Here is a 57077-nt window from a genome sequence, read left to right on the forward strand (position 1 = left end):
CTCTTCGCCATGCTCCGCGACGGCACCCTTTACGAAGACCCTGCACCTAAGAACCTGCCCTCAGCCGCTTGACGAAAACCATAGAGGCACCCCCCCCGGGACCGGACTCACGGTGGTGAGCTGGCTGATGCGCCTGGGCTTCCTGCTTTCCCCGCCGGTGGTCGGCGCCGTTGCGGACGCGGCCGGACTTCGGTTTGGGCTCCTGGTCATCCCGCTGGCCGGACTCGTGGTGCTGGCTGCCTCGCCGGTGCTCGCCAAGCGGGACGGCAACAGGACTCATGGCGCCAGGGAAGCTGTTTAGGCCTGCAATCAGTACAGGCGGGTGGCGGCACAAGCCTCCACCCGCCTTCCCCTACTGCGAACCGGCAACGGTTCCTGCAGCAGACCTCCGCAGGCTAGGCCGCGGTACGTCCGGATATGCAGGTACCGGGCTACCGGCTTTTTCTCCCAGTACCCCCCCACAGCCCAGATCCTAAGGCTTTTTAGTCCTTAAAACAAGACGGTTGACCGGTTTTGTCCCTGCCCAGGAAGTAAGCGCCCCGGCGCAACCGGCGCCGGGCCTATGCCTGGGAAAAACGGGCCAGTTCGCCCGTGCTGCCGGCAAGAGATGGGGTAACCACACCCGGCAGCATGAGCTCCCACATCTGCTCTACGCGCTCCACCAGGTCGTCCCGCCCAGTGAGGACTGATGACATGATCTGCACTCCGGTCAGGGAAGCAACAACCAGGCGGGCAAAGGCTGCTGCGTCAATGTCCCGACGGATCTGCCCCCGCTCCTGGGCCTGGGCTGCAAGCCGCCCCATAACGTCAACCCAGTCCTGATAAGGCTGCCGGACGTCTTCGTGAAAGATCGAAGCTTCGAGGGTAAGTCTGGTCCCTGCCCGGACAATGGGGTTCTGCAGCAGGTTGAGTGCGAATGTTCGACAAAGCAGGATCATCGATTCCAGCGGGGGCAGAGCCTGACTGAGCACGGACGCATTGCCTGCAGTGAAAAAGCGGTGCTGCTCTGCGATGACGGCCCGCGCCAGCTCGTCCTTTGACTGGAAGTGGAAATAGAGTGCCCCTTTGGTAACCCCGGCCCGCTCCGCAACCTGGCTAAGTGAGGCCCGGCCGTAGCCCAGCTCCTCAAAAACAGACGCTGCCCCGGAGAGTATGGCGTCGCGTGTGGCTTTTGCCCTGTCCTGCAAATCTTTGATGGTTCGGTCCTCCGCTCGGCACTGCCCCCTCCTCCAAGTTAGATGCAAATCAATCAAGACGGAAAAGGGTTACAGTACTCTCCGCCCCCGGACCGCGGATAAGTCATCCTGCCGAAGCGATCTCGTTGGGAATTCGAGCGAGCTCTGCCGTGCGGACCACCTTGCCCTGCCCCAAATCCACCGCCAGCACCCTGGACCCCCCGGGATCGGTGACGAACGCAGTTCCATTGAGGACATGCAGTGCAGGGCGCGGCGCCTGCCAATCCCCCGGTTCTTCCCACGGATCAATTACTTCGATCCGTGATGTCACGGCCCCGGTCCCGGGATCAAGCACGTGCAGTGCTCCGTCGGTTCCCAGCACCACCGCCTCCCCGGCAGGCCCGCGCCCCAGCGAACGGAACGAGTAGCTGGTCCCAAGCTCCACCAGGCGGAGCCGCGCTGCAGCCGTGTCGACAAGAGCTACCGTTTGAGGGCGCTCCAGTGCGGCGCCGGGGGCCGTCTTGTAATCCGCCAGCACCACGGAAGACCCGGGTGAACCGGCCTGGTTCCCCATCCGCCCGTAGCCGTCCGGGCTCGGTACCTTGACGAAGCCTCCGTCCCGGTAAACAAGCATTCCGTCCTCGCAGCCGAACACCACGGCCCCGGCAGCCCCGGCCTCACCGTGCAGTCCCGGGCACTCATCACTGCGGAGGACCTCCGAACCGTCGCCGGCCAACACCGCCGCGCCGTCCTGCCCCGTTTCCGATCCCAGGCTGACAAACACACGCCCGTCCTCAAGCGGGACGGCGACTCCGTGATGCGCCTCGGCCAGCTGTATCCGCTCAGCCGCCAGCTGCTCCTCCCCCAGACTGCGGGTGTCCACAAGGTCGACCGTGCCGGCGGCGTCGTCAAAGAACGCTGTCCGTCCGGCACCGGCCACTACATGCCCAGGCTTTCCGGCGTCCACCAGCCCGCCAGTAAGCGCCGGATCGACGGTGTAGTGGTGCGCGTGGTGGCCATGGGCCTCGGACCAGCTGCCGGTGTCCAGCACATGGAATCCGCCGGCGGCAGACACCGCCAGATGCCGCCCGTCTCCGGCGTTCGACAGCCTGAGGAAACCTTCCAGCGGTATCTCGGTGAGGAGTTCAAGCGATTCGGCGTCAAGGACACTCAAGCCCCCGTCATGCGTAAGCACCAGCCGTGGTGAAGCGGAGGCATTCTCCTGGATGGCCGGCCGGGATGCCGGTCCCGGGGCCGGCGGTCCGTCAGCTGGCGCCCCTGGCTGCGTCGCACAGCCGGCGAGAAACAGTATTGAAAGGGCCAGTGCGGCCGCGGATGAAGAAGACGTGTTCATGCTGGAACCGTAACTTAAATGAGAATCATTATCGTTAAGTTACGTGAAAACGACCCTTGGGCATTCCACCTGTGCCGGCAGGTTGGTAGCCTCGCAGCACTGCGGCCTTTTTGCCGCGCCCGATCAAAGGAGATCGCCATGGCCAACCTCGCCGGAATCCTGACCGAAACTGCTGCCCGGGTCCCCGACCGCCCCGCCCTGCGGATCAATGACACGGTCATCAGCTATTCAATGCTGAATGCCATGAGCTCCAAAGTTGCGGGACTGCTCCGTGCCCGCGGGGTCCAGCGCGGTGACCGGGTTGCGCTCATGATGCCCAACATTCCGCCGATGGCCTCCGTCTACTACGGAGTGCTCCGCTACGGGGCAGTGGTGGTGCCGATGAATCCGCTGCTGAAGGCACGCGAAGTGGCGCACACCCTCCAGGACTCAGGCGCGGGACTGCTCTTCGCTTTCGAACTGATGCTTCCCGAGGCCACCGCCGGAGCTCAGGAAGCCGGCGGCGTCGACGTCATTCCGGTCAATACGGGCAGTTTCCGGCAGCTGCTGGAGGACAGCGAAGCGGATGACTCAGTGGCGGAGGTGGACGGAGAAGACATTGCCGTCATTCTCTACACCTCGGGGACCACCGGCCGCCCCAAAGGCGCCGCCCTCACCCATGACAACCTGCGCAGCAACGCCGAGGTGGCGCAGAACCTGCTGGACACTGCGGAGACGGATGTCATCTTTGGCGGGCTGCCCTTCTTCCACGTTTTCGGCCAGACGTCCGCGCTGAACGCAGCCGTGCTCACCGGAGCCATGATCAGCCTGCTGGCCCGGTTTGACCCCGCTGAAGCACTGAAGATCCTGGAACGGGACAGGGTGACCATCTTCCAGGGCGTGCCGGCCATGTACATTGCCATGCTGCGCCATCCGGACCTCGCACAGACGGACACCTCCTCGCTGCGCGGGGCGATCACCGGCGGGGCACCCATGCCTCTGGAGGTGCTGCGCGAGTTCGAGGACGTCTTTGGCATTGACCTGCTGGAGGGCTACGGCCTGTCCGAGACCTCACCGATCGTTTCCTTCAACCTCCCCGGCGGCGGACGCCGTCCCGGCTCGATCGGGAAGCCGGTCTACGGCATGGAGGTGCGAATGCTCGACGGCGAGGGCCACGACGTGCCGATCGGCGAGATCGGCGAACTCTCCGTCCGCGGCCTTGGGGTCATGAAGGGGTACTGGAACAACCCGGACGCCACCGCAGCTGCGATACCGGACGGGTGGTTCCGCACCGGCGACCTGGCCCGCTTTGACGAGGAAGGAAACATCTACATTGTCGACCGCAAAAAGGACATGATCCTGCGCGGCGGCTACAACGTCTATCCGCGCGAGGTGGAGGAAGTCCTCTACGAGCACCCGGCGGTCTCGGAGGCCGCCGTCATCGGCGTTCCGGATGACGTCAACGGCGAGGAAGTCGCCGCCGTTATCGGGCTGAAGGCCGACGCCGCACCGGCGGGCGAGGAGGACCGGCAGGTCCTGGCTGCCGAGATCCAGCAGTTTGCCAAGGACCGCCTGGCCGCCTACAAGTATCCGCGCCGGGTAGTGTTTGCCGACGAACTGCCGAAGGGCCCCACCGGCAAGATCCTCAAACGCCAGATCCGCGACGAGCAGGCCGGGGTGCCTGCCGCGGCCACGGACGCCTAGCCGGCACTGCTCCGGCAGGGCCTCCTAGCGGGAAACCTTGCCGGTCAGCGCGGCTACCGGCCGCAGGAACAGCGGCCGGGCCGCCACCCAGGCCGCGGCCATGATCACCACGGACGCAGCGAAGAACCAGAACCCGGTCCAGCCCGTCCCGTCACTCGCGGCATACATGTGGTTCAGGTTCCGCAGCGCACCGGTGGTCAGGACCAGGGTCACATGAACGACGATGAACAGCACGAAGTAGACCATGACCGGGAAGTGCAGGGCCCTGGCTGCCTCGATCGGGAAGACACGGTTCAGGCGCTCCGCTTTCGCCGGCCACGACGGCGACATCCGCAGGCCGGTGAGGATGGCTAGCGGGGCAGCGATGAAAACGATCGAGAAGTAGGAGAGGACCTGCAGGCTGTTGTAGTTCACCCAGCCGTTTTCCATGGGCCAATCCAGGGAAGCGTACTGCAGTGCCGTGGAGACGGCGTTGGGAAAAACGTCCCAGCTGGTGGGAACCAGCCGCATCCACTGTCCCGTCGCGAACAGCAGGATGTAGAAAACCAGCCCGTTGGCTACCCACAGCACATCCAGGCTGAAATGGAACCACAAATCGAGGCTGATCTTTCTCGGCTGGTTCCGGGTCCGGATTAGCCCCTTGTTGTTGCGGGTCCAGGACCCCACGGGACGCTGCCGGGTCCGGATCAGCCAGCCGGAGCGGATGATCAGCAGCAGCAACAGGGAATTCAGGAAGTGCTGCCAGCCAACCCATGCCGGAATGCCTACCGGCGCGGAGCCGGGGAGTTCCGAATGGCCCGGATAAGTCAGCAGGAATTCCTGGCCGGCCGGCGTTTCCCGCAGCCACCGTGCAGCCAGCACAATCGCTGCCAGGACAAGCAGGACGGCGGGGATCATCCAGACCAGCCTGATCCAGCGCGGCCGGGTTCCCGCCTTCCCCGCCGCGGGACTCATGACGCCGCCGCCCGAGCCGGGGAGGCCAGCCGGCACACCAATCCGGCCGGATACGGAGTGGAAGGGTGCATTATGTGGCTCTTCCGTTAGTCCTGGTGCCTGTCTCTGCCGGCGAGCCTACCCGACGGTGCGGCTACTTCAGCGGGCTGCCGCTGGTTTCCTCCGCGGGCAGGGCTGGAACAGCCTCCCCTGATACATCCGGAAGGTCGGTCTTCCGGTCCAGGCGCACCAGAACAAGACCTGCCACAATCAGCCCGCCTCCGGCCAGCTGTACCGGTCCCGGCAGTTCCGAGAGCAGCAACCAGGCCCACAGGACGGCGAACAGGACCTCAGTCAGGGACACGAACGATGCCACGCGCGGTCCCAGTGCCCGGGCGGCGATGATGCCGGTGACATAGGCGAGCACCGTGGAGAGCAGCACCAGCCCGATCAGCGGGACCCACCACCGGGTGACCCAGCCGGCCAGAATGACGTCGCTGGTACTGAAGCCCGTGGGCAGCAGTCCGGTCAGTCCGAGCAGGAACATGGTTGCGGCGCCCACCAGCAGGCCGCCCGTGGTGAGGACCAGCGGCGGAAGGGTGTCATTCTGCTTGGCGGTAATAAAGAAGTACATGGCAAGACAGACTGCCGCGGCCAGGCCCCAGAGGATTCCCAGCGGATCAACCCGCAGGTCGCCGCCCAGATCCAGGACCAGCACAAGTCCTGCAACCGCGGCCGCGGCGCCGACGATGGTGGCTGCACCCGGACGGCGGCGGGTCCGCGCCCAGATCCACAGCACCATCAGCACCGGTGCGAGAAACTCCAGCAGCAGTGCCACACCGACCGACAGCCGCTCCACGGCGTTGAAATAGAAGAACTGGCATCCGGCTACGCCGGCAAGGCCAAAGAGTCCGATGGTTTTCCAGTTCTGCCGGACCTGGTACCACCGCCCGTGAAGCGCTATCAGGGCAGGGATCAGAAGGACCGCCGCTGCACCGCCCATCCGCACTGCCACAGCGGTGGCAGGCGTCCAGCCTGCTTCCATCAGGGACTTCGCGAAGGATCCGGACAACCCGAATACCGACGAGGAGAGCAGCGCGATCAGCAGTCCTGATGCGCCTGCGGAACGGATCCGGGCAGTCCCCGGGACTGCAGCGGAAATGGGCTTTGCCATGACTGACCTTTCAAGGAACGGGCCCGCTCCCCCATGGACGTGTCACGAGCTATCTGGGCCTATGCTAGTGACACTAAGGTTCGCGATGTCAGGGGTCAAGATGGTTTTCGCTTATGACACGGAAGTGGCCCTGGGAAGTGCCGCCGCACTGGTCAACACCGGCTACCAGGAACCCGATCCGCTTGCTGATGATGCGGGCCTGACCGGCTTCCTCACCGCCGAAGGTTTCTCCGGATCCCGCACGCACACGCCCGCCGAACTCCGGGCAGTTCACCGGCTTCGAAGCGAACTCACCGTCTTATGGACAGCCGGGGAAGAGGAACTGGTGGACGGGATCAACCGCCTCCTCTCAGGCGCCAGCGCACTGCCTCAGCTGGTTCGGCACGATGACTGGGGCTGGCACCTGCACTGCACTCCGCCGGAAGCGGCACTGGCGGACCGTATGGCCACCGAAGCTGCAATGGCTCTGGCAGATGTGGTCCGGGCCGGTGAACTCGGCAGGCTGAGAACCTGCGCTGCGCCGGACTGCCAAAGCGCCGTCGTCGACCTTTCCCGCAACCGTTCCCGGCGCTACTGCGACACCGGCAACTGCGGCAACAGGGAGCATGTCCGCGCCTACCGCAGGCGCCTGGCCGAGGCCGAACCCGCTGCCGGAGGAAAAAACAAGTAGCCTTCCGAATTGCTCTTCGGGGTCCCGCCGGTTAAGCTCCCGGGTATTCCGGCCCATCAATCAGGCCGGTTTCGTATCAGTCTCGAAGCTCCGGTCGGACAGCCCTGAGGCATGCCCGGACGCAACGGGGCGTCAACATGCCTAATGGGGGAATTACATAATGACGAGAGCAGCGCGGGTTCTGCCCGCACCAATCCGAGCCGTGGCAGCAGCCGCAGCACTGGCGGCAGGAGGGTTCCTGGTTGGGGTTCCCGCCCAGGCGTCGCCCGGTTCGGGCGGCGCGGAGGAAGCCACGACGGCCATCCAGCCGGCAGACGCCCTGGAGGGCGCACCGGCAGACCTGGCTCCCGGGCTTGCTGAAGCCCTGCAGCGGGACCTCGGCATCACGGAGGAGCAGTTCCGGGCTGCGGGCGAGGCAGGCCAGCGAGCCGCTGCGGCCCTGCCTCAGCTTCAGGCAACGGCGGGATTCGCCGGCCTGGAACTGAAAGACGGTGAAATCATCGTTTACGGAACCGGAACCGAGCTGGAAGAACAGGCTGAGGCTCTTGGGGCCCGCCTGCAGGCTCCCGTTGACGCGGGTGAGCCGGCTCCGGCGGACGCCGAAGAAGCCGACGAAGCCGGGGACGCAGGGAACTCGGCAGAGGACACGGAAACTGAACAGCCTGTTCAGACTGAGCCGGAACCCGCTGCCGGGGAGGAATCCGGCGAAGCTGACGCCCCGCAGGCCACGCGCACCGCATCGGACCTCTCCGCACTGGCCCTCGACTACATTGCCAGCTTCGGCGTAGAGGGACTGCAGTCGGTGGCGCTGGGTGCAAACGGCTACACCATCAGCGTGGCGGATCCTGATACGCCCCGCCCCGCTGCCAGCGCCCGTATGTCCGCTGCAGCAGCAACGGTCACACCGGCAGAGTTTGCATCCTCCTACGCCAACGTCACGGTGAAGGATTCCGCCGGCGCCGGAACGCCGCTGGCTGAAGAGGTCTTCGGCGGCCAGGGCTACTACGGCGAGGCAGGAGCCGGCATGTACGCGAGCTGTTCCGTCGGTTTCAACGGCTGGGACCCGGAGGGCAACCCGGCCGTCATCACTGCCGGGCACTGCACCGGCGACGGAACCATCAGTGCCACAGTGCTGGCACCGGATGCCGAAGGCGAATCGGCCACCACCAAGCTGGGCACCTTCGGAACCTCCGTCTTCGGCGGCTTGGGCAACTCCCCGATCGATCCCAATAATCCGGACCCGGCAGCCATTGGCACTGACATCGCTGTCATCAACTCGGTCAACGAAGACCTGGACCTGTTGCCGGAAGTGACCCAGTGGAACGGCGCCGGCCTGTCCGAGACCACCACGCGGATCACCGGAACGGGCACCGCCGTCGCAGGCCTGCCGGTCTGCCGCTCCGGCCTCACCACCGGCTGGAAGTGCGGCACGGTCACCGAGCTGGGCATCTTTATGGTTGCCGGCCACAACCACAGCGCATCGAACTCCGATGTCCGCGCCGTCGTGGGCTTTATGTCTGACCTGGAAGCCGCACCCGGCGACTCCGGCGGTCCGGTTATTGCGGGCAACACGGCACTGGGGCTGGTCAGCGCAGGTTTTGACACCAACGGCGACGGCGCCCACGACGCAGTCGGTGCCGCGGACCTCTCTGACGCACTCTCCTACACACCCGGCTACACCATCGCCGCGTTCTTGGAGGCCCCCGCCCTCGATGTGAAGAACGGGGACACGGTTTACACCGACCAGGTGCTTACCGGCACCGCTCCGGCCGGTTCCGTAGTACGGATCAGCATCAACGATGCTGGAAACGAGATTCCCGCCGCAGCGGACGGCACCTGGTCCGTGAAGGTTCCCCGAACCGTTGCGGACGGGGAAACCACACGCATCAGCGTCAGCGCTGCCAACGGGTTCAACAAGTCGAAGACCACCGTCTACGAGCTGGTTACCGAGCACTCGGCACTGGATGCTCCGGTTCTGCTCTCCCCCGCTGACGGATCTGCGCCGGTAGGCGCTCTCAGCACCATTGAGGGCCTCGCCGAACCCGGCGCCACAGTCGAGATTGAACTGGGCACCGCCGGAAATGGTGAAGAACAGGGCGCCCGCGCCCTGGCAGCAGGCGAAGCCATCACGGTCACCGCAACTGACTCCGGTGCGTTCTCCGCCAAGCTGGATGAGCCCCTGACACCCGGCAACTACACCCTGTCCGCCACCCAGGACGGGATCACCGGCAAGAAGGTCTCCGCCGCCGCGGCAGCAGCCTTCTCGGTGCTGCACCCGGCACCGGCGATCACCTCCGTCCGTGACGGGGAGGTCTTCACCGAAGCATCCGCGCCCCGGACCATTTCCGGCACGGGAATTGCCGGGGCTGCCCTGACCCTGGGCACCGGTGGCGCCGACGCTGAGACGGTCGTTGCGGAAGACGGCACCTGGAGCGTTGAAGTGGGCGCCTTCGCCCCGGGCGAGTTCACCGTAACCGCTGTCCAGGAGCTCGACGGCGTCGGATCCGCGCCTGCCACGGCCACCTTTGAGGTGACCGCGCTGCAGGCAGCGGCCGTCACCCGCACTCCGGACGGACTGGCCTCTACCGGAGCCGACGGCGGTTCCCTTACCGCGCTGCTCTCAGCCGCAGGCGTACTGCTGCTGGGCGGAGCCGCGGGCATCGGCTACAGCCGCCGCCGCAGCAGCATTAGCTAGGCATCAGGCAGGTCCGGGAATCCGCGCATCCCGCGCGGATTCCCGGACTTCCGTGTTTAAGGGCCGGGGACGGGCCAGGCAGCGGCCCCGAAGAATGTGCTCGAAGCCGGCCGCTTTCGGGCGGCGGGACTGACCGGGACCAGAACGGAAAACTAGACTGGTGGGGTCGAGCAGTACGGCATCCCAAGCCTCCAGGAGTCTTCTATGGAGCAGAAACTGCGTTCCGCCCTGCCCGCCCGCACCGCCTGGACCGTCTTGGCAATCTGCGCGTCCTTCTGGGTTCTTTCCGCCCTGGGACTTTTACAGATTCGCGCGTCAGTACCGCCGGTGTTTATGTTCTTCTGGCTCTACCTCAACGCCTTGGCCACGCTGTTCAGCGCCGTGGCTGCAGTGGCAGCTGTCGCTGCGCTGCTGCTTCACCGCCGCGCCGCCCGTGTACCGGAGCCCTTCGACGCCGGACCGGCGCCCCGGAGTGGTTCAGTGCTGGACGAGGCCGAGGAAACCGGCCTGGATCAGCTGCTGGAGGGGCCGCTGGCCCCGCTGGCCCCTGAACCTGCGGCGGGCAGGGTTGTCCCGGAGGAAGCAGAACGGCAGCAGCGCAGAAAACGCCGCAGGCGGTGACGGCGGCAGGACCTGCGGGTTAGTCCTTGCCCTCGCCGGGCTCGTCCGGCTCCGCAGCGGCGGCTTCATTGGCCGCGGGGGCTTTGCCGGGTGCGGCAGGCGCGCCAACGCTGCCGGCGCCGCCGGGAATCTTTGCTGACGTCCGGTGCACACCGGAGCCTTCGCTGAGGTGGTCCGGGTTCGGCTTCTCCGTCATAAGCAGCAGCGAAGAAATCAGCAGGGAGACAATGAACGCGATCCCTGCTGCAGTCAGACCGAGGTCAAGGCGCAGTTCCTTGGTGGCTCCGCCGGTGGCGAAAATCATGGTGGTAATGCCGGCAATAACTGCCAGGACTGCGGAGAAAACCAGCGGGGCCTTCACGGAATTCCGTTTCTGCGTCCCACCGGGCTGGCTCTTCGCCACTATTGTCCTCCTGCGTTGTCGGCTGGGCGGTCTTCTACCTTCGGTAGAAGCCGCGGATGGTACTAGTTTACGGCCTTCGACGCTTCGGTGCTTTCCGGGGCCAGGCTTGCGTCGTGGCGCAGGCCCAGGCCGGAGATCGCCAGGACCACGGCAATGATGACGGCGGAGCCTCCGCTGACGCCCAGCAGAGCGCGGACATGGCTGCTTTCAGCCAGCCCGAGGAAGGCCGGCATCAGCGCGGCTGCGCCGATCGCAGCGGCTCCGGTAATCAGCCAGTCCCGTGCCGGCGTGAAGCTCTTGCGCACCCGGAACCAGAAGGCGAACTCGATGAGACCGCCCACCAGCAGTGCCGCGCCGCCCACATAGGCGAAGACCGTAATGGACTGGACCGCTGTAACAATGACACCGGCTGCTGCGTACACCGCCGCGGACAGGAGCAGCGCTCCGGGGACCTGCGGCGTTGCGCAGGAGCGAGCCAGCATGGACATGCGCCACACGCTCACGCCGGTCAGGACGAAGTACAGTCCGCCCGCGAATGCGAGCACGGAAAGTGTGGGTTCCTGCCAGAAAATGGTCACTCCGCCGTATACCGCGGCAATCGCGGAACGGAGAAGAATCGGAACCCAGGGTGCTTTGGGGTGGGGTGCGCCCACGGCGAGCCTCCGCTTTCAGGTTGCTTGACGGCCGGTCCGGCCGATCCTTAGCTTAGTCGTTCGTTTTCCCTGTTGCCGCACCGGTAACCATCCACGCATCTGATCGGGCACGCCACGAAAGCGTCACTGCACGGGCGGCCATGTACCCCAGGCCAAAGGCGGCCCACAGCCAGGCGATCCCGGACCCGCCCTCCAGCCCCGAGGCGTGGACCCACCAGAGCAGCGGCAGGTAGGCCAGCAGGTTCAGCACACCGGTCAGCGCCAGGTATTTTGCGTCCCCGGCGCCGATCAGCACCCCGTCCAGGACAAACACCAGGCCGCAGATGGGCTGGGCAGCAGCCAGGACCCACAGGCCTGCCGTCAGCGCCTGCACCACCCCGGGGTCCGTGGTGAAGATCCAGCCTGCGAAGGGTGCGGCCACCGCGAGCAGCACCCCGGTAACCACGCCAAAACCAACACCCCAGACGGACATCTTGCGCGTGAGCTCCCGGGCCAGGGCACGGTTCCCGGCACCAAGTTCCTTACCGATCATGGCCTGCGCGGCGATCGCCAAAGCATCCAGCGCGAACGCGAGGAACGTGAAGAAAGTCATAACAAGCTGGTGGGCGGCCAGGGAGACCTGGCCCTGGGCGGTGGCCACGACGACGGCGGCAAGCACGGCGATGCGCAGGCTCGCTGTGCGCAGCATCAGCCAGGATCCAACCTGCACTCCTGCGGCGATTCCGGCGCCGGTGGGCCGCAGGGATACGCCCTGCCGCCGGGCCATCCGTGCCACCATCACGAGGTATGCGGCAGCCATGCCCCACTGGCTGATGCTGGTGCCCAGCGCGGCGCCTGTTACTGAAAGGCCAAAGCCGTAGACGAGCATGAAATTCAGCCCAATGTTGACACTGAATCCGGCCACCGCCACAACCAGCGGCGTCCTGGTGTCCTGCAGTCCGCGCAGCACGCCGGTGGCGGCCAGCACCACCAGCATTGCGGTAAGCCCGGGCATCGACCAGCGCAGGTAATCCACCGCGTACCGGTGTACCTCGCCCTCCGCTCCGAGCGCTCCGGCAACCCACGGTGCCAGCAGGACCCCAGCCGTGGAGAGCACTACGCCAAGCAGCACGGCCAGGGCTATCCCGTCGCGGCCCGCAGCAACGGCTTCACGGTGCCGGTTCCCTCCGAGGAATCTTGCCACCGTGCCTGTGGTCGAATAAGCAAGAAAAACCATCAGCCCCACGGCGGTCTGCAGCACGGTGGAAGCCAGGCCGACGCCGGCCAGTTGGCTGACGCCAAGATGACCAACGATTGCGGCGTCAGCGAGCAGGAACAGCGGCTCTGCGATGAGCGCACCAAGCGCAGGGAGGGCCAGGGCAAGGATCTGCCGGCCGAGGGTCCGGCTGGCGGCGGGGGTCCTGGTTTTCACGGTTCCAGCCTACGGCCGGTGCGGGCGTTTCCACCCGGCTCCGGGCGGCCCGGAAGGGTGGCAGCCAGGGACGCGGCGATCGCCAGGAGGGCCAGCACAAAGCCGGCGAGCCCGATCCAGCCTGCACCCTGGAAGAACAGTCCTGCGGCCCAGCCCACCAGGCTGGAACCACTGTAATAGGCCAGGTTGTACAGCGATGAAGCCTGAGCCCGGCCGTCCGTGGCCAGCACTGGAACCCAGCCGGAGGCCACGGCGTGCGCACCGAAGAACCCGCCGGTAAAGATCACCAGTCCCACAATCACTGCGGCAAGGGACTGGAATAAGGTCACCGCCAGGCCAAACGCCATTACGGCGGTGCAGGCCAGCAGCACGCTCCGCCGTCCGCCGGCAACACGTCCGGCCCTCCGGCCCGCAAAGCGGGAGGACCAGGTGCCGGCCAGGTAGGCGAGAAAGAGCGAGCTGGCCAGTGACTGCGGGAGGTTGAACGGCGCGAGCTCCAGCCGGAACCCCAGGAAGTTGTACACGGCCACGAAGCCGCCCATCAGCAGGAAGGCCTGCGAGTACAGCACCAGCTGGCGGCCCGAGCGCAGGTTCACGGCCAGACGGGATGCCAGGGAGGCATCGCCGTCGGCCCTCCGGCGGGGAAAATAGCCCCGCTGCCGCGGAGCCGCGAGCATAAAAACGACTGCGGCTGCCGCAGCCAGCAGACTGACCGCCGCAACACCTATACGCCAGGAGGAATATTCCCCCACGGGTGCCGCAAGAATGCGCCCGGCCAGCCCTCCCATGGTGGTCCCGGAAACGTAGGTCCCGGCAGCCACCGCCGCGTGAACGGAACTGACTTCCTCGCTCAGGTAGGCCAGCGCGACGGCGGGAATGCCGCCAAGCGCGGCGCCCTCGGCGAACCTCAGGACCAGCAGCACTGAAAAGTCAGTGGACAGCGGCACCAGCAGGCCAAGAATCACGGCGGTAATGATGGCCGTACGCATGACCGGCAGGCGGCCAAAGCGGTCAGCCGCGGCTGACCAGGGAATGACGGCCACGGCGAGGCCGAGTGTAGCTGCGGAGACGCTCAGCGCCGCCGTCGCTGCGCTGACGCCAAAGTCCGCGGCCAGCTGGGGCAGTAGTCCCTGCACCGAGTACAGCTGCGCGAACGTCGCAATACCGGCCGCCGCCAGACCTACCAGCACACCGCGGTAACCGGCGCTGCCCCTGGCGTGCCCGGCGAACTCTGCCGCTTCAGCCACGGCCGGCACCGGTCCCCGGTCCGGTCCCGGCCGGCGGGCTTCCTGCGGCCAGGGCAGACAGTTCGCGGGCCAGGTTCGCCCGGGCGGCGCTGCCCCACAGTTCCTCCCCCCGCCGGGTGCGGTACAGCCCGGTCCCCCGTGCCAGCAGGGACTCAAGCACCCGGCGCCGCCCGTCACGGAACACGGAGTCATCCAGGTGCCGGTACTCCCGCCGGACATCCGCCGCATACCGGTCATAGTCCGACGCCGCCCGGCCCAGCACGGCAAGATCTGCGTCGCAGAGGGTCTTTCCCCGTTCATCGCCCGGCGCCGGGTCATGTCCGCCGGTGAGCCGGATAAGCCGTGCTGTCTCTGCAGCCTCGGCGGCAGGTACTCCGGCCGGAGGCAGGAGTTCCTCAGCAAGCGCGGCAGAAGCTTCTTCATCGGACCCGGGGACGCCGTCGTACACCGCGTCGTGGAACCAGGCCGCCAGCAGCACCGGACGCTCAGCGCAGCCCAGCCGGTGCAGCGCCTCCAGCACCTGCAGCAGGTGCCGGCGGTCGTGATAATGCCGGTGCGGCTCTCCCCAGCGGTTCAGCAGCTCGGCCCCCAGCTCCGCGGCCCCGGGAACCAGGGATTCCCAGCGCCAGCGCAGCGGGTGGACCAGGGAGGCTGCCCGTTCGCGTGCCGGAATGCGCAGCCCGCCGGCGATCAGCGCACGCACCAGGGTGGCGCCGTCGACCGGCCTGGCACCGGCAGCCACCAGATCCGCATGCCGTTTCTGCGGCACGTCGTAGTGGTCCCGGTCAAAGGCCCGGCGCGGGATACCGGCTGCCGCGGCAAAGGTGTGGAGTTCTTCGAGTGACGTATCGGAGACCAGGTGGGAGAAGAATGTGCCGTGGGCGGGCCACAGGGGCGGATCGATGTAAATCAACCGCGCCCGCCCAGGGAAATTGCAGGGACCATTCCTCCATCCTTAGTCCACCTGATGCACAATTTCCATCCGGCCCCCGGCTGCCGTCCTGTCTGGCTTCGGAACTCCCTTGTCCAGCCGGTCCATGAATGGTCCAATATCTGCCATGACGCAGACCGGGGACACCCTCCTTGCCATCGGCACGCGCAAAGGGCTGTGGCTGGCTCACAGCACCGACCGCGCAGGCTGGAAGCTGAACGGACCGTTCTTCCTGATGAACGAGGTGGCCAGCGTAGCGCTCGATACCCGGCATTCACCGCCGCGCATCCTCGCTGGCCTGCTGTCCCCGCACTGGGGACCCACCGTCGTAATTTCCGATGACCTCGGTGAGACCTGGACGGAGCCCGAGGCGGGAGCCATCACGTTCCCGGCTGAAACCGGTGAGGCGCTGGGACGCATCTGGCAGCTGCAGCCGGACTCGGCGGAGCGGCCGGGAGTCGTCTGGGCCGGCTGCGAACCGATCTCGGTGTGGAAGTCCACGGACGGCGGCACCAGCTTTGAGCTCAATGAGGGCTTGTGGAACCACCCGCACCGCCCGGACTGGGGAGAGGGCTACGGCGGAGCTGCCGCGCACACCGTGCTTCCCAGCCCGGCGGATGAGAGCGTGCACGTGGCCATCAGTTCCGGCGGCGTCTACCGCTCCGACGACGGCGGCCAGTCCTGGGCGGCACGCAATAAAGGCATTTCCGCCTACTTTATGCCGGATCCGAATCCCGAGTTCGGCCAGTGCGTGCACAAAGTGGCGCGCGACGCGGAGGATCCCGCCTGCCTGTACGCACAGAACCACCACGGTGTTTACCGCAGCAACGACGCCGGGGACACCTGGGTCTCGATTGCAGACGGCCTGCCGGCCGACTTTGGATTTGTGATGCTTGCCCATCCCCGCACCGGGGGCACGCTTTGGACCATTCCGCTGGTTGCCGACGGCGAACGCATCCCGCCCGGCGGGGAGCTGGCCGTTTATCGGAGCACGGATGCCGGGGAATCATGGACCCGGCAGGATACCGGCCTGCCGCGGAGCGAATACAACGCTGTCCTTCGGGACGCCGCCGCCGTGGACACCGCCGAACCCGTGGGCGTGTACTTCGGAACCCGTGCCGGAGATGTATATGCCAGCGCTGACGAGGGAGACACCTTCGCTCTGGTCGCCTCCAACCTGCCGGACGTGCTCTGTGTCCGGGCCGCTCCGCTCGAAAGCCGGATACCGTGACCGAAGGTGAGATCCGCGTGCTCCTTCCGGACGTGCTGGCTCCCGCGGCGGGAGGCACACGGGAGCTGAGTGTTCCCGGAGCAGCGGGAATGACCGTCGGTTCCCTGCTGGACGGGCTGAGCGACCGGTTCCCGGTACTGGAACGCCGTATCCGTGACGAGACCGGTACGGTGCGCCGGTTCGTCAATATATATATAGACGGAGAGGACATCCGCGGCCTGGACCGGCAGCACAGTGAAGTCAGCCCCGGCGCGGAGGTGATGATCCTCCAGTCGATCGCCGGCGGATGAGTACACGCTGCACCGGATGATGCACTTAAAAAGAAGAACGGCCGGACACCCTTGGAGGGTGTCCGGCCGTTTTCAGCAGGTACCGGTTAGGCCGGCAGCTGCAGGGCCTGTCCGGTGAGGATCAGGTCCGGGTGGATGACGTTTCCGGAGTTGGCTGCGTACAGGGCCTGCCAGCCACCTTCGATGCCGAGCTTCTCGGCGATGGCGGACAGGGTGTCGCCGGCCTGAACGGTGTAGGTCTCACCGCTCACCGCGGGAGCCGGAACCGCAGCGGCAGGGGCCAGCGCAGAAGCCGGAACCTCTACCGGTGCCACGGCCTCAGGCTGTGCCGGGGCGGTGTAGGTCTCCACCGGGGCCGGGGCCGGGGCCGCCGGGGCCTCTGCCGGAACGGAGTAAGTCTGAACCGGGGTCTCGGCAACAGGTGCCTGCTCCACCGGGGTTGCTGCCTGCGGGTTGGCGGTAGCGCCGGTCATGCCCAGCTTGGCGGTGCATGCGGGCCAGGCGCCGGGGCCCTGCTCAGCCAGGACACGCTCGGCAACAGCAATCTGCTGTTCACGGCTTGCGTTGGAGGGGTCGCCGGTGCCACCGAAAGCAGCCCAGGTGCTGGGCGTGAACTGCAGGCCGCCGGAGAATCCGTTACCTGTGTTGATGCTCCAGTTTCCACCGCTTTCGCACTGTGCCAGGGCATCCCAGTCCATGGAGGCTGCGTTGGCCGGAGCGGCCATGCCGGCCAGGCCGGCAGCGCCGGCACCAGTGATGGCAGCGGCGGCAAGTCCACGACGGACGTAACGGGTGATCTTCGAGTTCTTCATTAGCTGTATCTGCTCCTAGGACCCACCTACGCTCAGCCCGTCCCCGGGCTTCATAACGTCGTCGCCTGCCCCCGACTGAATAGAGGTCTGGTTGGATGCTCCCTCAGCAGCGACGTGAGGTGGCGAGGGGCACCTGTGCATTTCTTCGGCCGCACCAGCCAATCTGGTGCTGCCGGCCGGATCAGCTTCAGCTCTTCGGGACCCGGCTACCGCCCGTGAATCGGGCACTCATCCAAGGTAGGGAAGACACAAATCGATATCAAACCGAGACCTTCCATGGCGTGTCGTGACCAGCCGTGCGATCCGCGTGCTCATGCCGATCGAGGCCGGTGATGTGGACTTGGCCACAGGCCGTGGATAACCGGGTTTCTAACTGTCTGGACTTGGCCTTGCAACCGGTCTATGGTTTGTCCTCGTGCTCACATTCTTCAATGCGCTCAAGCGCATTCTGGTGGGGCGTCCATACGGCAACGAGCAGCTCTCCCGCACACTGCTGCGCAAGCGCGTGGCCCTGCCCGTGTATGCCTCGGATGCGCTGTCATCCGCCGCGTACGCACCGGATGAAATCCTCCTCACCCTGGCCCTGGCCGGCGTCGCCGCCGTAACCCTGTCCCCCTGGGTTGGACTCGCCGTCATTGTGGTTCTGCTGACCGTCGTTGCGTCCTATCGCCAAAACGTCCACGCCTACCCTTCCGGTGGCGGCGACTACGAGATTGCCAGTGAGAATCTGGGACGCCGGGCCGGGCTGACGGTTGGCTCTGCCCTGCTGGTGGACTACGTGCTCACAGTCGCGGTTTCAATGTCCTCCGCCGCGCAGTACCTCGTCACCGCTGTGCCGGCGCTGCATGGGCGGCAGGGCCTGCTTGCCGCAGCCGGTGTAATCATTCTGATGCTCGTCAACCTGCGGGGAGTTCGGGAAGCGGGCTCCGTATTCGCGGTGCCGACTTACCTTTTCCTGGCCTCAGTGCTGGGTATGTGCGCGATCGGTCTCTTCCAGGCTGCAACAGGCACCCTCAAGCAGGCACCGTCCGCCGGTTTTGACCTCCTCCCGGAGGCCGGGCTCGACGCCGGACTCACCGGTCTGGCCGGAGCCTTCCTGCTGCTGCGGGCCTTCTCCTCCGGCGCCGCAGCCCTCACCGGCGTGGAAGCGATCAGCAACGGGGTTCCCACGTTCCGCAAGCCCAAGAGCCGCAACGCCGCCACCACACTGCTGCTGCTCGGAGGCCTGGCGGCCGCCATGCTCGCCGGCATCCTGGCCTTGGCAAACCTCACCAAAGTCCACTTTGTGCAGGACCCGGCCACGCAGCTCCTCGAGAACGGGTCACCGGTGCAGGACTACATCCAGCATCCGGTTATCAGCCAGCTGGCGGAGACGGTGTTCGGAGACGGCTCGCTGCTCTTCTACGTCGTGATCGCGGCCACCGGACTCATCCTGGTGTTCGCTTCCAACACCGCTTTCAACGGTTTCCCGATCCTGGCGTCGGTTCTCGCCAAGGACGGATACCTGCCGCGCCAGATGCGCACCCGCGGCGACCGCCTGGCGTTCAGCAACGGCATCATCGCGCTGGGCCTGGCCGCACTGGTGCTGATCCTGATTTTCAACGCTGACGTCACCCGGCTGATCCAGCTCTACATCGTTGGTGTGTTCGTCTCCTTCACAGCCAGCCAGCTGGGCATGATCCGGCACTGGACCGCGAAGCTGCGCACCGAACGCAAAGCCGAGGACCGGCGCCGGATGCTCCGCTCCCGGCTGATCAACTCCTGCGGTTTCGGGATGACGGCACTGGTGCTGGTGATAGTCGTGGTGACCAAGTTCCAGCATGGTGCCTGGATTGCCCTGTTAGCCATGGCATTCCTCTACGTAGTGATGGACAGCATCCGCCGCCACTATGCCGCGGTGGCCGAAGAGCTGCGTGTTGAGGAAGATCCCTCCGTGCTAGCCCTGCCCAGCCGGGTCAATGCCGTCATCCTGGTCTCCAAGGTCCACAAACCCGTCCTGCGGGCCCTTGCCTATGCCCGCGCCTCGCGCCCGTCCAGCTTGAACGCGATCATCGTTGACCTGGATCCGGATGAAACCGAGAAAACGGTCCGCGAATGGGAGCGGCTGCGCATCCCGGTGCCGCTGACTGTGCTTTCCTCCCCGTACCGCGAGACCGTCTCACCCGTGCTGGCATACCTGCGCGAAGCCCGCCGCTCCTCGCCGCGGGAACTGTTTGTTGTCTACATTCCCGAGTACGTCGTCGGGCGCTGGTGGGAACAGCTGGTGCACAACCAGACTGCCCTGCGCATCAAGGCCCGCCTGCACTTTGAACCAGGCATCATGGTTGCCAGCGTTCCGTGGCAGCTGGCCTCCAGCCGGGATGCAGCTGTTGCTTCACGGCAGGCAACAGAGCAGGCCCAGTCCGGGCAGGATACCCAGCCGGGAACAGAGTCAAAGACGCCGGGGGCGTAGCGCGCGGGCACCGGTTGGCACCCGCGCCTTGCGTCTCAGTCCTGCAGCACTCCCCCGCGCTGCGCCGCCACAGCCGCTGCCGTATCCTCCGCAATCAGCTCCGCGTTGATCGCCGTAGCCGCAGCCAGTCCGGCAGACGCCGCACCAATGACCTGCGTCATGGGAGAGGTGAGGTTACCTGCGGCAAAGACCCCCGGGACTTTCGTCACACCGCTGGAATCTGCCGGCACTGCCGTTCCGACGGCGAGGTCGCCAAAGTACTGCTCCTCTGCAGCGATTCCTACCCCGGCAAGGTAATCAGCCCGTGCCCGCAGCCGCGTCAGCACCACCAGTGCCTGCCGGGACACGAACTCCCCTGAGGCCAGCCGCACCCCGGTCAGGCCGGCATCACCTTCGACGGCGGCGACGGCTCCGGCCACCACCCGGATTCCGCGGGCAGCCAGCTGGATTGACTGCTCCGTGTCCGGTTCTCCGGCGTCGTTCAGGAAAAGGACAACATCTTCGCACCACTGGCGCCACATCAGTGCCTGATGCATCGCGGTGTCCAGATCCGTGGCCAGCACACCCAGCGCCTTCCCGCCGGCTTCCCACCCGTGGCAGTACGGACAGTGCAGCACATCAGTCCCCCAGTGGCCGGCAAGGCCAGGGATATCCGGCAGTTCGTCCAGTGCGCCGCTGGCGGCAAGGACCCTGCGGCACGTCAGCACAGTGCCGCCCTGCAGGGAAACCCTAAACGTGCCGTCCCCGGCACGCTCAACGTTTTCCGCCCGGCCGTCCAGGATGGTGCCGCCGTAGCTGCGGACTTCGTCCCGTCCGACGGCGTAAAGCTCACCCGGTGCCGCACCCTCCCGGCCCAGGTAGTTATGCACGTGGCCCGCCACTGCATTGCGCGGTTCGGCCGAATCAACGACTGCCACCTTCCGGCGCGCGCGGGACAGTGCCAGCCCGGCACTGAGTCCCGCTGCCGCACCTCCCACTATGACGACGTCGTACTCCACCGCGGCCGGAACGTTCTGTTCCTGCGTCTGGTTAGTCATGGATGCTCCTTGGGCCATTCGGCCGGCACGTATACCGGCCCTCTGCCCGTTAGTCTTCTGCCCGTCAGCCCCGGGCACAACAGATCTTGCCGTTATGGCAAGATCAGGCTCATGAACCAGGACAATCAGGGAATTGTTGCCGGCATTGGCGCCCGGCTGCGCCACCTCCGCAGCCTGCGCGGCCTGACTCTCACGGCCGTGGCAGGCACCACCGGGATTTCGCTGAGCACCCTCTCCCGGCTGGAGAGCGGGCAGCGCAGGGCCACACTCGAGATGCTGCTTCCGCTGGCCCGGGCCTACGGCGTCACACTGGATGAACTTGTTGGCGGTCCGCAGACCGGAGATCCACGCGTGCACATGCGCACGTCGAGGCACCGCGGGGCCACCGTCATTTCGCTGACGGAGACGCCCAGCGGGATTGGTGCGTTCAAGTACATTCTTCCGGCACCGAGGCAACCCGAGGTCCCGGACCTGAAGACCCACGACGGGTATGAATGGCTCTATGTACTCAGCGGCCGGCTGCGGCTGCTGCTCGGCAGCAGCGAACTCATCCTGGGCGCCGGTGAAGCGGCGGAGTTTGAGACCCGGGTGCCGCACTGGATGGGAAACGCGGATGAGGCCGCCGTCGAATTCCTGGCACTGTTCGGGCCGCAGGGCGAGAAGGCGCATGTCCGCGCCCGGCCCGCTGACCCGTGCAAGCGGTCCTGACCTTACGCCTTGGCGCCGCTTCCCCGGCCCGCAAGCACAGAGCGGTAGGCGTAGTCCGTCAGGCGTCCGTCCCGGTGGGCAAGTTCAACCCGCTCAAAGGAGCGCGGGCCGGCATCGCTGTACGGGAAGTGAATCAGCTCTGCAATAAGCTCCCATTCCTCGACGATGCCCTCGATGAGTTCGTCGGGGGTTTCTTCCGGTCCGGGGCCGCCGCCCAGCACCGTCCAGCCGCCTTCCGGCACGCGGTAGGACTCCAGCCGCTCCAGGTCCGCCTCCAGCTCCGCGAGTGTGGCATATTCGCGCTGGGCTGACGGGGGAACTGATCCGTCGGGGGTTGCGAGCTGGCTGACAAACCCGGTTTCCACGGGGAAAACGGAGGTGGGCACAGGCTCACCCTCTTCCAGGTAGGCAGGAAGCTGGGACGGCATCCAGCACCAGGCATCACCCTGATCGGGGCCGCCGGGCTGGGTTCGCTCACTGATCCAGCCGCGGGAGGTCAGCAGTTCTTCGCCTTCGTCACTAAAGAAGGTTCCTGCACCGGAGAGCACCCGGTTGGTTTCGTGGACCTGGCGGCGGGCCTGGCTTTTCTTGGCGGCAGCCTTTTTACGGGGCTTGGACTTTGGCACGGGGGCTCCTGGGGCTGGGTCACTGAAAATGCGGGCGGAAGGAAACCCGGCCCCTAATTCTAGAAGCCGGAGCCGCCCTCAACAGCCATGTTGGAGAACCTGGAGTAATGGCCCTGGAAACCCACGACGATGGTCTTGGTAGGACCGTTACGGTGCTTGGCCACGATGACGTCGGCTTCACCGGCCCGCGGGGACTCCTTGTCGTAGATGTCCTCACGGTGAAGCAGGATCACCATGTCTGCGTCCTGTTCGATCGAGCCCGATTCACGCAGGTCCGAAACCATCGGCTTCTTGTCGGTGCGCTGCTCCGACCCACGGTTCAGCTGCGAGAGCGCGATCACGGGAACTTCAAGCTCCTTGGCCAGCAGCTTCAGGGCACGGGAGAACTCGGAGACTTCCTGCTGGCGGGATTCAACGCGCTTGCCGGAGGACATCAGCTGCAGGTAGTCCAGGACCACCAGCTTGAGGTCGTGGCGCTGCTTAAGCCGGCGGCACTTGGCGCGGATCTCCATCAGGGACATGTTGGGGCTGTCATCGATGAACAGCGGCGCGTCGTTCATGCGGCCCATGGTCGTGGCGATCTTGCCCCACTGCTCATCCTTGATGGTGCCCTTGCGCAGGTCCTGCAGGCCGATGGTGGCCTCGGCGGAAAGCAGGCGCATGGCAATCTCATTCCGGCCCATTTCCAGGGAGAAGAAGACCGTGGTCATGTTGTGCTTGATGGCCGCGGAGCGGGCAAAGTCCAGGGCGAAGGTGGACTTACCCACTGCGGGACGGGCCGCAATGACGATCATCTGGCCCCCGTGCAGACCCTGGGTCAGCTCGTCGAGCTCGTAGAAGCCGGTGGGAACACCTGTCATGCCTTCGCCGCGGTGGCCGGCGGACTCGATTTCATCCACCGTTCCCTCGATGATGTCCTTCAGCGGAACGTAGTCCTCGGCCGTCCGCCGTTCGGCTACGGCGTAGACCTCTGCCTGGGCCGCGTTGACCAGATCATCAACTTCACCGTCATTGGAGTAGCCCAGCTGCACGATCTTGGTGCCGGCGTCGACCAGCCTGCGAAGGACGGCACGTTCGCGGACAATCTCTGCGTAGAACCCGGCGTTGGCCGCCGTCGGGACGGACTGGATGAGCGTGTGCAGGTAGGCGGGGCCGCCGATGCGGGTGATTTCCCCGCGCTTGGTCAGCTCGTCGGAGACCGTCACGGCGTCAGCGGGCTCGCCGCGGCCGTAGAGGTCAATGATTGCCTCATAGATGGCCTCGTGTGCCGGGCGGTAGAAGTCGACGCCGCGCAGCACCTCCACGCAGTCCGCAATCGCGTCCTTGGAGAGCATCATGCCGCCGAGCACCGACTGTTCCGCTACCAGATCCTGGGGCGGCGTCCGGCCAAAATCGGAGGTGCGGGTTGATTCAGCGGAATCCGCATGTGCAAGCGACACGAGGCCACCCTTTCAAAGAATGTTCTATCCACGGGCTCCGTCAGGCAGACCCGGAATGCATGTATGGCTGGCTGTATTTGTAGCCGACGGCACTGACAATGGGCGTCTCTGCCCGCCGTGCCCTCGCCGATACTTTTCCGGATGCGCCGATGAGGGAGTCCACCGCAACCGTAGCCCCGTAAGGCGCCCTCAACAAACGAGTTATCCACAGGCACTGTGGATACCCTGTTCATAACTGGGCGTGTCTTGTGCACAGGTTGGGCATAAGGCTGTGGACAACAAATTTGTTTCAGTCCAAATATGTCTCTGACTAGGCACGATGCTTCTCCACACCTGTGCACAGCGAAGTATTTTCGGCAACATTCAGCCTCAACCTTCAGGTTGACAGAATCCTTAAAGGGGCATACGGGGAGCGTTATCCACAGCCGCTATCCACATACTTGTGAGCTACTCGAAATTATCTGTGCCGGTAAGTCTGCTGAGCATTGTGGCGCCGGAAATGCAGCAGCGCCCCCTGCCTCACAGAGGCGGGGGGCGCTGCAGATCACGCAGTGCGAGGCGATCGGTACTAGCTGGCAACGACCTCGAGGTCGATAACAGCAGCAACGTCGTCGTGCAGGCGGACGTTGGCCTGGAAGGAACCAACCGACTTGATGTGAGTCGGCAGTTCAACCTTGCGCTTGTCGATGCTGCCGAGGCCGGCAGCTTCAACAGCAGCGGCAACGTCAGCGGGCTTGACCGTGCCGAAGAGGCGTCCGGACTCGCCGGCCTTGACGGTCAGCTTGACCGGCTTGGCGGAGAGTGCAGCAGCCTGCTTCTGGGCATCTTCCAGCGAAGCGTGCTCGCGAGCAGCGCGGGCAGCCTTGATGGACTCAACCTGCTTCTCGCCGCCCTTGGTCCAGGTCAGAGCGAAGCCGCGGGGCACCAGGTAGTTACGTGCGTAACCGTCCTTCACCTCGACGACGTCGCCTGCAGCACCGAGACCGGTGACTTCGTGGGTCAGAATGAGCTTTGCCATGAGTTAGGTTCCTTTCCTTTAGCCGCGGCCAGCGCCGGAGTAAGGCAGGAGTGCAACTTCACGGGCGTTCTTGATTGCCTGTGCGATCTTGCGCTGTTCCTGCACGGTTACGCCAGTTACGCGACGAGCGCGGATCTTTCCGCGGTCGGAAATGAACTTGCGCAGCAATGCTACGTCCTTGTAGTCGATGACAGTGATGTCAGCGGCCTTCAAGGGATTGGACTTTGGTTTGGGCTTGCGAAGTTCAGCCTTAGCCATCGTGGAGCTCCTTATGTCTAGTGGAGCCCGTGGATCAATTCCACGGGATGGGCTCGACGGCGGTTGCCGTCAGAGGTTGTGCCTTGCGGCACTGGGTATTGCTTAGAAGGGCGGATCGTTGGAATCCGGGCCGGCTCCCCAGCCGCCTGAGTTGCCGCCTGCAGGGGCACCCCAGGGATCGTCCGCAGGTGCGGACTGCTGCTGCTGGCCGCCCCAACCGGAGTTGGAGTTGCCGCCGAAGCCGCCGCCGGCATTGCCACCGAAGCCACCGCCGCCACCGCCGGAGCGCTGGGTGCGGGTGACCTTTGCGGACGCGTAACGCAGCGAGGGGCCGATTTCGTCGACCTCAAGCTCCATAACGGTGCGCTTTTCGCCCTCTTTGGTCTCATACGAACGGGACTTCAGGCGGCCCTGGCAGACGACGCGGGTTCCCTTGGTCAGGGACTCGGCGACGTTTTCCGCAGCTTCACGCCAGACCGACGCACGGAGGAACAGCGTTTCGCCGTCCTTCCACTCGTTGGACTGCCGGTCGAAGGTGCGCGGCGTCGAGGCAATGGTGAAGTTCGCCACTGCTGAACCGGACGGGGTGAACCGGAGTTCCGGATCGTTCGTCAGGTTTCCGACCACGGTGATCGTTGTCTCGCCTGCCATTTATGCCTCCTGGTGTCTCGGCCCGGAATGCCCGGGCCTTTCGTTGACGAATAAAAGGTGGACCGAAATTACTCGGCAACAACCTTCTGGTCTTCGGGGCGGATGATCTTGGTACGCAGGATGGTCTCGTTGAGGCCAAGCTGGCGGTCAAGCTCAGCAGCAGCTGCAGGGCTGGCGGTGAAGTTAACCACCGCGTAGATGCCTTCAGACTTCTTCTTGATGTCGTAGGCCAGGCGGCGACGACCCCAGATGTCTACCTTGTCGACGGTTCCACCCTCGTTGCGGACAACGTTGAGGAACTTGTCGAGCGAAGGCTCCACGGTACGCTCTTCGACCTCGGGGTCGATGATTACCATCAGTTCATAAGCACGCATTTGTGAACCCACCTCCTTTGGGCTATACGGTCACGGTCTTTCCGTAACAGGAGGTTCTTTAGCGTTGTCTTTGCATCCCGGGCCGGCGGGGAACCCGCGTTATGCCCAGGAGCCTGCCAGCCGAAGCCGACAGCACAGACTTCCCTATCCTATCGGATTTTCTCCACTGCAAAGTTCACCTGTGGATAGCCAGCCGCTGCGGACCCGTGCACTACCGGGTGAAAAACGCCTCGGCGGCGCGGGAGAGCTGGAACGGGTCCTCGACCCCGGCCATCTCCCGCGCCGAATGCATTGAGAGCAGCGGAATGCCGACGTCGATGGTGCGGATTCCCAGGCGGGTCGCGGTCAGCGGGCCAATCGTGGAACCGCAGGGAATCGAGTTGTTGGAGACGAATTCCTGGTAGGGCACCCCGGCTTCCCGGCACAGCCCGGCCCAGTACGCAGCGCCCGGGGCATCGGTGGTGTAGCGCTGGTTGGCGTTGATCTTCAGCAGCGGGCCGCCGTTCAGCACGGGACGGTTGGCCGGGTCATGGCGCTCGGCGTAGTTCGGGTGCACGGCATGGCCGGCATCGGCGGAAATGCAGAAGGACGCCGCGAAGGCGCGCTGGGCGTCCGTGGTGGAGGCACCGAGGCCCGCGCTGATGCGCGCCAGGACGTCCTCGAGGAAGGGGCCGGCCGCGCCGGAGCGGCTGCCGCTGCCCACTTCTTCGTGGTCGAAGGCGGCCAGGACGGCGATCGACCCGGAGGCCTTGGTTCCGGCGGCGGTTTCCATTGCCCGCAGGCCGGCGTGTACCGAGGAGAGGTTATCCAGCCGGCCGGAGGCAAAGAATTCCGAGTCGGCACCGAAGATGCGGGCGGGCTGCGTGTCCGCGGCAACGACGTCGTATCCGCCGATCTCTTCACGGTCCACGCCTGCTTTGGCGGCGAGCAGCCCCAGGAGGTCCGCCGCCGCTGGATCACCCAGGCCCCAGACCGGGTTCATGTGCGCCTGCTTGTCCAGCTTCAGCCCCTCGTTCACGGCGCGGTCCAGGTGGATCGCCAGCTGCGGGAAGCGCAGCAGCGGGCCGGTGGCAACCAGGTGCTCGACGCCGTCGAGCGTCACCAGCCGCCCGGCCAGCTCCAGTTCCCGGTCCAGCCAGGAGTTCAGCAGCGGACCGCCATAGACCTCCACGCCGGCCTGGAGCCAGCCGAACTTGCCGGTTGTGGGAGAGGGCTTGAGCTTGAAGGTGGGTGAATCGGTGTGCGTGCCGAAGATGTTGAATCCAGTGCCCGGCGCGGCTCCTTCCGGAACAATCCAGGCGATGAAGGCGCCGTCGCGGACCACCACATACTTACCCGGCGCGGCCGGCCAGTTCGAGTCTTCGCGCAGCTCGGTGAAGCCGGCGGCCTGCAGCCGGTCTGCTGCGGTGCGGGCGGCGTGGAAGCTCGACGGCGAGGCGGCGACGTACTCGCCGAGGTCAGTGACGTGTTCGTGCGGCGTTGGATTCATAGTCCGATTCAACCAGAAAGCGCGGACTGCCGGACATGACAGTGGAGGGGAACGCGGCCGTTCGTTCCGCGTTCCCCTCCACCGGGTTTATTTCGCTCAGTGTTTTGTCAGCTGAGCTTTTTTGTCAGGTCCTGGCCAAACAGGTCCTAGACGTCGCGGCGCTTATTGACGATCAGCGCTGCGAGGATCAGTGCGACTGCCCATCCACCCAGGACCAGTCCGCCTTCGAGCTGGTTCAGGGCGCCGTCGGCAATCTGGGTAGCAACCAGCTGGCTTCCGGCGCTGCTGGGCAGGAAGCGGGCGGCGTCGGGAATCCAGTCGGCCAGGCCGGAAATCAGCTGGACGATCACCGGCAGGACAAACAACACGCCAATGATGGTGACTACGCCGCCGGCTGTGCTGCGCAGCAGCGAACCGGTGGCTACACCCATAATGGCAATGCCAGCCAGGAGCGTTCCGGTGTTGATGATGCTGGGCAGCACCCAGGGAGCGTCCAGGCCGAAGCCCAGATCCTCCGGCGCCAGCAGCGGCTGGCTGACCAGGAAGCTGGCAAAGGCACCGACGACTCCAATCACAAAGGCCACCAGGGCGATGATGATCGCCTTGGCAAGCAGTGCCGGCGTGCGGGTGGGAACAGCCACCATGGTGGAACGGATCATGCCGGTGCTGTACTCGGAGGCCACGAGGACCACGGCAAGGGCAGCGATCAGCAGCTGGCCAAAAAGCGCGCCCGATGCCGGAGTGTCATAGACCATGGCCTGCAGGTCCATGCCGCCCCCGACGCCCATGGCCGGGCCGAGGCTTGGATCTTCCGCAAGCATCTGGGCAGTAGTGGCCCAGCTCCAGGCCACAAGTGCCGCCAGCCCCACCATGACCACCAGGGTGACGGAGAGCAGGATGACGGTGGAGGGCAGGGTGGTTACCTTGATCCATTCCGAGCGCAGGACCCGGGCGAAGTTGACGCCGCTGCCGTCGGTGCGGGCCGTCCGGCGGGACGGCGCGGGTGCGGTTGTGGTGCTCATGCTCGGGTTCCTTCCACAACAGGCTCGGCGGCAGCCGGTTCCTGGCTAAATCCGTGGGACTTGTATTCGACGTCGTCCCGGGTGAGTTCCATGTAGGCGTCTTCAAGCGAGACCTGAATCGGAGTCAGCTCCGTGAGCAGGATTTGGCGGTCCAGGGCGATCTCCGCGATGGAGCGCGAATCGGCGCCGCTGATTTCGAAGAGGCCGTCCGCAAGCCGGTTGATCTCCGCGCCCTGTCCTTCAAGGAGGGGCAGCAGATCAGCCGCGTTGTCGGTGCGTACCCGGGTGCGCTGGCGTCCGCCGCCGTCGATGATCTCCTGGATGGGTGCGTTCGCGATGATGCGGCCGCGCCCAATCACAATGAGATGGTCTGCCGTGACAGCCATTTCACTCATCAGATGGGAGGACAGGAAGACGGTGCGGCCTTCGGCGGCGAGGCCGCGGGCCAGGTTACGGACCCAGAGCACACCTTCGGGATCGAGGCCGTTGACCGGCTCGTCGAGGATCAGCGTGTGCGGATCTCCCAGCATGGCGACGGCGATGCCGAGCCGCTGGCCCATGCCCAGCGAGAAACCGCCGACGCGCTTCTTCGCGACCGGGCCCAGCCCGGTGAGCTCGATGACTTCGTTCACCCGTTTGTTGGAGATGCCGTGAGTGGCAGCCATTGCACGCAGGTGGTTGTAGGCCGACCGGCGGGTGTGCACTGCCTTGGCATCCAGCAGGGCCCCAACCTCATGGAGCGGTGCCTTGTGGCGGGCGTAGGGCTTGCCGTTGATGGTCACGTTTCCTGAGGTGGGACGGTCCAGTCCCACGATCATCCGCATGGTCGTCGACTTGCCGGCACCGTTCGGGCCCAGGAAGCCGGTGACTTTTCCTGGTTCGACGGTGAAGGAGACATTGTCGACGGCGGTCTTGCTGCCGTAGCGCTTGGAGAGGCCGTGTGCCTCGATCATAGTGATCCTCATCTAGGAGCGTTCAAGTACGGGGGTGTGCCTCCACACTATGCGCCAGCGCTCCGCTGCGGACCGGCCCTAGGGATGAATCAGGGCAAAACAGGCGTCCACCTTAGGGATGACTCAGGGACCTCCCGGAGCACTCCGGATGGACGGGGGCCGGTTTAGACGTCCCGCTTTCGAATGACGACCATGGCAGCGGCCAGCAGCACCACCGCCCAGCCCGCGAGGATGAGTCCGCCTTCCACTTGGTTGAAAGCCTCGGGCTGTATTCGGGTGGCTACCAGCTGGCCTGCCGCGCTGCTTGGCAGGAAACGGGCGGCGTCTTCCACCCAGTCCGCCAGGCCGGTGAGCAGGCTGGCGATGATGGGCAGCACGAACAGCGCGCCCACCAGGGTGACCACTCCCCCGGCGGTATTGCGCAGCAGGGCACCAATGGCCACGCCCATGACCGCAATGAGCGCCAGGACGGTACCGGTATTGATGATGGAGGGCAGCACCCATTCCGCATCCAGTCCGAATTCAAGATCGGATCCGGAGAGGATGGGCTGAGCCAGCAGGTACGTCGTGAAGGCCGCCAGGACACCCAGCAGGAAGGAGATGACGGCGATTACCAGGGTCTTGGCCAGGAGTGCCGGGATGCGGGTGGGCACGGCCACCATGGTGGAGCGGATCATGCCGGTGGTGTATTCGGAGCCGATCAGCACCACTGCCAGGGCCGCGATCAGAAGCTGCCCAAACGGCAGGCCCGCGGCCGGTACGTCGTACGCAGCGCTCTGCAGGGACTCGCCGATCCCCTGCGGCGGGCCGGACTCCGGGTCGCTGGCCAGCTGGACGATTCCCCACGCCACCAGGGCTCCCAGGCCAACCATGACCACAAAGCTCACGGCCAGCAGAATGAGCGTTGACGGCACGGTGTTCGTCTTGATCCACTCCGAGCGCAGCACCCGCCCGAAGGTGACCGGGCCGCCGGACCAGGTGCGCGGGGTGGGGGATGCCGGGGCTGCTGCTGTACTCATGGGGCCTGTCCTTCGGCTGCCGGGAGCGCCTGCTCATTGACGGATCCGGACCGGTACTCAACTTCGCCGCCGGTCAGTTCCATATAGGCGTCTTCAAGGGTTTCCTGCTGCGGGATCAGCCCGGTGATCAGAATGCCGCGGGAGAACGCCGCTTCGGCAATGCTGCGGGCCGAGAGCCCAATGATCTCCAGCTCGTCCTCACCCTGCCGCTGCACCTGAACACCGCCGGAGCGGACCGCGGCCGCCAGCGCATCGGCGTCGTCCGTGCGCACCAGCACGCGTTCCTTCTGGCCGCCGGTGAGGACCTCGTCGATCGGAGCGTCGGCCAGGATCCTTCCGCGGCCAATCACGATCAGATGGTCTGCGGTGACAGCCATCTCGCTCATCAGATGGGAGGAGATAAACACGGTCCGTCCCTCGGCAGCCAGGCCCTTGACCAGATAGCGGACCCATTTCACGCCCTCCGGGTCCAGTCCGTTGACCGGTTCATCCAGGATCAGGGTCTGCGGGTCGCCCAGCATGGCTGCCGCGATGCCGAGCCGCTGGCCCATGCCCAGCGAGAAGCCGCCGACCCGTTTCCGGGCCGCCGGGCCAAGCCCGGTCAGTTCGATGACCTCATTCACGCGCGCCGCCGGGATCCCCTCGGTCGCGGCCAGAGCACGCAGGTGGTTGTAGGCGCTGCGCCTCGGGTGGACGGCCTTGGCCTCAAGCAGTGCACCGACCTCGTGCAGCGGCATCCGGTGCCTGGCATACGGCTTTCCGTTGACGATGACGTTCCCTGAAGTCGGATGGTCCAGGCCCACGATCATCCGCATGGTGGTGGACTTTCCTGCACCGTTGGGCCCGAGGAATCCGGTCACCTTTCCGGGCTGGACTGCGAAGGTGATGCCGTCGACGGCGGTTTTGCCGCCGAATCGTTTGGTGAGTTCACGTGCCTCGATCATGCTCTGTCCTCTGGTTCGAAGGGGTGGGCCTAGCGGGAACTCACCGCCTCGAACTTGCGGACGGCCAGGGGCACAAACACCACGAGCATGATGGCGGAGCCGATCAGGACCGTGGTTATGGGGTTCTGCATGGGCCAGGTGTCCGGCACCGGCGTTGACCCCAGGTTTCCGAAGAGCTGGCGGACGGCCTGGACCAGCGCGGAGACCGGATTCCAGTCGGCGATGGTCCGCAGCGGTTCCGGCAGCGTGGAGCTCTGCACAAACGCGTTGGAGATGAAAGTGATGGGGAACAGGATGATGAAGGAGGCGTTGTTGATCGCTTCCGGCGAGCGCACGGACATACCCAGCAGGGCCATCACCCAGCTGAAGGCGTAGGAGAACAGCAGCAGCAGACCCACGCCGCCCAGGAAACCCCAGAAGGATGTGTTCACGCGCCAGCCCACCAGCAGGCCGGTACCCATCATGATGATCACCGAAATGCCGTTCAGCACCAGGTCCGAGTTGGTCCGCCCGATCAGCACCGCCGAAGGACTCATTGGCAGGGTGCGGAAGCGGTCAATGATCCCTTCCTTCAGGTCCTGGGCCATGGCTGAGCCGGAGAAGGTTGAACCGAACACCACCGTCTGCGCAAAAATGCCGGCCATCAGGTACTGGGTGTAGTTGGTCCCGGCCACCTGGATGGATCCGCCGTAGACCTGGCTGAACAGCAGCACGAACATGATGGGCTGCAGCACCGCGAACACAATCATGTCCGGCGTGCGGCGGATCTTGATCAGATTCCGTTTGGTGACGGTCCAGCCGTCCGAGATCCAGCTTCCGGCGGTGGTGCCGGAACTGGCCTGGAACCGGGCTGTGGCGGTTGCGGCGCTCATCGTGCTGCCTTCGCTTTCCTGGCGTCTTCCTTCTCGTCCTCGGTGGTGTGTCCGGTGAGCTTCAGGAACACGTCATCAAGGGTGGGGCGCCGGATACCGGCGTCGTGCAGTTCGATTCCTTCGGCAGCCAGGTCACGGAGCACCTGCTGCAGCGCGGACGGCCCTTCGGTCACTGCCACCTCCAGCGCGCGGCCGTCGCTGGCGGTCTGGACCTCACCGCTGCCGTACCGCGCCAGGATTTCCCGCGCGGTGCCCGAGTCGAATCCCTCGACCAGCGCCACGGCGACCCGGTGGCCGCCGATCCGTGCTTTCAGCTGGTCAGAGGTTCCTTCAGCGATGACCTTGCCGCCGTCGATTACGGCAACCGTGTCCGCCAGCTGGTCTGCTTCCTCCAGGTATTGGGTGGTCAGCAGGAGGGTAGTTCCGCCTGCCACCAGTGACTTGATCACGTCCCAGAGCGCCAGCCGGCTGCGCGGGTCCAGGCCGGTAGTTGGTTCGTCCAGAAACAGAACGCGCGGATTGTTGACCAGGGCACCGGCGAGGTCCAGCCGGCGGCGCATACCGCCGGAATAACCCTTCACCGGCCGGTTCCCGGCATCTGCCAGGTCGAACTGCTCGATCAGTTCCGCGGCCCGCCGGCGGGCCGCCTCCGTGGGCAGGTGGTAGAGCTTGCCGACCATCCGCAGGTTCTCGATGCCGGTCAGGTTCTCATCCACCGCGGCGTACTGGCCGGAGACGCCGATGATCCGGCGGACGTCCTTTGGCCGGGCCGCGACGTCGATCCCGTCGATGGACGCGGTTCCCGCGTTTGGCTTGATCAGGGTCGTGAGCACCTTGACCGCCGTCGTTTTTCCGGCGCCGTTGGGACCCAGCAGAGCCGTGACGGTGCCCTGTGGCACACCGATGTCCAGGCCGTCGAGCGCAAAGACCGGCCCGGACTTGGACTTATAGACCTTGGTGAGGCCACGTGCCTGAATCAGCGGATCGCGCCGGCCTTCCGAGACCGGGCGCACGTGGTTGTGGGGGTTGGAGGGAAGGGACATGCGAACAGGTTAGGACTGCCCGCATCCGCTGAATAGGGCTTTCCCGGACAGCTTCGGTCCTGAACCGCAACAGAGGCCGGTCTTTGGCTGGAAATGCCCGTTACTCGGCAGGATTGCCGGCGTCGAGCTCTTTGGATTTCGGCTCGGCAGCAGCCGGCGCGAAGACGATGGACATAAGCATCGCCGCGGCCACAACAAGCAGCGCGTTGCGCAGGCCCCAGTACTCGCCGAGGAAGCCCAGCACAGGCGGTCCGACGAAGAACGCGGTGTAGCCCAGCGTCGAGACGACGGAGACCCTGCCTGCTGCATGGGCGGGGTCATCACCGGCCGCGGAGATGCCCATTGGGAACCCCAGGGCCGCACCGATGCCCCAGAGGATCACGCCGGCACCCGCGAGCAGGAGGTTCGGGGCGAAGACAAACAGCAGCAGGCCGGCCAGTGACGCTCCCATGCAGATCCGGAGTGCGGGAACCCTGCCGATGCGGTCGATCAGCCGCCCGCCGACCCACCGGGTAATGGTCATGGCGGCGACGAACACGCCGAACATCACGGCGCCTGCCGTTTCCGAGGTGCCCAGGCCGTCCACGGTTGCCTTGGCCACCCAGTCATTCGCTGCACCTTCGGTGAGCGCCGCTCCCAGGACAACGACGCCGATGAGCAGCGTGCGTCCTTCCTTCCACGCACCGAAGCTGGAGGGGCGCGGTGCTGCTTCGGTGTGCTCAGGCGGGGCGCTGTCCGGCAGGAAGGCCCTGGGCACCAGGGTGACCAGCACAACCGCGATCACCACGATTCCCACCAGGTGCAGGGAGAGGCTGACTCCCGCTGCCGAGAGTCCGGCGCCGATCATCGCGCCCACGAAGGCACCGCCGCTGAAGGCCGCGTGGAACTTGGGCATCAGCGTCCGGCGCAGCCCGCGTTCCACTTCCGCCCCTTCAAGGTTCATGGCGACGTCCCAGAGTCCGATTCCCGCGCCGAAGATCAGCAGGCCGCCCGCTGTGAGCGGAATCGAAGCCACCGCCAGGCCGGCGGCAACCACAAGGGCCGCGGCGGAGGCGAGGAGCCCGCCAAACCGGACGGCGTTAGCGGTTCCGATGCGCTGGGCCAGCGCCCCGGCCAGGGGCAGGGAGGAAACGGATCCAACGGCTGAGAAGAGCAGCAGCACTCCCACCCCGGCTGAACCGATGTCCAGTGCCTGAGCGGCGGCAGGAATCCGGGCCGCCCAGCTGGCGAAGATCATCCCGTTCAGGGCAAAGACAGTGAAGACAGCCAGCAGAGCCCGGTCCAGGGTTTTGGTGTTCACATCCTCATTCTGGAGCCCGGACCCCGCATCAGGGAAATAAGCCGGTACGCCGGTCAGCGGACCCGCTCGACCCGCTTTTCATCCCAGACCGGCTCTTCGGACTCATAGACCCGTCCGTCGGATCCGAAGACCAGGAACCGGTCGAAGCTGCGGGCGAACCAGCGGTCGTGCGTTACCGCCAGTACCGTTCCTTCGAAGGCTTCGATGGCCTTCTCCAGTGCCTCCGCGGAGTGCAGGTCCAGGTTGTCGGTTGGCTCGTCGAGCAGCAGCAGCGTGGCGCCGGAGAGTTCCAGCAGCAGGATCTGCAGCCGTGCCTGCTGGCCGCCCGAGAGCGAGTCGTACTTCTGCTCGCCGGAGGAGGCCAGGCCGTAGCGGTCCAGGGCGCCGGCGGCGGCTTCCCGGCCCAGCCCGGAGCGGTGCTCGTCCCCGCGGTGCAGGATGTCCAGCAGGGTCTTGCCCAGCAGGTCCGGGCGCAGCATGGTCTGGGCGAAGAAACCGGGCCGGATCCGTGCCCCCAGCTTGACGGTACCTTCATGCGGCACGGGGGCGATCTCCACCTCGGAGACCGGTTCGTGTTCCTTGTCCGGATCGCTGCCGCCCAGGGCCAGCAGCCGCAGGAAGTGGGACTTGCCGGAACCGTTGGATCCCAGTACCCCAACGCGGTCGCCAAACCAGATCTCAGTGCTGAACGGTTTCATCAGCCCGGTCAGCTCCAGCTTCTGGGCAACCACGGCACGCTTGGCGGTGCGCCCGCCGCGCAGCCGCATCTTGACGTTCTGCTCGATCGGCAGCGCTTCGGGCGGACCTGCTTCCAGGAACTTGGCCAGCCGCGTCTGGGCGGCGTGGTACCGGTTGGCCATGTCGGAGCGGAACGCTGCCTTGTTCTTGTACATGTTGACGAGTTCCTTGAGCTTCACATGCTCCTCGTCCCAGCGCCGGCGCAGCTCCTCGAAGCGTGCGTTGCGGTCCTCCCGGGCCTTGATGTAGCTGCCGAACCCGCCGCCGTGGATCCACGCCGAGGCACCGTTGATGCCCGGCTCCAGCGTCACGATCCGGGTTGCTGCGTTGGCGAGCAGCTCGCGGTCGTGGGACACGAACAGCACGGACTTCTTCGATTCGGCGAGCTTGGCCTCCAGCCAGCGCTTGCCCGGCACGTCCAGGTAGTTATCCGGCTCATCGAGCAGCAGCAGCTCATCCGGACCGGAGAACAGGGCCTCCAGCACCAGACGCTTCTGCTCACCGCCGGAAAGCGTGCTGGCCTGGCGGTACTGGGCGGTGTCAAACGGCATGCCGAGGGCGGCCGTGGTGACTTCATCCCAGACGGTTTCCTGTTCGTAGCCGCCCACGTCTCCCCAGTCCGCAATGGCCTGGGCATAACGCATCTGGGTGGGCTCGTCGTCGTTCTCCATCATGGCCTCTTCGGCCTCATCCACCGCGCGCGCCGCAGCGGCAATGGCGGGAGGGGCAGCCGAAACCAGAAGGTCCCGGACGGTGCTGCCGTCACGCACCTGGCCTACGAACTGGCGCATGATGCCCATGTTCCCGGAGCGGGAGACGGTGCCTTCGTCGGGTTTGATGTCCTCGGCAATGATCCGCAGCAGGGTGGTCTTGCCCGTGCCGTTGGGCCCGATCAGGGCAGTCTTGTGCCCCTCCCCCACCTTGAAGCTGACGCCGCTGAGCAGCTGCCTGCCGTCGGAGAGGAAATAGTCAATGCCGGATACGTCGAGATGAGCCACGCCTCCATCCTCCCACTGCGGGGCTGATCCTCCGTCAGCACTCCGCCGGCGTGACGGCGCGCAGCCCCGGGCATAGGATTTGAGTTCGAAGAATCCGCACAACCCCGGGAGAAAAAGATGATCTTCATCGTCGTCAAGTTCAAGGTCAAGCCGGAGTGGACTGAGCGGTGGCCGCAGCTCACCGCCGATTTCACCGCTGCCACGCGCGGCGAAGAGGGCAACCTCTGGTTCGACTGGTCCCGCAGCCTGGAAGATCCGAACGAATTTGTCCTGGTTGAGGCATTCAAGGACGACGCCGCTGCCGCGCACGTGAACAGCGATCACTTCCAGCAGGCCATGAAGGACATGCTGCCGGCGCTGGTTGAGACCCCGCGGATCATCAACACGCTGATCGAGGGCCAGGAATGGTCCAGGATGGGCGAACTCGAGGTCAAGTAGCGCCGTCATTCCCCGCTGGAGCGGGCCGGCTACTCCTTGAGGGAGAACCCGGCGCGCTCCAGCATTTCGCGCAGGTCCACTACGGTCTGCTCGTCGATGTCCTTGCCGCGGGGCGGGGTGAGATAGTCGGTTTGCCCTGCGATGGTGACCTCATACTTGCCGTTGTGTTCCCGTGTGGTGTCGGCAACGGCGTCGAGCAGGGACCGCACACGCTTCCATTCGATGTTGTGGGACACCGGGTGGCGCAGGATCTCGTTGAGTGTGTCCCGGTGGTGGTTGCTCAGATGTTCAGGTGTGTCCGTCATGGGAACCTCCTCGTTCAAGTTCCCCACGCCGCGCGTTCCAGTGCAAGGGGTCAGGGCCTGAAGTCCAGGCCCAGGCTCTCCCCCGCCACCTCCACCGCGGAGCTGAAGCTGATGTTCACCAGGTCAGAGCGGCTTTCCCAGCGGCCCGCCCCGTTGGTGTCCTCCTGGTACTGCGCCCTGGCCTTGCCTCCGGCGGCATACAGGACAAGCCCCGACTCCGCCGTCCCGGTGATCCGGTACTCCGGCGCGCGCACCAGCTCCCACCGCAGCTCCCGGATCCGCTCCGGCCCGTAACCCGTGTAGGCCGCGTTGGGGCACGCCGCGGGAGCGGATTCCGACTGCTGGAGGCACTGCGCCAGGTAGGCGTCCGCCTGCGCATGGACTTCCGCCTCCAGCTCCGCATTTGCCGACGCATGCAGCCGGACCGGGTTCGGGTTGCCTGCCATTCCCGGGTCCACCACCACCGTTTTCCCTGGACCATAGCTGAGGTACCGTTCCCGGGGGCCTTCAAAGAGGTAGGAACCGGGAAGCAGCAGTACATCCACGGGGCTCTCTCCCGGCGGCAGGTCCAGTTCAGTTCCGTTGATCAGGATCCGGCCGGTACCGGCCGGGACTTCCACCTGCACTGTCCGTGCAGCAGTCGGCTCAAGCTGCCACGCTGTGAAGATGATGGCCTGGGTTCCGTTATCCTTCAGCCGGAACCCAACCGTGCTCCGATTGCCGTTCCGGTCAACGAGTGCCTGAACCTCCGCCTTTCCTCCGCTGATCTCCTGGCCGAGGATCTCGAAGCCGGTAATCCGCTGGCCCGCAGCCGGATAGACCGCCGGGTCCGCCGGTACAAGTGCCCCGGTCTCCGGCAGCAGCGAGAGCGCTGCGGCCTGGTCCCCGGAGGCAAGCGCTGTGAGATAGTCCTCCACCACGGCCTGCGGTCCCAGCACGTTGTGGCTCATGAACCGGTAACCGAAGACGGCGGCGGCCAGCAGGAGCGCAGCCCCGGCAGCGGCCAGCAGCAAAGCGGAATACCGGCGGGTGCGCCCGGGATGCCGGCGGCGTCCCCGGCGCCGGGTGGGCCGTCCGGTGTGCTCATCAAACGTGTCCGGGGCAGGTGCTTCGGAACGCCCGGAGCGTGCTTGTGTTGAAAGCGTCATAAGAGGTCCCCCGGCTGCGCAGTGGCTGAGGCTCTGATCCAAAGCCACGGTCCCTAGGACCGTGTCCCAAGATACCGCCAGGTCCGCTGCGGACCCGTATGACGCCGCGCACGCGGCACCGTTTTCGTAACCTTGCGGCTAGGCCGCCGGAGCGAGTGAAGGCAGCGGCAGGCCGAACACGGTCCGTAGCGCCCGGGTGGCAGCGTGGTAGCCGCCCATTCCGTGTACTCCCGGCCCGGGAGGAGTGGACGCCGAGCACAGGAAAACCCCGGGCAGCGGCGTCTTCCAGGGATCAGGAGAGAGGACTGGCCGGCGGAGCATCTGCCCCAGTGTTACGGCTCCGGCGCCGAAGTCCCCGCCAACATAGTTTTCGTTGTACGCCGCCAGGCCGCGCGCCGTCGTCGTCCGGGTTTCGACGATGACATCCCGGAAGCCGGGGGCGAAGCGTTCGATCTGCGCGGTGACCGCAGCCGCCATGTCCCGTTCTGATCCGGCCGGGACGTGGCAGTAGGTCCAGAGAATATGCCTTCCGGCGGGGGCACGGGAGGAGTCGAAGGTGCTGGGCTGGGACAGCAGCACGTAGGGCTTTTCCGGATGGCGGCCGGCGGCCACCTCGGCCTCGGCAGCGGCGGTTTCGGCCCGGGCTCCGCCCAGATGGACGGTACCGGCGGCGGCCAGAGCCGGGTTGGTCCACGGCACCGGAGCCGAGAGGATGAAATCCACCTTGCAGGCGGCATTGCCGTAGCGGAACCGCCGCAGAGCGCGTTCATACCGGGCCGGCAGCCGCCCCTTCGCCAGACGCAGCAGGCCGGCGGGTGCGGTATCGAGGATGACGGCACGCGAACCGGATAGTTCCCGGAGCGAATCCACCCGGTGTCCGGTTTCAAGTTCGCCGCCGTGGGCCTGCAGGTCCTCCACCAGCGCGTCCGCGATGACCTGGGATCCGCCCACCGGAACGGGCCAGCCAACGGTATGGGCCAGCAGCGCCAGCAGCAGTCCGCCGCCGGCAGAGGGCAGGGACGGCAGGCGGCCCACCGGGTGGGCCATCACGCCGGTCAGCAGTGCGGGTGCCGCATCTTCACTGAAGCGCCGGTTCCAGGCTCCGCTCCCCTGGTCCAGTGCCGCCAAACCAAAACGCAGCGCCGCCATCGGCTCGCGGGGGACCTTCAGCAGCGGGTCCATCAGTGTCCGGGTGATGGCTTCACTGTGCCGCACCAGGGGCTGCATCAGGGAGTTGTAGGCCTTGCCGTCCGGCCCGAGTTCCTGAACTGTGCGTTCCAGGCTGCGGTAGGCCACTGCGGCGCGCTCCCCGTCCAGCGGCTGGGCATAGGAAACCGCGGGGACCTCCAGCCGGATCCGTTCAGACAGGCCAAAATCCCGGAAGAACGGTGCGGCAAGCGCCATCGGGTGAATGGCGGAGCAAACGTCATGAAAGTGGTGCGGGCGCATCAGTTCACTGGTGCGCGATCCGCCGCCGGCGGTGGGCGCAGCCTCCAGGACACGCACGGACAATCCCGCGCGGGCCATGGTGACGGCCGCGGCCAGGCCGTTCGGCCCGGCTCCCACCACGGTTACATCAGTCACGGCCGGCCTTGGCACCGCGAAGGTTCAACAGGCGGGTGCGGGCTCTGCGCAGCTTGCCTGGAGCCTCCCGGCGGATCCGCAGGGCAGCCGCAAGTGCCCGGTAACGCAGGGGGTGCAGCGGGATGTCATAGGTGGTGGGGACGCTGACCACCGTCTTGGAGAAGTTGCGCTTGAAGGTAGTCACATTGGCCAGCGAGGGATAGTTCTCGCTCTCGATTCCAGTCAGTCCGCAGGCCGTGTTTCCCGCATCCTTGAGGACCTTGAACGCTTCCCAGAGCAGCAGGTAGGGGGCGTTGGTTTTCCGGGCGTCCCGGGAGCTGGCAGCGAAGTAATACACTGCGTAGCCGCGGTATTCGGTGGTGATCAGCCAGGACACCGGTTTGCCGTCGACGTAGGCCACCATCAGACGCAGGTGATCGCCCAGCTCGGTGAGCAGTGTCTCGTAGAAGGCTGAGTCGAAACTCGAGAACCCGTCACGGGCAGCTGTTTCCTGCATGATCGGGAACAGTTCGGTGCGGAAGACCTCCGCCCACTGCTCCCGGTCCACCGTGCGGACCTCAACGCCGAGCTTCTCCGCCTTGCGGATCAGGTTCCGGGCGTTGGGGCGGAACGCCGCGAAGATCTTCTCCGTGTCCGGGGTCAGGTCCACCACAATTTCGCGTTCATACCAGCCGTGCTCCAGCGGGCCGGTGACGGGGGAACCCGGGTGCTCAACCTGCATCCGCACATACAGCGGGTCCACGGCGGGATCCGTCCGGAACTGCTCCTGCACGGTGGCCACCAGGCGTGCTTCGGCCTCGGGGGTCCGCTCGGTAAACCACGTCGGCCCGTTCACCACTACGAGGGAGGGGCGCAGGCGCCGCCGTGAGCGCAGGTAACTGGCGCAGGCGACGAGCTTGGCGCCGTCGTAGTATGCCCAGATGCCATAGGGTTCCCGGCCCAGCCGGGTTTCGAAATCCGCCCAGTACGGGGTCTGTTCCAGGGGAATAACCACCCCGGGATGGCGTGCTGCCACGGACTCGAAGTCCTCGCGGGACAGCTGCTGGAAACGGTAGGGAGCGGGGGTCACATTGCTTCTTTCGCCGGGGCTGCGTCCGTCTCCAAGGGTACCCGAGGGCGGCGGCGCAGCCGCAGGCGCCAGCGGTCCGGGGCCTGGTTGAACGGTCCGCCCTGCGGATCATCAATGCCCATGCGGCGCACCGGATCCGTCCGGGGATCCCAGATGTCCATCACCACCCTGGCCATCAGGTACATGGTGGCTCCCATGTGCCCGGCGACCGAGAGGACGAACCAGCTGGAATCAAGGTTGTTCTCCGGTGCTCCCCCGCCCAGGATCGCAGCAAGGTAGAGCCAGATGGCCCACCAGTGCATCACTTCGAAGAACTGCCAGATCAGAAAATCCCGCCAGCGGGGTCTGGCCAGCGCCAGCAGCGGCACCAGCCAAAGCACAAACTGCGGCGAGTAGACCTTGTTCGTGAGGATAAATGCCGCCACGATCAGGAACACCAGCTGCGCCATTCGCGGGCGGCGCGGGGCCGCCAGGGCCAGCAGCGCGATTCCCGCACAGGCCAGCGCGAAAAGGAAGTATGCCCAGAAACCGATGAACGCGGCGTCGACCGCGCGTTCCGGGAAGGTGATGTTCCACGCCTGCCAGACGCTGGAGTTGCCGGCCCCGCGGTCCCGGGAAAACTCGTAGAAGTAATTCCAGCCGTCAAAGTCGCGAAGCATAAAGGGCAGGTTGACGGCCAGCCAGGTCAGGCCGGTGGCCGCAAAGGTCAGCGCGGCGGCGCGCAGTTTCAGGGTGCGCAGCGCCAGCACCAGTACCGCGCCCAGGATCAGCACCGGATAGAGCTTCAGCGCCGTTCCCAGGCCCAGAAGGACACCGGCGAGGACCGGCTGGTTGCGGGCGAAGGCCAGCATGCCAAGGGCAGCCAGCATCACCGCCCAGATGTCCCAGTTGATGAACATGGAGAGAATCATTGCCGGCGCCACGGCCACCATGGCGGCGTCCCAGGGACGCCGGTTGGCCATGCGCATGGTCGCAATAACCGTGACGATCCAGGCCACGGCAGCAAAGACGGCGTTCAGGTCGAAGTAGACCAGTCCGCGGGATTCCGCGTCCGCCGGGACCAGCCACGCCACGAATCCGGCCAGCAGTCCCAGCAGCACCGGATACTCGAACTCGGATCCGGGGCTGATAAACGGATACACGCCCGCTCCCAGGCCACGGGCACCAAAAAGGGCCGGCCAGTCCGAATAGCAGGCCTGGTAGAACTGGTTGGACCAGCCGTTGGCCCGGCAGGGAGTTTTCGCAGCCAGCGCCAGCAGGGCAGCCACGGTGGTGAGCAGAATCAGGACCCGCTGGACGGTGAAGAACCCCGGGGAAACGATTCCCGGGGCCGTGTACCGGCCCAGCGGTCCGCCCAGGACCTCGGTGAAGCGGCCCAGCAGCCGGTCATTCCGGCTGGGGACAACAATGCGCATGGGCCGGCGCCGGGGTGTGGGATCCATGCCTACCAGTATGCAGGCGCTAGGCCGGACGGAGGGTTCCGCCGCCGGCGAGGTCGTAGTCCTGCCCGTTCAGGTACGAGTTGCCTTCTGCCGCGGGATCGTAGGTGATTGTATGGCCGTTGCCGGTGATGTTGGTGATCTCGGATCCGGTGACCAGCGCACCCGCCACGGAGGTGGCGGTACTGTCCGCTGTGAGGTCGACGGTGCTGGTGTTGTCCAGGTCCAGGCCGACGTTGCTGAGGGTGCCCGTGATCTTGCTGTTGGCTGTCAGGGAAATATCCAGACTGCTGCCGGCATCGGCGGTGAACTCTCCCTCCAATTCGGTTTCGGTCAGGGAGGCGGAGGCACTGCCGTTGTTGGTCACGCCAAGAACGCTTCCGGAGCCGGGTTCCAGCTTTGCGGCGTTGCTGAGGTTGATCGTGACGGATACGCCGTCAACATAAACGGCATTTCCGTTCTGTGCAGTCAGGGTGCCGCCGGAGATCGTCAGCGTTCCGCCGCCGGTTCCCCCCGGGGTGCTCGAGTGCATGTAGGCACCGTGCGTGCCGCCGGTCAGGTCCGAGCTGGATGCCTGAACGGAATTGGCCCCCTCAACGACTATTGCCTCCGCCTGGGCGGAGGAACCCATCAGCCCGCACACGTCGATGATGCCGGTGGAATAGATGACGGCGGACAGCCCGCCCTCGGTCCGCGCACTGCCCCCGCTGACTTGGATGTCCCCGCCGCCGCGGTCTGTGGCGATGGCGCTGGAGTGGTCCTGGCTGGTGCTGAGGCTGGGGCTGACGGCTGTAATGCTGCCGCCTTCGGTGACGTCCAGGGCGTGGGCAAAGCTGCCGTCGGTCCGAACCGTGACGTCCTGCAGGGAAGCTGCGGAGCCTGTACCCGTGGCAAACACCCCGTTGGCGCCGGTTCCGCTGGTTTCCACGGTGGTGCCGTTTAGCGCCAGCGATCCGCCGCCGCTGATCAGGACTGCTGCGTTCAAACCGGTGAAGCTCGAGGAGTCGGTGTTGGAACTGTCCCCGGACTTGGTGATGGTGAAGTCACCCACCGCACGCTGCTCACCGCTGCCCACCTGCAGGGCTGAGCTGTCCGGATCGGTGGCGGAGAAGTCCCTGTTCTCCGGGCTGGGTGTTGCTGACGGGGCAGGCAGTTCGCATTCCTCCGCGAGCCGGGAATCAGACGGTGATGCCGCCGTCGTGCTTTGCTCCGGCTGTGAATCGGAGCCCTGGGTGCAGCCGGTGAGGCCGGCTGCAGTGAGAACCCCGGCAGCACAGAACAGGACGGCGGTCCGGCGGGCGGCTTGCCTGGATGTCATGGTGAACTCCTCGCACGGGAACCAGCTGCTCCGGCTTCTTCTTCCAGCGTAGGCACCCGGGCCGTCCCTGCCACCAGCTGCGTGCCGAAAGCGGCCCGGACGGTCCGAGTCCTGACGGCGTCCCGCCCGGGAGGACGGGCACCTGACCGGCACCTCCGAAAGCTTCTCTGCCCTGTTCTCCCCGGCAGCGTCCAGCAAACGAAGTAGACTATGTCAGTTGCCTGCGCCGCCTGCTGCGGCACATCCGCGCGTTCGCGGCGGGCGGCGGCACAGGAATGTCTTCAAAGGAGAACCGTGGCAAATATCCCGATCCGGGTGGCAATCGTTGGTGTTGGTAACTGCGCTGCATCGCTGGTGCAGGGCGTCCACTACTACCGAGACGCTGACCCGACAGCAACCGTCCCAGGCCTGATGCACGTCCAGTTCGGCGATTACCACGTCAGTGACGTGCACTTCGCGGCTGCTTTCGACGTCGATGCCAAGAAGGTCGGACTCGACCTCGCGGACGCCATTGGCGCCAGCGAAAACAACACCATCAAGATCGCCGATGTCCCCGAGACCGGTGTCAAGGTCCAGCGTGGCCACACCCTCGACGGACTGGGCAAGTACTACCGCGAGACGATCAGCGAATCCGACGAGGCCCCCGTTGACGTGGTTGCCGAACTCAAGGCCGCGAACGTCGATGTTATGGTCTGCTACCTGCCCGTCGGTTCCGAGCAGGCTGCGAAGTTCTACGCCCAGTGCGCCATCGACGCCGGCGTGGCCTTCGTCAACGCTCTTCCGGTCTTCATCGCCGGAACCAAGGAATGGGCTGATAAGTTCACGGCTGCCGGTGTGCCGATCGTCGGCGATGACATCAAGAGCCAGATCGGTGCCACGATCACGCACCGCGTGATGGCCAAGCTCTTCGAAGACCGCGGCGTCACGCTGGACCGCACTTACCAGCTCAACGTCGGCGGCAACATGGACTTCAAGAACATGCTCGAGCGCGAGCGGCTTGAATCCAAGAAGATCTCCAAGACGCAGGCCGTCACCTCGAACGTTTCCGCCGAGCTGGCTGCGAACGACGTCCACATTGGCCCGTCCGACTTCGTGGCCTGGCTCGATGACCGCAAGTGGGCCTTCGTCCGCCTCGAAGGCCGCAACTTCGGCGACGCTCCGGTGTCCCTGGAGTACAAGCTGGAGGTCTGGGACTCCCCCAACTCCGCCGGCGTCATCATCGACGCCGTCCGTGCCGCCAAGATCGCACTGGACCGCGGAATCGGCGGCCCGATCCTCTCCGCGTCGAGCTACTTCATGAAGTCCCCGCCGGAGCAGTACAACGATGACATTGCCCGCGAAAAGGTGGAGCAGTTCATCCGGGGCGAAGCCGAGCGCTAAGCTCCCCTCCCCCAAAAAATCGAGATAGCAGAAAGTGCACGTCCCAGCGCTGGGACGTGCACTTTCTGCTATCTCGCTGGGATAGGGCGGGCTAGAAAAGGCCCGACGGCGTTCCATCAGCGGCCACTGCCATGCGCAGCGCGGCGGGCTGCTTCGGCAGCCCCGGCATGGTCATCACCGCGCCGGTGAGGGCCACGATGAAACCGGCTCCCGTTTTGGGCACCAGATCCCTGACATGGATCGTGAAGCCCTCGGGTGCGCCGAGCTTCGCGGCGTCGTCGGAGAATGAATACTGCGTCTTGGCCATGCAGACGGGAACACTGTCCCAGCCGTTGGCCTCGATCTCCTCCAGCCGGCGCAGCGCCGGCACTGAAAACTCGACGTCGTCAGCACCGTAGATTTCCCGCACCACGGTGCGGATCTTCTCGGCAACGCTCATCTGCAGCGGATACAGCGGCTGGAAGTCAACGGGCCGTTTCAGTGCGGCGAGCACCTTGGCAGCCAGGTCGTCTCCGCCGGGACCGCCGCCGCCCTGCGCCCAGACATCGGCCACCGCTGCATCGACGCCTTCGGCTGAACACCACTGCAGGAGCCACTCGATTTCCTCCGCAGTGTCCGTGGTGAACCGGTTGATGGCCACCACGGGTGAGAAGCCGAATTTGCCCAGGTTCCGCACGTGCCGCCGAAGGTTCGCCGTGCCCGCTTCCAGGCCGGCCAGGTTTGGTTCATCGAGCCGTTCCCGGGGCACCCCGCCGTGCATCTTCAGCGCCCGGATGGTTGCCACCACCACGACGGCGTCCGGCGCCACATCCGCGACGCGTGAGGTGATGTCCATGTACTTTTCCGCACCAAGATCCGCTCCGAAGCCTGCCTCGGTGACCACCACGTCCGCGAGGTCCCTTCCCAGGGCTGTTGCAATCACGGAGTTGCAGCCGTGCGCGATGTTCGCGAAGGGCCCGCCGTGGACCAGTGCCGGCGTGCCGGCGATCGTCTGCACCAGGTTCGGTTTGAGGGCGTCCTTGAGCAGCAGCGCCAGGGCACCCTCCACCTTGAGGTCAGCCACCGAGACCGGCTGCCGGTCCCAGGTGTAGCCAACGGTGATCCGTGCAAGCCGGGCGGTCAGGTCCTCGATGTCCGTAGCAAGGCAGAAGACCGCCATAATCTCCGAGGCAACGGTGATATCGAACCCGTCTTCACGCACCGTGCCCTGTCCGGGGCCGCCCAGCCCCACCACAATGTGGCGCAGGGAACGGTCATTCATGTCCATGACCCGGCGGAACGTAATGCGCCGCGGGTCGATCCCCAGTTCATTGCCCTGGAAGATGTGGTTGTCCACCAGCGCAGCGAGGGCGTTGTTGGCGCTGGTGATCGCGTGGAAATCGCCGGTGAAGTGCAGGTTGATCTCCTCCATGGGGATCACCTGCGAGTAGCCGCCGCCGGTGGCCCCGCCCTTCATGCCCAGGACCGGGCCCAGGGACGGTTCGCGGAGCGCAATCACGGTTTTCTGCCCGGAGCGCGCCAGTGCGTCCCCAAGACCAACCGTCACGGTTGACTTCCCTTCCCCTGCCGGCGTCGGGCTCATGGCGGTAACCAGCACCACCTTGCCCGGTTCAGTCCTCCTGGGCACCACGGCCGGGTTTACCTTTGCCTTGTAGCGTCCATACAGCTCCAGCGCGTCCTCAGGGATGCCTGCAGCGCGCGCAATGTCGGTGATGGGCTGCAGCGTCGCAGCCCGGGAAATGTCGAGGTCATTGGCCATAGCTCAACGCTTGCACCAGCCCCGTCGCCCGTCAATCCGGCACACTGGCGCCGCCGGGACCGGCTGGATTTAGTTGCCGACGGCGTGGGCCGTGCTCTGCTCGGCTGCGTGCAGGTAGGACTGCGTGGTGAGGGTGGCAGTGCGCCGCCAGCCGAACGAGCGGGCATGCTCAGCGGCGCCGCGGCCCAGCTCGCTGCGCCAGGCGCGGTGGTCATACAGCGTTTCGAGTTCTGCCGCCCACCGGGACGGGTCGTGGCCCTGCACAAGGACACCGGTATGACCGGAGTTCACTGCCTTGGGCAGCCCGCCGACGTCTGCCGCCAAGACCGGCGTACCGCAGGCCTGAGCCTCAAGTGCCACCAGGCCAAAGGATTCGGAGAAGGATGGCACGGCAACCACGTCAGCGGACCGGAACCAGCCTGCGAGCCCTCTCGCGGCGACCGGCGGGTGCAGCTGGACGGTGCCCTGCAGTCCTAGCCTCCGGATGGAGGCATCCAGGTCCAGCACCTCGGAGCCGCTGGGGGCGCCCAGGATACTCACGCGCAGCGGAATGTCCGGCCGTGAGGAAAGCAGGCGCGCGGCAGCTTCCACCAGGACCTGCGGTCCCTTCATGCGCTGGATGCGACCGGCGAAGACCACGTGGAACTCTCCGCGGCGGATCAGGTGACGTGCCCGGGCATCCGGCCGCCCGACGGGCGAAAAGACCTCCAGGTCCACACCCGGGGCAACCACGTCAATGGATTGCGGGTCCGCCCCGTACCAGGCGGCCAGTTCATCAGCTTCAGTGGTGGTGTTTGCGATCAGCCGGGCAGCTGAGTCCACAATGTCCTGCTCGCCGTGGATCCGGACCTGGGGCTCGGGGGTCTCTCCGGACTGCAGCTGGAGGTTCTTCACCCGCGCCATGGTGTGCATGGTGTGGACCAGTGGAACGTCCCAGTGCCGGGCCAGGCTGATTCCGGCGACGCCGGAGACCCAGTAGTGGGAGTGAAGGGCATCAAAACGCGGGCCGTGAAGCATGGAACGGGCTACGCCCTCGGCCAGTTCGCCGGCCAGTTTGGGGAGCAGTTCCTTGGCCACCTTGCGGCGCGGGCCGGCGGTGACATGGTGCACCGTTACCCCCGGTGCCAGTTCGACGGCGTGGGGCTGGTCCGGCGCACAGGCGCGCGTGAAGATGTCCACTTCCACGCCCATTTTCGCCATCTCGACGGCGACGGAACGAACATAGACGTTCATCCCGCCCGCGTCGCCGGAACCAGGCTGTTCGAGCGGCGAGGTATGCAGCGAGAGCATGGCCACCCGGTTGACCTGGGGCACAGCACTCCCTTCGTCGCTGGCCTGTGTTCCTTACCTATCGACCATACAACGCGAACGGGTCCCGCTTTGTTTCCTTACACCCGGACTGCCGCGGGATTCCGGGGCAGTCCGGGGAAGGGTGTGCAGACTCTCACCGCCCGGGGCCGGACGCCGGGGCGCTGTTTCGGAGCAGGCGCAGCTGGCGCTCTTCCTGCTCATCCACCAGGCGTCCGCTGGCTGCCGCACGGACAGCCGCTGCCCTCAGCAGCAGGCGAACCAAACCTGGCACCAGCCGTACCGGGAACAGCGCCGTCCGGCGCACCGGCTCACCACCGGGCACGCGGGCAGCAGCAGGTGAAGAAACCGACACCTGCTCAGGCGGAGGGCTGAACTGTTCTTTGTTGCCCACGGTGGGCAGCTTGTAAAAGGGCATGACGTATCTCCAGAGAAAGGTTGCGCGTAAAAGCGCATAAAGAATTGCGGAAAAGTGCGCCGAAAACGGCAGCTAAAAGAAAGCCGGGATGCCGGGTAAATCACATATGCTGATTTATGCCTGCAAAGACAGGCAGGCATCCGTGATTGCCGGTGTGCAGGGAACCGCCGAAGGGACCTGGCCTGGCGCGGAGCCCTGATTGGCGGATGGTCCGTTCCGTGTGCGGTCTGCGCGGCAGAACAGCCACGTGTCCTTGCCTTGGCTCCCGGAAGCGAGTCCTATTGTTCAGCAGGACCCCGTGGGTGCGGCGCCCCAGCGCCGGACGGAGTCTAGCGCCGGATGGAGTCTAGGGCTGGAAGGAGGCTTTGCCCGGGAACCCTGCAAGGGAGATGGCTGCGGGGACCAGTGTCCGCCGGAACATATCCGTGTTATTCAACACCACACTCCACCTCCTGCTTCATCACGCTGTTCCCCGGGCCGGACAGGCCGTATCCTCGGGGCTGGTAGCACCGCATTCTTGCGGGCTAAAAAAATATAACCCGGCATGGACTCCGCTGCCAAGCTATTTCTGAAAAAACTTTTAGAAAGTTCTACATATTCCATTTCAGGATGGCGGGGGTGTGCTTATCCCACCCCAGGACGCACACGGCTGCCGTTCCGAGCACCAGATGCCGTCCGGCGTCGGGAGCCAGTCCCAGCCACCGGGCAGCCAGTATCCGCAGGAAGTGGCCGTGGGCCACCAGCAGGGCGCGCTCGATGGGAGCCTGGCCGGGGTCCTGGTCCATCGGCGTGCCGCAGCCTGCCTGCACAGTGGAAATGATCCGGTCCGCGCGCGCAGCGACCTGGGCCAGGGTTTCGCCGCCGGGAACGCCGTCGTTCCAGATGATGTAGCCCGGGTTTTCCTCACGGACTACGGTGTTCCGGCGGCCCTCATTCTCTCCGTAGTCCCATTCGTGCGCGTGCGGAAGCACCTCGGGGCTGGGGTGTCCCAGCAGCTCTGCGGTGCGCCGGGCCCGGATGAGCGGGGAACTGAAGACGCGGTCGAAGTCGAAGCCCGCGAGCTTTTCCCGTGCTGCCACGGCCTGCGCTTCGCCCTCGGCGGTGAGGGGAATGTCGGTGAGCCCGGTGTAGTTCCCCTTCCGGGACCATTCGGTTTCACCGTGGCGGACCAGCCAGAGGGTAGGCAGCCGGGTTCCTGCCGGTGTCAGGTCCGGAACTGCCGGCCCCAGGTTAACTGCACTCATGGTGCCCCTTCTGATTGCTGCGTCAAGAGTTGTGAATGTTCTGCGGATCCCCCGCCGGGTTATTCGGTTTCCCGGCTTTCGGGCTGCTGCTGCCACCATTCCCGGAGTTTGGCTTCAGCTTCCCCGGGCGCACCCGGACCATGTTCCATGCGTTCTTCGAGCAGGAACCTGTAGGCACGGCCCACCACCGGTCCGGGGCGGATGCCCAGCAGTTCCATGATCTGGCTCCCGTCGAGGTCCGGTCGGATGGAGGCCAGTTCTTCCTGCTCTGCCAGCTTCTCGATCCGCGCCTCGAGGTCATCATAGGCAAAGGCCAGACGCTCGGCCTTGCGCCGGTTGCGGGTGGTCACATCGGAACGCGTCAGGCGGTGCAGACGCTGCAGCAGGGGCCCGGCGTCGGTAACGTAGCGGCGCACGGCGGAGTCGCTCCAGCCGGCATCCCCGTAGCCGTAGAAGCGCATGTGCAGCTCCACCAGCCTGGACACGGCCTTGATGGTGTCATTGTCGAACCGCAGCGCCTTCATGCGCTTGGCGGTGAGCTTGGCGCCCACCACGTCATGGTGCAGGAAGCTGACCGCGCCCGTGCCTTCGAAGCGCCGGGTGGCGGGCTTGCCGACGTCGTGCATCAGGGCTGCGAAGCGGAGCACAAAATCCGGTGACGGAACTGGACCGTCCGGGCCGGTCTCCAGGTCGCAGGCCTGCCGCAGCACGGTGAGGGAGTGCTGGTACACGTCCTTGTGGCGGTGGTGTTCGTCGATTTCCAGGCGCAGTGCGGCCACCTCGGGAAGCACATGATCGGCCAGACCGCTTTCAACCAGCAGGTCCACGCCGTCCGCCGGTGCCTTGCCGTTGATCAGCTTCACCAGTTCATCCCGGACGCGCTCGGCGGAGATGATCTCAATCCGCCCGGCCATGTCCTTCATGGCAGCGAAGACCTCCGGTGCCACGGTCACGCCCAGCTGGGAGGCGAAACGTGCCGCACGCATCATGCGCAGCGGGTCATCCGAGAATGACGACGACGGGGCGCCGGGTGTGCGCACCATTCCCGCATGCAGGTCGCGCACCCCGCCGAACGGGTCCACCAGCTCCATCTGCGGCAGCCGAAGCGCCATCGCATTCATCGTGAAGTCCCGGCGGTACAGGTCGTCCTCGAGGCTTTGCCCAAACGCTACGGCCGGCTTGCGTGACTCGGGATCGTAGGCCTCTGAGCGGTAGGTCGTGATCTCGATCTGGAAGCCGTCCTTGCGCATTCCGATCGTGCCGAACTCGCGGCCCATCTCCCAATATGTGTCACACCAGCGGCGGGTCACCGCGATAATGTCATCGGGACGGGCGTTGGTGGTGAAGTCCAGGTCAGGAGAGATCCGCCCCAGGAACAGGTCACGTACCGGTCCGCCCACCAGGGACAACTCAAAGCCGGCGCCCTGGAAGAGCTCTCCCAGCTGGGGGATCACGTCGGGGAGCTCGGTGGTGGGGAAAGAACTGAAGTGCGCCATAGTGCTTTAAGCGTGCCAGATAAACCAGCCCCGGCGGACAATGCGTCCGCTCTGCGGCCCGGACACGCCGGGGTTGCCGCGGAGGAGCGGGCCACAGGTGTGAACGGTCATCATGAGCAGGCAAAGATAGTTACAGTGGGGGTATGGCCCATCCCGTCCCGAGTGCGCCCAAGCGGACCCCATTGACAGCGTCAATGGGCAGCTCCGCCGCGCACCCGGCGCATGCGGCGCTGCCTACGGTGGAAGAAGTTTCCGCAGGCGGCATTGTGGTTAACTGCGCAGATCCGGAACTGCCGGTGGCGATCATTGCCCGGCTGAACCGCGGCGGACGGCTGGAATGGTGCCTGCCCAAGGGCCACCCGGAGGACGCAGAGAACAATGAGCAGGCGGCAGTCCGCGAGATTGCCGAAGAGACCGGAATTGACGGACGGATCCTCACCCCGCTGGGCAGCATTGACTACTGGTTCACGGTAAGCGGGCACCGGGTGCACAAAACCGTGCACCATTACCTGCTTGAAGCCGTGGGCGGTGAACTGACGATCGAGAATGACCCGGACCACGAAGCTGTGGACGTCGCCTGGGTTCCGCTGGCCGTGCTGGGCCGGAGGCTGTCCTTCCCGAACGAACGCCGGATCGCTGATCTGGCCCGCGAAGTCCTCCCCAAGTACCGCTGACGCACCGCGCGGCCCAGGCTCCGGGTTTCAGGTAAAACAGTCCTCAGGTGAGAGCATAAGGACATAATGGCCGTACAGACCCCTGCTCCCAGTACCGCCCGCTCTAGTGCCGTAATGGCCGCGGGAACGATGGTTTCCCGTGTCCTCGGGCTGATCCGCACCTCCCTTCTGGCCGTGGCAATCGGCACTACTGCCGGTGTCAGCGACCTCTTCGGCGTTGCCAATGTCCTGCCCAACTTCATCTACCTGCTGGTGGCGGGCGGTGTCTTCAACGCGGTGCTGGTCCCGCAGATCATCAAGGCCAGCAAGCGCGAAGACCGCGGTACGGACTACGTCTCGCGCATCATGACACTGAGTTTGGTGTTCCTGGCGGCGGTTGCCCTGGTGGCGACCCTTGCCGCCCCGCTCATCCTTTCGCTGACTACACACCTCAGCCCGGACCAGCTGGCCCTCACCACCACCTTCGCGTACTGGCTTTTCCCCCAGATTTTCTTCTACGGTGCCTACGCTGTGGTTGGCCAGGTGCTGAACGCCAATGGCCGGTTCGGTGCCTACATGTGGGCACCCGTGGTCAACAACCTGGTCGCGATCGGCGGGTTGATCCTGTTCATCAGCCTGATGGGCAGGGAGACCACGGAGCAGTTCTCGCCTGAGAACTGGACTTCTTCGGCCACCCTGATCCTGGCCGGCAGCACCACACTGGGCGTGGCACTTCAGGCACTGGTGCTGCTCATCCCGCTGAAGAAGCTGGGTCTGGGACTTCGTCCGTCCTTTGGCCTGCGCGGGGTAGGCCTGGGCGATACGGCGCGCGTGGCGAAATGGACCATCATCACCATGCTGGTGGGCAACGGGGCCTACTTGGTCTACACAAATGTCGCGACGCTCGCCACTAAGGCACGTGCCGGCTACCTTGCCATGGACCCGCCGCAGCTGATTGCCGGCCAGGCGAACCTCGAAATCGGGGCGATGCTCTACATCATCCCGCACTCCGTCATAACGCTCTCGCTGGCTACCGTCCTGTTCAACCGCATGTCGCACTCGTTCGTTGAGAAGAACCTTGAGGGCGTGCGGGAGACCATCTCCCGCGGCCTGCGCGTCATTGGTGTGGCCACGGTCTTCTGCGCCGCCGTGATGGTGGTGCTGGCCGGGCCAATCGGAATGTGGTTCGGCGGAGGTTCCAACGCCTCCGCAGCGATCCAGGGGCAGGTGCTGGTCCTGCTGGCTGTCAGTTCGCCGTTCCTCAGCGCAACGTTCCTGATGAACCGTGCCTTCTACGCCAGTGAAGACGCCAAGACACCGATGATCATGCAGATTATCCTGGCCGTGCTCGGCGTCAGCCTGGCACTGGCTGCCGCCGCCCTGCCTGCAGACAGGATCGTCTTCGGCCTCGCCGCAGCGTACTCCGTCGGGAACATTGCTGCCGTCGTAGTGAGCCACATTTTCCTTACCCGCAAACTCGGCAGCTACGGTGCAGGCCGCGTCTTCGACGTCCATGTCCGGCTCACCGTGGCGGCGTTGGGTTCGGCTGCCGCCGGAGCCGCTGCCCTGGCCGTGCTGGGAGGTTACAGCCCGGACGGCTTTGCCTGGAGCTCGCTCCCCAGCGCCACAGTCGTACTGATTGTCTGCGGCGCACTGATGGCTGCTGCGTATCTCGGGATGCTGCGGCTGCTGAAAGTCCGGGAACTGGATGAACTGCTAAAACCGGCCCTGGCGAAGATCAGGCGCCGGGGCTAGGACGACCAACTCAGGTTTTGGCCCCCGCCGCAGGTAGCATGGGTACAAAGTGGGCAGTACCGGGCGGGTTTTGACCCCTTGGTACTGCACGAACCGCACCGGCCGCCCTACCGGCGCCGGTGGCAACATCTAGCTTGCAGTCATAGCCGTTTCCACGGGAGGAACACGTGCCACAGCCGGTAAATGCTGGATCAGTGCTGGGCGGCCGATACAAGGTCACCGCCCAGGTCCTGGCCTCAGCAGAGAATGACCTCGTCCTCGACGGCGTGGACCAGGTACTCAACCGTGCCGTGAGCATCCTCGTCGCAGCACCCCAGAACGCCAGCCAGGTCAGTGCCAGTGCGCGGGAGATCGCCATTGGTGAACGGCATTCCGCCGTGCAGATCCTGGATCTTGGTGTCAGTGACGGCCGCACCTACCTGGTCACCTCAAACGCCAACGCTGCCGATCTGCTTGACCTGGTCATAGAGCGCGACGCGCCCTACGTGGAGCCGTTCTTCACGGACACACTCGGATCTGAGATCTTTGGCATGCCCCGTTCCCGTGAACCGGAGAACGTCGAAGAGGACCGCTACGTCGAGGAATATGAGCCGCGGGACCGCAAACCGCTGCTCTCCAACCTGCCCAAGCCTCACCTTCCGCGCTTCGGCCGCGGCGCCGGCGCCGCTACAGGTGCCGCAGCGGGTGCTGCGTCCGCCGCCGAAGCGGAGCGGGATCTTGAATTCGGCGGACCGCAGGAGGCGCCTGCTGAAGCCGCAACAGGTGCGGGCGTCGTGCCTCCGCCTCCCAGCCAGAGCCCCCGGACAGCCGGCTATTCGGCACCCACCCGGGACACCCCCGTGCAGTCCCTTAAGGTCAGCCGCTGGGAAGAGGAAGACGATTTCCCGGCTGAAGGCTACGCAGCCGCCGGCCCCGGAGACCGGAAAGCATCGAACTTCCCGCGCACGGCCCTTGGCGCGGATTACGAAACCGAAGAAGAATACGACGGCGGCGACGAGGATCAGCCGGCGCGCGGCGGCGACCGCAAGTTTGGCCGTGTGCTGGTAGGAGGAATCCTCAGCGTCATCCTGCTGGTTGCTGTTGTCCTTGCGTTCACCACTCTGGGCCGGAACGCGGACATCTTCGCCGGTGACGAGGCCACTAGCCCGGCAGCCGAGTCCCCTGCGGTCACTGAGGACCCCGCGGAGGCAACAGGCGCGGCTCTGCCCGCACCCGCTACTGCCGGCATTACCCGCCTGGTGCCGGGCAACCAGGAACTCGATTCCGTGAACGACGCCGCGCTGCCGCAGATCGTTGACGGCAACGAGGCCAGCTACTGGTCCAGCTACGTCTACGCCTCTGACACCTTCGGAGGGCTGGCTCCCAGCCTGGCACTCGTCGTCGAGCTGGAAGAGGAGTCCGCCATCAGCAAGGTGGACATCACCCAGCTCAACGGAAGCGGCGGAAACTTCTCCGTGATGCTCAACGATTCCCCGTCCCTGGAGGGGGCAACCACCGTTGCGCAGAGCGGCTTCACCGGACCCACGACCTCGATCAACGTGCCCAGGGGCGCCGACGGCGAACCGGCGTCGGCCAGCTACGTGATCATCAACTTCACCCAGCTCCCGCGCCTCAGCGGGGTACAGGCTGAATACCCGTGGGGACTGCGCATCGCCGAGATCGACGTGTCCTAGGAGCCCATTTGGGCTGCAGGAAACCGGGCCGGCGGCCCATCGTGTGACGCGGATGCCATTCGGAATAAGCTGTTCCGTGTCAGTGTTGTGAGGTGTAGTTAGCGGTTCGAAGTGATCCGCTAAGCGCATAAGCACTTGTTCTCCCCGGAACTTCAAGGAAATCCAAGGAAACCCCAGGAAAGAGGTTCACAGCACGTGAGCACAGACATTCGTCCCGATGCCGCAGGTTCCGGCCAGGAAATCCGCGATGTGATCATCGTTGGTTCCGGCCCCTCCGGTTACACGTCAGCCATCTACACGGCCCGGGCGAACCTCAAGCCGCTGCTGATCGCCAGCTCGGTCACCGCCGGCGGCGAACTGATGAACACCACTGACGTGGAGAACTTCCCCGGCTTCCCCGAAGGCATCATGGGCCCTGACCTGATGGCCGGTCTGGAGAAGCAGGCAGACCGCTTCGGCACCGAAATCCTCTTCGAGGACGTCACCTCCGTGGACCTGGGCGGCGAGATCAAGAAGGTCACCATCGGCACCGGGGAGACCTTCCTGGCACGCTCCGTGATCATCTCCACCGGCTCCGCCTACCGCGAGCTGGGACTCGAAGATGAGAAGCGGCTTTCCGGCCGCGGCGTCAGCTGGTGCGCAACCTGCGACGGTTTCTTCTTCAAGGGCCAGGACATCGCCGTCATCGGCGGCGGTGACTCAGCGCTGGAAGAGGCACTCTTCCTGACCAAGTTCGCCGCCTCGGTGACTATCGTGCACCGCCGCAACACTCTGCGTGCCTCCAAGATCATGCAGGACCGCGCGCTGGCCAATGAGAAGATCCGCTTTGTCTGGGACTCCGAGGTTGTGGGCATCCACGGCGAGGACAAGGTCACCGGCATCCGGCTGCGCAGCACGGTCGACGGCGCCGAATCCGAGCTGGCGGTCACCGGCATCTTCGTGGCGATCGGCAACGATCCGCGCGTGGACCTGGTCCGCGATCAGCTCGAGCTCACTGAAGCCGGCACCATCGCCGTGCAGGGCCGCACCTCGAAGACCTCCCTGCCGGGCGTCTTCGCCGCAGGCGACGTCATCGACCCGACCTACCGCCAGGCCATCACCGCCGCCGGTTCCGGGTGCGTCGCGGCGCTCGACGTCGAACATTACCTGGCAGATGTCGCCTCAGCAGCGACTGCTGCCACCGTTCCCACCCCGGCGTCGGAAACCGTTTCCGAGAACGCTTCCGTCTAGAGATCCACAAGGAGCAAGAACTATGAGCAACGCCAAAGACGTAACGGATTCCTCCTTCAGCACCGACGTGCTGGCCGCCGATAAGCCGGTCATCGTGGACTTCTGGGCAGAGTGGTGCGGACCGTGCCGCATGCTCTCCCCGATCCTTGACGACATCGCCGCCGAATACTCGGACAAGGTGGACGTCGTAAAGGTCAACGTTGACGACAACCCCGCCATCGCTGCCAAGTACGGCATCACGTCCATCCCCGCCGTGTATGTCTTCAAGGGCGGTGAGGTTGCCGCCACATCAATCGGCGCGAAGCCGAAGCAGGTCCTTGAGCAGGAATTCGCGGCCTACCTGAAGTAGGTCACACACTATGCATCCGACGGACGAAAGTCTGCGGAGGCTGGACTCCAGCCGGCGCGTAGTGGCGCTTCGTGAAGCGCTGCTGCGTGCCGGCATTTCCATGTCCTACCTCTCCCCCGACTCGGTCAACAATCCTGCCGTCTTCGACGACCACGTTGACGCCGCTGTGCGCGCCTTCCAGCAGAGCCGCGGCCTGATTGTCGACGGCGTCGCGGGCCCCGACACCCAGCGTGCCCTTGCAGAGGCACAGTTCCGCTTCGGCGACCGGGTCCTGGCCTACGTAGAAG

At 65.5% G+C, this 57077-nt stretch carries 54 protein-coding genes (1 of these 54 running past the window's edge); 17 read left to right on the forward strand and 37 right to left on the reverse strand.

Features of this window, described 5'->3' with window-relative positions:
- The first annotated feature begins 115 nt into the window (after positions 1–115).
- The gene (locus ACWGQ2_RS09725) at positions 116–301 is read left to right on the forward strand and encodes a hypothetical protein (protein ID WP_452016700.1); all 186 of its coding nucleotides are present in this window, start codon (positions 116–118) and stop codon (positions 299–301) included.
- Positions 302–560: 259 nt separating this feature from the next.
- Here the strand turns inward: ACWGQ2_RS09725 and ACWGQ2_RS09730 are convergent, their stop codons facing one another.
- Together ACWGQ2_RS09730 and ACWGQ2_RS09735 are read right to left on the reverse strand one after the other, a co-directional pair.
- Positions 561–1187 carry a ScbR family autoregulator-binding transcription factor gene (locus ACWGQ2_RS09730; RefSeq protein WP_452016702.1) on the reverse strand — a complete coding sequence of 209 codons (627 nt, stop codon included), beginning with the start codon at positions 1185–1187 and terminating at the stop codon, positions 561–563.
- 112 nt (positions 1188–1299) lie between these two features.
- On the reverse strand, positions 1300–2349 hold the full coding sequence (locus tag ACWGQ2_RS09735) for a hypothetical protein (RefSeq protein ID WP_452016704.1): 1050 nt from the start codon (positions 2347–2349) through the stop codon (positions 1300–1302).
- 318 nt (positions 2350–2667) lie between these two features.
- Between ACWGQ2_RS09735 and ACWGQ2_RS09740 the strand changes: the two genes are divergently transcribed.
- The gene (locus ACWGQ2_RS09740; RefSeq protein ID WP_452016706.1) at positions 2668–4212 is read left to right on the forward strand and encodes a long-chain-fatty-acid--CoA ligase; all 1545 of its coding nucleotides are present in this window, start codon (positions 2668–2670) and stop codon (positions 4210–4212) included.
- Between the two features lie 24 nt (positions 4213–4236).
- On the opposite strand, the gene ACWGQ2_RS09745 is transcribed toward ACWGQ2_RS09740, so the two are convergent.
- On the reverse strand, positions 4237–5166 hold the full coding sequence (locus tag ACWGQ2_RS09745; RefSeq protein ID WP_452016708.1) for a cytochrome b/b6 domain-containing protein: 930 nt from the start codon (positions 5164–5166) through the stop codon (positions 4237–4239).
- A gap of 133 nt (positions 5167–5299) precedes the next feature.
- Entirely contained in the window at positions 5300–6319 is a 1020-nt protein-coding gene (locus ACWGQ2_RS09750) for an EamA family transporter (RefSeq protein ID WP_452016710.1), read from the reverse strand.
- Positions 6320–6419: 100 nt separating this feature from the next.
- Here ACWGQ2_RS09750 and ACWGQ2_RS09755 point away from each other — a divergent pair, with 100 nt between their 5' ends.
- The 3 genes from ACWGQ2_RS09755 (at position 6420) to ACWGQ2_RS09765 (ending at position 10305) form a co-directional block, all read left to right on the forward strand.
- A complete protein-coding gene (locus ACWGQ2_RS09755; protein WP_452017225.1) occupies positions 6420–6989 on the forward strand; it encodes a CGNR zinc finger domain-containing protein in 570 nt (189 codons plus the stop codon).
- Positions 6990–7149: 160 nt separating this feature from the next.
- A complete protein-coding gene (locus ACWGQ2_RS09760) occupies positions 7150–9684 on the forward strand; it encodes a trypsin-like serine protease (RefSeq protein WP_452016712.1) in 2535 nt (844 codons plus the stop codon).
- 204 nt (positions 9685–9888) lie between these two features.
- Entirely contained in the window at positions 9889–10305 is a 417-nt protein-coding gene (locus ACWGQ2_RS09765) for a hypothetical protein (RefSeq protein WP_452016714.1), read from the forward strand.
- Positions 10306–10324: 19 nt separating this feature from the next.
- On the opposite strand, the gene ACWGQ2_RS09770 is transcribed toward ACWGQ2_RS09765, so the two are convergent.
- The 5 genes from ACWGQ2_RS09770 to ACWGQ2_RS09790 all read right to left on the reverse strand — a co-directional run bounded on the left by ACWGQ2_RS09770 (position 10325) and on the right by ACWGQ2_RS09790 (position 14932).
- Entirely contained in the window at positions 10325–10708 is a 384-nt protein-coding gene (locus ACWGQ2_RS09770) for a hypothetical protein (protein ID WP_452016716.1), read from the reverse strand.
- Between the two features lie 62 nt (positions 10709–10770).
- Positions 10771–11361: a hypothetical protein gene (locus tag ACWGQ2_RS09775; RefSeq protein WP_452016718.1), complete on the reverse strand. Its 591-nt coding sequence runs from the start codon at positions 11359–11361 to the stop codon at positions 10771–10773.
- Between the two features lie 52 nt (positions 11362–11413).
- Positions 11414–12772, reverse strand: a complete 1359-nt coding sequence (locus ACWGQ2_RS09780) for an MATE family efflux transporter (RefSeq protein ID WP_452016720.1) — start codon at positions 12770–12772, stop codon at positions 11414–11416.
- Positions 12769–14019, reverse strand: coding sequence for an MFS transporter (locus ACWGQ2_RS09785; protein ID WP_452016722.1), 1251 nt, complete (start codon positions 14017–14019; stop codon positions 12769–12771). The genes ACWGQ2_RS09780 and ACWGQ2_RS09785 overlap by 4 nt, the downstream gene beginning before the upstream one ends.
- A complete protein-coding gene (locus tag ACWGQ2_RS09790; protein WP_452016724.1) occupies positions 14012–14932 on the reverse strand; it encodes a DUF4031 domain-containing protein in 921 nt (306 codons plus the stop codon). Before ACWGQ2_RS09790 ends, ACWGQ2_RS09785 begins: the two co-directional genes overlap by 8 nt.
- A 145-nt stretch (positions 14933–15077) precedes the next feature.
- Between ACWGQ2_RS09790 and ACWGQ2_RS09795 the strand changes: the two genes are divergently transcribed.
- Together ACWGQ2_RS09795 and ACWGQ2_RS09800 are read left to right on the forward strand one after the other, a co-directional pair.
- Positions 15078–16181 carry a WD40/YVTN/BNR-like repeat-containing protein gene (locus tag ACWGQ2_RS09795; protein ID WP_452016726.1) on the forward strand — a complete coding sequence of 368 codons (1104 nt, stop codon included), beginning with the start codon at positions 15078–15080 and terminating at the stop codon, positions 16179–16181.
- Positions 16178–16471, forward strand: coding sequence for a MoaD/ThiS family protein (locus ACWGQ2_RS09800; RefSeq protein WP_452016728.1), 294 nt, complete (start codon positions 16178–16180; stop codon positions 16469–16471). The genes ACWGQ2_RS09795 and ACWGQ2_RS09800 overlap by 4 nt, the downstream gene beginning before the upstream one ends.
- Positions 16472–16557: 86 nt before the next feature.
- Here the strand turns inward: ACWGQ2_RS09800 and ACWGQ2_RS09805 are convergent, their stop codons facing one another.
- A complete protein-coding gene (locus tag ACWGQ2_RS09805; RefSeq protein WP_452016730.1) occupies positions 16558–17283 on the reverse strand; it encodes a transglycosylase family protein in 726 nt (241 codons plus the stop codon).
- A gap of 415 nt (positions 17284–17698) precedes the next feature.
- Between ACWGQ2_RS09805 and ACWGQ2_RS09810 the strand changes: the two genes are divergently transcribed.
- Positions 17699–19735, forward strand: a complete 2037-nt coding sequence (locus ACWGQ2_RS09810) for an APC family permease (RefSeq protein ID WP_452016732.1) — start codon at positions 17699–17701, stop codon at positions 19733–19735.
- 35 nt (positions 19736–19770) lie between these two features.
- Here ACWGQ2_RS09810 and ACWGQ2_RS09815 read toward each other — a convergent pair whose 3' ends face one another.
- Positions 19771–20772 carry an NAD(P)/FAD-dependent oxidoreductase gene (locus ACWGQ2_RS09815; protein WP_452016734.1) on the reverse strand — a complete coding sequence of 334 codons (1002 nt, stop codon included), beginning with the start codon at positions 20770–20772 and terminating at the stop codon, positions 19771–19773.
- 111 nt (positions 20773–20883) lie between these two features.
- Between ACWGQ2_RS09815 and ACWGQ2_RS09820 the strand changes: the two genes are divergently transcribed.
- Complete coding sequence (locus tag ACWGQ2_RS09820) at positions 20884–21480, forward strand: helix-turn-helix domain-containing protein (RefSeq protein WP_452016736.1); 597 nt, start codon at positions 20884–20886, stop codon at positions 21478–21480.
- A gap of 2 nt (positions 21481–21482) precedes the next feature.
- Here the strand turns inward: ACWGQ2_RS09820 and ACWGQ2_RS09825 are convergent, their stop codons facing one another.
- The 15 genes from ACWGQ2_RS09825 to ACWGQ2_RS09895 all read right to left on the reverse strand — a co-directional run bounded on the left by ACWGQ2_RS09825 (position 21483) and on the right by ACWGQ2_RS09895 (position 36224).
- A complete protein-coding gene (locus ACWGQ2_RS09825; protein WP_452016738.1) occupies positions 21483–22106 on the reverse strand; it encodes a hypothetical protein in 624 nt (207 codons plus the stop codon).
- 59 nt (positions 22107–22165) lie between these two features.
- On the reverse strand, positions 22166–23545 hold the full coding sequence (gene dnaB / locus ACWGQ2_RS09830; RefSeq protein ID WP_452016740.1) for a replicative DNA helicase: 1380 nt from the start codon (positions 23543–23545) through the stop codon (positions 22166–22168).
- 568 nt (positions 23546–24113) lie between these two features.
- Entirely contained in the window at positions 24114–24563 is a 450-nt protein-coding gene (rplI, locus tag ACWGQ2_RS09835) for a 50S ribosomal protein L9 (protein WP_055242872.1), read from the reverse strand.
- An 18-nt stretch (positions 24564–24581) separates the two neighbouring features.
- Positions 24582–24821 (reverse strand): 30S ribosomal protein S18, encoded by a 240-nt coding sequence (rpsR, locus tag ACWGQ2_RS09840; protein ID WP_003800144.1) that lies wholly within the window; start codon positions 24819–24821, stop codon positions 24582–24584.
- Between the two features lie 102 nt (positions 24822–24923).
- The gene (locus ACWGQ2_RS09845; RefSeq protein WP_154579185.1) at positions 24924–25472 is read right to left on the reverse strand and encodes a single-stranded DNA-binding protein; all 549 of its coding nucleotides are present in this window, start codon (positions 25470–25472) and stop codon (positions 24924–24926) included.
- Positions 25473–25540: 68 nt separating this feature from the next.
- The gene (gene rpsF, locus ACWGQ2_RS09850) at positions 25541–25846 is read right to left on the reverse strand and encodes a 30S ribosomal protein S6 (RefSeq protein ID WP_091600910.1); all 306 of its coding nucleotides are present in this window, start codon (positions 25844–25846) and stop codon (positions 25541–25543) included.
- Between the two features lie 211 nt (positions 25847–26057).
- Positions 26058–27335 carry a M18 family aminopeptidase gene (locus ACWGQ2_RS09855; RefSeq protein ID WP_452016743.1) on the reverse strand — a complete coding sequence of 426 codons (1278 nt, stop codon included), beginning with the start codon at positions 27333–27335 and terminating at the stop codon, positions 26058–26060.
- 146 nt (positions 27336–27481) lie between these two features.
- Complete coding sequence (locus ACWGQ2_RS09860) at positions 27482–28357, reverse strand: ABC transporter permease (protein ID WP_452016745.1); 876 nt, start codon at positions 28355–28357, stop codon at positions 27482–27484.
- On the reverse strand, positions 28354–29310 hold the full coding sequence (locus ACWGQ2_RS09865) for an ABC transporter ATP-binding protein (RefSeq protein WP_452016747.1): 957 nt from the start codon (positions 29308–29310) through the stop codon (positions 28354–28356). Before ACWGQ2_RS09865 ends, ACWGQ2_RS09860 begins: the two co-directional genes overlap by 4 nt.
- A gap of 164 nt (positions 29311–29474) precedes the next feature.
- Positions 29475–30329, reverse strand: a complete 855-nt coding sequence (locus tag ACWGQ2_RS09870) for an ABC transporter permease (protein ID WP_452016749.1) — start codon at positions 30327–30329, stop codon at positions 29475–29477.
- The gene (locus ACWGQ2_RS09875; RefSeq protein ID WP_452016751.1) at positions 30326–31273 is read right to left on the reverse strand and encodes an ABC transporter ATP-binding protein; all 948 of its coding nucleotides are present in this window, start codon (positions 31271–31273) and stop codon (positions 30326–30328) included. The genes ACWGQ2_RS09870 and ACWGQ2_RS09875 overlap by 4 nt, the downstream gene beginning before the upstream one ends.
- A gap of 29 nt (positions 31274–31302) precedes the next feature.
- Positions 31303–32145, reverse strand: coding sequence for an ABC transporter permease (locus ACWGQ2_RS09880; protein WP_452016753.1), 843 nt, complete (start codon positions 32143–32145; stop codon positions 31303–31305).
- Positions 32142–33188: an ATP-binding cassette domain-containing protein gene (locus tag ACWGQ2_RS09885; protein ID WP_452016755.1), complete on the reverse strand. Its 1047-nt coding sequence runs from the start codon at positions 33186–33188 to the stop codon at positions 32142–32144. The genes ACWGQ2_RS09880 and ACWGQ2_RS09885 overlap by 4 nt, the downstream gene beginning before the upstream one ends.
- 100 nt (positions 33189–33288) lie before the next feature.
- Complete coding sequence (locus ACWGQ2_RS09890) at positions 33289–34488, reverse strand: MFS transporter (protein WP_452016757.1); 1200 nt, start codon at positions 34486–34488, stop codon at positions 33289–33291.
- Positions 34489–34541: 53 nt separating this feature from the next.
- Positions 34542–36224 carry an ABC-F family ATP-binding cassette domain-containing protein gene (locus tag ACWGQ2_RS09895; RefSeq protein ID WP_452016759.1) on the reverse strand — a complete coding sequence of 561 codons (1683 nt, stop codon included), beginning with the start codon at positions 36222–36224 and terminating at the stop codon, positions 34542–34544.
- Between the two features lie 117 nt (positions 36225–36341).
- Between ACWGQ2_RS09895 and ACWGQ2_RS09900 the strand changes: the two genes are divergently transcribed.
- Positions 36342–36662, forward strand: a complete 321-nt coding sequence (locus ACWGQ2_RS09900) for a putative quinol monooxygenase (protein WP_422399909.1) — start codon at positions 36342–36344, stop codon at positions 36660–36662.
- Between the two features lie 29 nt (positions 36663–36691).
- On the opposite strand, the gene ACWGQ2_RS09905 is transcribed toward ACWGQ2_RS09900, so the two are convergent.
- The 6 genes from ACWGQ2_RS09905 to ACWGQ2_RS09930 all read right to left on the reverse strand — a co-directional run bounded on the left by ACWGQ2_RS09905 (position 36692) and on the right by ACWGQ2_RS09930 (position 43525).
- Positions 36692–36967 (reverse strand): hypothetical protein, encoded by a 276-nt coding sequence (locus ACWGQ2_RS09905; RefSeq protein ID WP_452016762.1) that lies wholly within the window; start codon positions 36965–36967, stop codon positions 36692–36694.
- 50 nt (positions 36968–37017) lie between these two features.
- The gene (locus ACWGQ2_RS09910) at positions 37018–38115 is read right to left on the reverse strand and encodes a hypothetical protein (protein WP_452016764.1); all 1098 of its coding nucleotides are present in this window, start codon (positions 38113–38115) and stop codon (positions 37018–37020) included.
- Between the two features lie 138 nt (positions 38116–38253).
- Positions 38254–39699 (reverse strand): phytoene desaturase family protein, encoded by a 1446-nt coding sequence (locus ACWGQ2_RS09915; protein ID WP_452016766.1) that lies wholly within the window; start codon positions 39697–39699, stop codon positions 38254–38256.
- Positions 39692–40768, reverse strand: a complete 1077-nt coding sequence (locus tag ACWGQ2_RS09920) for a lipid II:glycine glycyltransferase FemX (protein ID WP_452016768.1) — start codon at positions 40766–40768, stop codon at positions 39692–39694. The genes ACWGQ2_RS09915 and ACWGQ2_RS09920 overlap by 8 nt, the downstream gene beginning before the upstream one ends.
- Positions 40765–42210 carry a glycosyltransferase family 87 protein gene (locus ACWGQ2_RS09925; protein WP_452016770.1) on the reverse strand — a complete coding sequence of 482 codons (1446 nt, stop codon included), beginning with the start codon at positions 42208–42210 and terminating at the stop codon, positions 40765–40767. The genes ACWGQ2_RS09920 and ACWGQ2_RS09925 overlap by 4 nt, the downstream gene beginning before the upstream one ends.
- A 19-nt stretch (positions 42211–42229) precedes the next feature.
- On the reverse strand, positions 42230–43525 hold the full coding sequence (locus ACWGQ2_RS09930) for a hypothetical protein (RefSeq protein ID WP_452016772.1): 1296 nt from the start codon (positions 43523–43525) through the stop codon (positions 42230–42232).
- Positions 43526–43819: 294 nt separating this feature from the next.
- Between ACWGQ2_RS09930 and ACWGQ2_RS09935 the strand changes: the two genes are divergently transcribed.
- On the forward strand, positions 43820–44905 hold the full coding sequence (locus tag ACWGQ2_RS09935) for an inositol-3-phosphate synthase (RefSeq protein ID WP_452016774.1): 1086 nt from the start codon (positions 43820–43822) through the stop codon (positions 44903–44905).
- 91 nt (positions 44906–44996) lie between these two features.
- Here ACWGQ2_RS09935 and ACWGQ2_RS09940 read toward each other — a convergent pair whose 3' ends face one another.
- The 5 genes from ACWGQ2_RS09940 to ACWGQ2_RS09960 form a co-directional block, all read right to left on the reverse strand.
- A complete protein-coding gene (locus ACWGQ2_RS09940; protein ID WP_452016776.1) occupies positions 44997–46664 on the reverse strand; it encodes a formate--tetrahydrofolate ligase in 1668 nt (555 codons plus the stop codon).
- A 69-nt stretch (positions 46665–46733) separates the two neighbouring features.
- Positions 46734–47978 (reverse strand): D-inositol-3-phosphate glycosyltransferase, encoded by a 1245-nt coding sequence (gene mshA, locus ACWGQ2_RS09945; RefSeq protein WP_452016778.1) that lies wholly within the window; start codon positions 47976–47978, stop codon positions 46734–46736.
- Between the two features lie 130 nt (positions 47979–48108).
- Positions 48109–48390 carry a hypothetical protein gene (locus ACWGQ2_RS09950; protein WP_452016780.1) on the reverse strand — a complete coding sequence of 94 codons (282 nt, stop codon included), beginning with the start codon at positions 48388–48390 and terminating at the stop codon, positions 48109–48111.
- A 590-nt stretch (positions 48391–48980) separates the two neighbouring features.
- Positions 48981–49634, reverse strand: a complete 654-nt coding sequence (locus tag ACWGQ2_RS09955) for a histidine phosphatase family protein (RefSeq protein WP_452016782.1) — start codon at positions 49632–49634, stop codon at positions 48981–48983.
- A 59-nt stretch (positions 49635–49693) separates the two neighbouring features.
- Positions 49694–51130 carry a CCA tRNA nucleotidyltransferase gene (locus ACWGQ2_RS09960; RefSeq protein ID WP_452016784.1) on the reverse strand — a complete coding sequence of 479 codons (1437 nt, stop codon included), beginning with the start codon at positions 51128–51130 and terminating at the stop codon, positions 49694–49696.
- Between the two features lie 194 nt (positions 51131–51324).
- Between ACWGQ2_RS09960 and ACWGQ2_RS09965 the strand changes: the two genes are divergently transcribed.
- From ACWGQ2_RS09965 to ACWGQ2_RS09990, 6 genes are all read left to right on the forward strand, one after another.
- Positions 51325–51804, forward strand: coding sequence for an NUDIX hydrolase (locus tag ACWGQ2_RS09965; RefSeq protein ID WP_452017227.1), 480 nt, complete (start codon positions 51325–51327; stop codon positions 51802–51804).
- A gap of 66 nt (positions 51805–51870) precedes the next feature.
- Positions 51871–53538, forward strand: a complete 1668-nt coding sequence (gene murJ, locus ACWGQ2_RS09970) for a murein biosynthesis integral membrane protein MurJ (RefSeq protein WP_452016786.1) — start codon at positions 51871–51873, stop codon at positions 53536–53538.
- Between the two features lie 167 nt (positions 53539–53705).
- The gene (locus ACWGQ2_RS09975) at positions 53706–55211 is read left to right on the forward strand and encodes an ABC transporter substrate-binding protein (RefSeq protein ID WP_452016788.1); all 1506 of its coding nucleotides are present in this window, start codon (positions 53706–53708) and stop codon (positions 55209–55211) included.
- A gap of 240 nt (positions 55212–55451) precedes the next feature.
- On the forward strand, positions 55452–56441 hold the full coding sequence (gene trxB / locus ACWGQ2_RS09980) for a thioredoxin-disulfide reductase (protein WP_452017229.1): 990 nt from the start codon (positions 55452–55454) through the stop codon (positions 56439–56441).
- Between the two features lie 22 nt (positions 56442–56463).
- Positions 56464–56790 (forward strand): thioredoxin, encoded by a 327-nt coding sequence (trxA, locus tag ACWGQ2_RS09985; protein ID WP_055242830.1) that lies wholly within the window; start codon positions 56464–56466, stop codon positions 56788–56790.
- Positions 56791–56800: 10 nt separating this feature from the next.
- Positions 56801–57077, forward strand: the 5' portion of a protein-coding gene (locus ACWGQ2_RS09990) for a peptidoglycan-binding protein (protein WP_452016790.1). 911 nt of this gene lie beyond the right edge of the window; 277 of the gene's 1188 nt are visible here — the first part of the coding sequence; the start codon lies at positions 56801–56803; its stop codon lies off the right edge, out of view.

The organism is Arthrobacter sp. NPDC055585, from assembly GCF_053619115.1.

Bases quoted from the DNA above. Each gene is read 5' to 3' on its own strand.
- ACWGQ2_RS09965 (WP_452017227.1), top strand. From the start codon at position 51,325: ATGGGCAGCTCCGCCGCGCACCCGGCGCATGCGGCGCTGCCTACGGTG.
- ACWGQ2_RS09845 (WP_154579185.1), bottom strand. From the start codon at position 25,472: ATGGCAGGCGAGACAACGATCACCGTGGTCGGAAACCTGACGAACGAT.
- rpsF (WP_091600910.1), bottom strand. From the start codon at position 25,846: ATGCGTGCTTATGAACTGATGGTAATCATCGACCCCGAGGTCGAAGAG.
- ACWGQ2_RS09865 (WP_452016747.1), bottom strand. From the start codon at position 29,310: ATGATCGAGGCACACGGCCTCTCCAAGCGCTACGGCAGCAAGACCGCC.
- ACWGQ2_RS09885 (WP_452016755.1), bottom strand. From the start codon at position 33,188: ATGTCCCTTCCCTCCAACCCCCACAACCACGTGCGCCCGGTCTCGGAA.
- ACWGQ2_RS09760 (WP_452016712.1), top strand. From the start codon at position 7,150: ATGACGAGAGCAGCGCGGGTTCTGCCCGCACCAATCCGAGCCGTGGCA.
- rplI (WP_055242872.1), bottom strand. From the start codon at position 24,563: ATGGCAAAGCTCATTCTGACCCACGAAGTCACCGGTCTCGGTGCTGCA.
- ACWGQ2_RS09820 (WP_452016736.1), top strand. From the start codon at position 20,884: ATGAACCAGGACAATCAGGGAATTGTTGCCGGCATTGGCGCCCGGCTG.
- ACWGQ2_RS09740 (WP_452016706.1), top strand. From the start codon at position 2,668: ATGGCCAACCTCGCCGGAATCCTGACCGAAACTGCTGCCCGGGTCCCC.
- ACWGQ2_RS09925 (WP_452016770.1), bottom strand. From the start codon at position 42,210: ATGGATCCCACACCCCGGCGCCGGCCCATGCGCATTGTTGTCCCCAGC.
- ACWGQ2_RS09805 (WP_452016730.1), bottom strand. From the start codon at position 17,283: ATGAAGAACTCGAAGATCACCCGTTACGTCCGTCGTGGACTTGCCGCC.
- ACWGQ2_RS09765 (WP_452016714.1), top strand. From the start codon at position 9,889: ATGGAGCAGAAACTGCGTTCCGCCCTGCCCGCCCGCACCGCCTGGACC.
- ACWGQ2_RS09750 (WP_452016710.1), bottom strand. From the start codon at position 6,319: ATGGCAAAGCCCATTTCCGCTGCAGTCCCGGGGACTGCCCGGATCCGT.
- ACWGQ2_RS09930 (WP_452016772.1), bottom strand. From the start codon at position 43,525: ATGACATCCAGGCAAGCCGCCCGCCGGACCGCCGTCCTGTTCTGTGCT.
- ACWGQ2_RS09940 (WP_452016776.1), bottom strand. From the start codon at position 46,664: ATGGCCAATGACCTCGACATTTCCCGGGCTGCGACGCTGCAGCCCATC.
- ACWGQ2_RS09950 (WP_452016780.1), bottom strand. From the start codon at position 48,390: ATGCCCTTTTACAAGCTGCCCACCGTGGGCAACAAAGAACAGTTCAGC.
- ACWGQ2_RS09815 (WP_452016734.1), bottom strand. From the start codon at position 20,772: ATGACTAACCAGACGCAGGAACAGAACGTTCCGGCCGCGGTGGAGTAC.
- ACWGQ2_RS09860 (WP_452016745.1), bottom strand. From the start codon at position 28,357: ATGAGCACCACAACCGCACCCGCGCCGTCCCGCCGGACGGCCCGCACC.
- ACWGQ2_RS09900 (WP_422399909.1), top strand. From the start codon at position 36,342: ATGATCTTCATCGTCGTCAAGTTCAAGGTCAAGCCGGAGTGGACTGAG.
- ACWGQ2_RS09795 (WP_452016726.1), top strand. From the start codon at position 15,078: ATGACGCAGACCGGGGACACCCTCCTTGCCATCGGCACGCGCAAAGGG.
- ACWGQ2_RS09870 (WP_452016749.1), bottom strand. From the start codon at position 30,329: ATGAGTACAGCAGCAGCCCCGGCATCCCCCACCCCGCGCACCTGGTCC.
- rpsR (WP_003800144.1), bottom strand. From the start codon at position 24,821: ATGGCTAAGGCTGAACTTCGCAAGCCCAAACCAAAGTCCAATCCCTTG.
- ACWGQ2_RS09875 (WP_452016751.1), bottom strand. From the start codon at position 31,273: ATGATCGAGGCACGTGAACTCACCAAACGATTCGGCGGCAAAACCGCC.
- ACWGQ2_RS09855 (WP_452016743.1), bottom strand. From the start codon at position 27,335: ATGAATCCAACGCCGCACGAACACGTCACTGACCTCGGCGAGTACGTC.
- ACWGQ2_RS09745 (WP_452016708.1), bottom strand. From the start codon at position 5,166: ATGAGTCCCGCGGCGGGGAAGGCGGGAACCCGGCCGCGCTGGATCAGG.
- murJ (WP_452016786.1), top strand. From the start codon at position 51,871: ATGGCCGTACAGACCCCTGCTCCCAGTACCGCCCGCTCTAGTGCCGTA.
- ACWGQ2_RS09960 (WP_452016784.1), bottom strand. From the start codon at position 51,130: ATGGCGCACTTCAGTTCTTTCCCCACCACCGAGCTCCCCGACGTGATC.
- ACWGQ2_RS09910 (WP_452016764.1), bottom strand. From the start codon at position 38,115: ATGACGCTTTCAACACAAGCACGCTCCGGGCGTTCCGAAGCACCTGCC.
- ACWGQ2_RS09755 (WP_452017225.1), top strand. From the start codon at position 6,420: ATGGTTTTCGCTTATGACACGGAAGTGGCCCTGGGAAGTGCCGCCGCA.
- ACWGQ2_RS09880 (WP_452016753.1), bottom strand. From the start codon at position 32,145: ATGAGCGCCGCAACCGCCACAGCCCGGTTCCAGGCCAGTTCCGGCACC.
- trxA (WP_055242830.1), top strand. From the start codon at position 56,464: ATGAGCAACGCCAAAGACGTAACGGATTCCTCCTTCAGCACCGACGTG.
- ACWGQ2_RS09905 (WP_452016762.1), bottom strand. From the start codon at position 36,967: ATGACGGACACACCTGAACATCTGAGCAACCACCACCGGGACACACTC.
- ACWGQ2_RS09955 (WP_452016782.1), bottom strand. From the start codon at position 49,634: ATGAGTGCAGTTAACCTGGGGCCGGCAGTTCCGGACCTGACACCGGCA.